We start from the raw sequence: 57,034 nt of genomic DNA, 5'->3' as shown, positions 1-57,034 counted from the left end.
CGGCAGACCCGAGTTCGCAAGGATATCCTTGCCCTGCTGAACGTTGGTGCCTTCGAGGCGGACGACGAGCGGCACCGACAGATTCACCTCCTTCGCCGCTGCAACGATGCCGTCGGCGATGATGTCGCACTTCATGATGCCGCCAAAGATGTTGACGAGGATGCCCTCAACCGCGGGGTCCTTCAGGATGATCTTGAACGCCGCCGTCACCTTTTCCTTCGACGCGCCACCGCCGACGTCGAGGAAGTTGGCCGGGAAGGCGCCATTCAATTTGATAATGTCCATCGTCGCCATCGCAAGACCGGCGCCGTTGACCATGCAGCCGATGTTGCCGTCGAGCTTGATATAGGCGAGGTCATATTCGGACGCCTCGACCTCGGCCGGGTCTTCCTCGGTCAGGTCGCGCAGTTCGGCGATATCCTTGTGGCGGAACATCGCATTGCCATCGAAGCCCAATTTGGCGTCGAGCACGAGCAACTCGTCGCCGTTCGCGCCTTCGCAGACGGCAAGCGGGTTGATCTCGATCTGCTCGGCATCGGTCGCGAGAAAGGCGTTGTAGAGGCCGGCGAGCACCTTCGCCGCCTGCTTGGCAAGATCGCCTTCGAGTTCGAGCGCGGCGGCGACGCTGCGGCCGTGGTGCGGCATCAGCCCGGTCGCGGGATCGATGACGATCGTGTGGATTTTCTCGGGCGTGTTGTGCGCGACGGTTTCGATGTCCATCCCGCCTTCGGTCGAAGCGACCACCGCGATGCGGCTCGACGCGCGGTCGACGAGGAGCGCGAGATAATATTCCTTTTTGATGTCCGCGCCGTCGGTGATGTAGAGACGGTTGACCTGCTTGCCCGCTTCGCCGGTCTGGATCGTCACCAGCGTGTTGCCGAGCATGTCCTTGGCGTGCGCTTCAACTTCCTCAAGGGTCTTGGCTAGGCGGACGCCGCCCTTGGCGTCGGGGCCGAGTTCCTTGAACTTGCCCTTGCCGCGGCCGCCGGCGTGGATCTGGGACTTCACGACATAGAGCGGCCCGGGGAGCTGCTTCGCGGCTGCAACAGCCTCTTCGACGCTCATCGCTGCGATGCCCTTGGGCACGGCGACGCCAAATTTCGCGAGCAGTTCTTTCGCCTGATATTCGTGGATGTTCATGAGGTCTACCGGGCCTTTCGACTCTGTAAGGGAGAGGATCGGGGCCGCCTAAGCACAAGTTCGCCCGCAACGCCACCCCCGGAAACCGCAGATATTCTTGTGTGCGGCTAAGGCTTGCGGCCAGCCGGTCCGTCTTCCGGGTGACGTCCCGCGCCCGGGCTGATAGTCGGGTGGACTCGAGGATCGGAATGAGGGAGCCGAAGATGCGGATAAAGCTTCTTGTTTTTGCATTGTTGACGTTCGCCGGCGCCAGCCCGGCGAAGGCGCAGGTGAACCAGGCGCTCGACATCGCGATTCCCGAAGCCCCGCATATCCTCCGCGTCGGCGCGGCGGATCAGCTCGTTTACGAGCTGCACCTCACCAATTTTTCCAGCTTGCCGCTTCGGCTGGACCGGCTTTCGATCGCCGACGACACGGGCGCCCCACTCAAAAGCTATGCCGACGACGAGCTCGCCAAGGCGACCGGGCTCGTCGGGCCAGCCGAGGCCGATACGCGAATCATTCCGCCGGGCCGCCGCGCGGTGCTTTATATCAACGCGCCGGTCGCGGCCGCCTCCGCGCCCCGGTCGATCTCGCACGGCTTCACGCTCGGCAAGATCGGCGGCGACGGGGCCAGCTTTACGCTTTCAGGCGGCGCGGCGACGCCGGACACGACCGCCCTCTCCCGCCTGTCGCCGCCGCTGCGCGGCGGGCCGTGGGTAGCGGTCTACGACCCCGGCATGGAGCGCGGCCACCGCCGCGTCTTCTATGCCACCGAAGGATCGGCGACCCTGCCCGGCCGCTTTGCGATCGACTGGATGAAGGTCGATGCTAACGGAAAGCTGTCATCGGGCGACGCCGACAATCCGGCGAACCACTATGGCTACGGCGCCGAGGTACTCGCGGTCGCCGATGGAACCGTTGTCGCGCTGCGCGACGATGTGCCGGACCCCGCGACGCGGTCGGGCAGGGCGAATCCATCGATCGCGGACGCCAGCGGAAACTACGTCATGCTCGACATCGGCGGCGGACGCATCGCCACCTACGAACATCTGAAACAGGGCGCGCCGGTCGCCGTCGGGGATCGCGTCAAGGCGGGGGAGGTCGTCGGCTTCCTCGGCTTTACCGGCCAGGCGAGTGCGCCACACCTGCATTTCCACCTCGCCGACCGCGCGGCGATCCTCGGCGCCGAGGGACAGCCTTATGTCCTGTCCTCGCTCGTCAGCCTGGGGCAATATCCCTCGATCGAGGCCTTCGGGCGCGGCGAAAAATGGCCCGCGGCGAACGCGCCCAAAACCGTGCGCGACAGCTTGCCTCCGCCGAACCTCGTCGTCCGCTTCCCCGGCGAATGACTGTCAGCGCAGCGCGCAGACCGCCGCCGAACTCGTCGAGACGGTCAATATTTCGGGGTCCTTGAGCGCGCGCACCTTGCGGAAAAATTGGTCGAGCGTCAGGTCGGCGACATGCTTGTCCTTGAGGCTGCCGAGCGCCGACAGGCGCCTCAGCTGGAGCAGCGAGAGGCGGTCGACCATGCGTTCGGCCATGCACGCCGACATCGCCTTCGACAGGCCGGCATTCTGGAGCCCCGTGCGCAGCCGCGTTTCGGGGGTCGCGCAGCCTGCGAGCGACAGCGCCAGTGCGAGCACCGGCAAAAGAACGCGCTTCATGGCACCCCTACCTTCCGTGATAGTCGGCGACGGCCCCCGACACCGCCTGCATCAGCGCCATGCGCGCGGGCACCGACGCGCTGGTGTCGCCAAGCAGCACGACGATGGCGTAGCGGGTGCCGTCGGGCGCGGTCGCGATACCGATGTCGTTATAACCGGCGGTCGAGCCCTTGTAATCCTGCCCCGTTCCGGTCTTGTGCAGGAATTTCCAGCCCGCGGGCAGACCGGCCTTCAATCGGCGCGGGCCGCTTCGAGTCCGGCTCATCACGCCCAGCAGATATTCGGTCGAATCGGGCGACAGCAACGTCCCGCGCGCCAGCCGGGTCAGCGCGCTCGCGATCGCTTCGGGGCTCGCGCCGTCGGGCGGATTGGCGAGATAGGCGTCGCGCGCCGCGAGGCGCGTCGCGTCGGGAAGCGCGGCGCGCGCCTGATAGAAGGCGCGCCCGACCGAATAGGCCTGCTGCCATTTGAGTCCCGCGGTTCCCGCCTGCAACAGACGTTCGCCGGGGCCGAAGCGGATTGCGCCCAGATCCTTCTTGTCGATGAAGGCGCGCACCGCGTCGGGGCCGCCGACGGTGCGCAGCAGGCTGTCGTTCGCGGTATTGTCGCTGTGGGTGATCGCGGTTTCGATAAGGTCGCGGACGCTCATCGTCACCGAACCTTCGGAGCGCACCCGCGCGGCGAGCGGCTGGTGGAACAGGGTCAGGTCCTCGGGACCGATGCGCACCCGCTGATCAAGCGTCAGGCGCCCCTGATCGACCGCGTCGAGCACCGTCAGCGCAACCCACAGCTTCGACACGCTCTGCTGCGGAAACAGCTCGTCGCCGCGCTGCGAAAGCGACCATTCGCCGTCGATGCGCTGCACCGCGATGCCGGTCTTGCCGGGAAAGGCGCGCCACAACTGGAAAATACGATCGTCGAGCCCGGCGGGCGCGCGGCGGAAACCGGGGTCGATCGGCCCCGCGGGCCGCGGCATCGCCGAGCGAACGGGCTCGCCGATCGGTACCGTGACCGAACCGGCCGGGCCGCGCACCGGCGCCGGTTGCTGTTGTTGCTGCGCGCGTGGCTGCGGCACGATTGCGACGCTGCTAACACAACCTGCCAGAACCGCGGCACCCATCGTCACAGCGAGGAGCGGCCTGCCGGATAATCTAAGCTTCATTCAAACCCCGCACTTGCGACTTTTATATCTTGTCCCGACCCCTCGCGGACATGTCCCCACGTCACGCAGGCGCGCGGGACGGGCCAGCGTTTTGCGGTGAACGATTCTTCTCCCGCGACCAATGGCGGAACCGATGGGGGTTTTTACGCGGTGTCAGGGTGCCGGGGTCGCGCGCACCTTGTCGGGATAGAGGCGCTTCAGCGCCGCGAGCTTGGGCGCGTCCCAGCGCAGGATGTAGCCGTTGCGCGGATTGCGGCGCATGAAATCCTGATGGCTCGCCTCGGCGCGATAGAAGCGCTTATACGCCTCGACGGGCACCACAATCGGCTTTGCGAAATATTTGCCGCGGCCGATCTGCGCCAGATAGGCGCTGGCGACGCGCCGCTGGTTCGCGTCCATTGGCACGATCGCGGCGCGATATTGCGAGCCCACATCGGGGCCCTGGCGGTTTTTCAAGGTCGGGTCGGCGACCACCGAAAAGAGGATGCGGAGCAGCGTGCCATAGCTGACCTGCGAGGGGTCATAGACGATACGCACCGCCTCGGCGTGGCCCGATTTGCCGTCGTGCGTCAGCTCATATTTGGCGGTGGCGGCGCTGCCGCCATGATAGCCCGATTCGACCGAAATCACGCCCTTCACATGCGAAAAGACGCCTTCGACGCCCCAGAAACAGCCGCCCGCGAGCACGGCGGTCGCACGCTTGGCCTTGACGGCGGGATCGATGGTGGCGGCGGGGAGCTTGACGACGCTTTCGGCCTGCGCGGGCGCGCATTGCGCGACGATCGCGCCCGCCGTCAGCACCGCGACGGCGCGAAGCGACAACGCCCGCCGCAGCGGCGTCATGCGGGAATCGGCAACGCCGGCTGATTGAGAACGATGTAAGTCGCGCCAATCGCGAAGCCGGCGAGCATGGTCAAAAACCAGTCGGAGCGGAGCATGGAGAGCATAGGGGCCTCGTGTCATATTATCTTGTTCGCGGCCGAAGCCGCCCTGGTTACACCGGCGATATGACGCGCCCCTGCCATCCGTCAGTGATGGGAGTCACTCTATACGGTATGACTTACCATCCGGTGAACCGGGCGCTTAACCGGCGTTCAGGTTCAAATAGGCCGGTCCGCCGACATTACAAGACCGATCGGTATAAAATTCCTATGCGGCGGTAAATCGACGCTTAGCTCAGCGCCGCACACGCCTGCTGGATTCGCACGCACGCCTCCTTGAGCACCGCTTCGGACGTCGCGTAGGAGACGCGGAACGCCGGCGACAGGCCGAAGGCGCCGCCATGCACCGCCGCGACGCGCGCCGAATCGAGGAAATAGTCGATGAGTGCCTCGTCGCTGTCGATGACATGGCCCGCGGGCGTCTTCTTGCCGATGCAGCCCGACGCGTCGGGATAGACATAGAAGGCGCCGTCGGGGACCGGACAGTTCAGCCCCGGCGCGTCGTTGAGCATCGCGACGACCATGTCGCGGCGCTTCCGGAACGCGGCGTTGCGATCGTCGAGGAACTGCTGCGGCCCGCCGAGTGCGGCGGCGGCGGCGGCCTGCGCGATCGAACAGGGGTTCGACGTCGACTGCGACTGCAGCTTGCCCATCGCCTTGATGATCCACGCGGGCCCGCCCGCATAACCGATACGCCAGCCCGTCATCGCATAGGCCTTCGAACAGCCGTTCACCGTCAGGATGCGGTCGATCAGGTCGGGGCAGCGCTGCGCGAAGGTCGTGAATTCGAAATCGGCGTACCAGACATGCTCGTACATATCGTCGGTCATCACCATGACGTGCGGATGGCGGCGGACAACCTCGCCGAGCGCGTCGAGCTCCTCGCCCGAATAGGCTGCGCCCGACGGGTTCGACGGCGAGTTCAGCATCACCCAGCGCGTCTTGCTGGTGATCGCCGCCTCGAGCTGCGCGGGGGTAATCTTGTAGTTCTGCGCCGCGGTGCCCTCGACGATCACCGGCGTGCCGCCCGCAAAGGCGACGATGTCGGGATAGCTGACCCAATAGGGCGCCGGGATGATCACCTCGTCGCCCGGATCGACCGTCGCGACGAGCGCGTTGAACAAGGTATGCTTGCCGCCGACATTGACCGAAATCTGGTCGAGCCCGAAATCGAGGCCGTTGTCGCGGCGGAATTTGCCGCGGATCGCTTCCTTCAGCGCCACCGTGCCGTCGACCAGCGTATATTTGGTCTGCCCGTTCCGGATCGCCTCGATCGCCGCTTCCTTGACGAAATCGGGGGTGTCGAAATCGGGCTCGCCCGCGCTGAGCCCGATGACATCGACACCCGACGCTTTCAGTGCCGAGACGCGCGCGGTCATCGCGAGCGTCGCCGAGGGCTGGATGCGGTTGAGGGCGGCGGAGACATGGGGCTTCAGCGACATGACGATATCTTCCGTGGCTTGCGCGGTCGGGCTGCAAAGGGACAGGAAATTGCGCGCGGCCGCGCCTAAAGCCTCCGGCCGATCTTCGCAAGCGCGCAGCTTGATAATTTACCTATGCGGCGGGCAGATTCAGCCTATGGCAGATGCCGCAGCGTCCGCGAGCCGCGCCGGCACCAGGCCGCGCAAGCTGTTGCCGATGAAGAAGCCGCTCGCGAGGTCGGCGAGGCGCAGGTGCGATTCGACCGCGCGCCCCTTGTCGATCAGCTCGGCGCGCAACACACCGGGGAGCAGCCCCAGCGCCAGCGGCGGGGTGAGCAACTGCCCCTCGCGCTCGACAAAGATATTGCTCCAGCTGCCTTCGGTGACGAAGCCCGGCTCGTCGACGAACACGACCTCGGCCGCGCCGCTTTCGTGCCGCGCTCTATCATAGACGGCGCGCAGGCTCGTCTTGTGCGCGAGGCGAAAGTCGCCCGCCACCATCGGCGCCGAGCGCACCGCGACCGGCACCGGCAGTTCGGCAAGGCGAGGCAGCGGCGACACCTCGATCGCGAGCGCCCCCGAGGGCGCGAGACGCATCCGCACCCGCGCGGCGCTGCGCAAGCGGAAGGTCGCCGATTGCAGGCTGTTGCGCGCACCGTGCCGGTCGAAGGTAAAGCTCAGGGCTTCGGCGCTCGCCTTCATCCGCGCGAGATGCCCCTCGAGCCGCTGGATGCCCTCGACGGGATCGAAGAGCATCGTTTCGATCAGGTCGAAGCTTTCGCCCGCTGCAACCACAAATTCCCCCTTGGCCAGACATTCGCGCCATTCTTCAGCCGGTTGGCTGTCGGCAACGATTCCAGAACCGAGTCCCAGCGTGGCGCAAGCCGGCCTGTCGTGCAACCCGCCTTGCGGGAAGACGAGCGTGCGGATCGCGACGTTGAACGCAGCATCGCCTTCCGGTTCGATAAAGCCGATCGATCCCGTGTAAAGTCCGCGGGCGTCGGTTTCGAGTTCGTCGATGATTTCCATCGCGCGCACCTTGGGCGCGCCGGTGATCGACCCGCACGGAAAGGCGGCGCGCAGCACATCGACCGCGCCGGCACCCTCGGGCAGCCGCGCACCGACGTCCGAGACGAGCTGGTGGATCGTTGGAAAGCTTTCGACGCGGAACAGATCGGGCACCGCGACCGACCCCGGCACCGCGACGCGCGACAGGTCGTTGCGAATCAGGTCGACGATCATCAGATTTTCGGCGCGCTGCTTGGGGTCTTCGGCAAGCGCGCGGGCGGCCGCCGCGTCGGCTTCGGGATCGGTAAGGCGCGCCGCCGTCCCCTTCATCGGCCGCGCCATCACCTGGCCACCCTTCAGCGCAAAGAAAAGCTCGGGCGAATGCGAAACGATCGCCTGCTCGCCCGTCCAGATCACCCCGCCATAGCCCGCGCGCGCCGTCCGCCGCAGCCGCGCATGGACGGCAAGCGGATTGCCAAACACCGGCACGTCGGCGCGAAAGGTCAAATTTGCCTGATAGATGTCGCCCGCGCGGATCAGCCGCAGCACGGCTTCCACCGCCGCGAGATAGTCGGTGCGTGCCACGCGCGGCCGCGGCCTGCCGACCCATGCCGCATCGGGATCGGGCAGCAGGGCGGGCACCGCGTCGGCGGCGATCCGCCGGGCGTGTTCGAACAGGCCGAACCAGCCGACCGGCGCCGCGCCGGCCGCGGTATCCACCGCGCCCCTCCATGCGGGGCCGAGCCCCTTGCCCGCTTCGTACGACAGATAACCCGCAGCATGGAGCCCGCGCCTCTGCGCGCTTTCCAGCGCCGCAAGCAGGCCCGGTACATCCGCGGCGGAGCAGGCGGTGAGTATCTCGACGGGCTCGACGAACAGCCGCGCCGCCGCCGCGCCCTCGGCGCGTGCATCGTCGAGCAGCACAAAGGGCGGACAGCCCGGCCCCGGAACGGGGATCGCGTCGCCGCCCGCCATGGCTATCTCACGGTCGATCGCGCGCCGGCGGCGATCAGCGGTCGCGCTTCATGCGGATCGTGCGGCCGCCCTCGATCGACGCGAAATAGCTGCCCATCGTCGCGACCTTGATCTTGACCTTCTGCCCCGCCTTGGGCTGGCGCGGCAGCCGCGTCGTGTCGATCTGCGTCCACACCGCGTCATCTTCCATCGCCAGCGTATATTTGCCCGAGCGGTCCATGCTCACCGAGCGGATCGTCGTTTCGATCTCCTTGACCTCATCCTCGTCGCCGCCGAAAATTCCGCCGAGTTTGGGAAAGGAAAAACCGAACAGGCCGCGCCGTGCCTTTTTTGCCGTTTCGCGGTCGGTAAAGGTGATTTCGCGCGCCTGGTCGGCGCTCGACAATTCGCCGACCTCGCGGTCGAAACAGGCGAGCCGCGCCGCCGCATCGGCGATATCGCGGCACGCGTAGAGTTCCTGGATCTGCGCCGGGCGTTCGGAGGGCAGCTTGTCCTTCGCCACGGCCGGAACGGCGAGCGCGCCGGCAAGAAGGACGAGCGGCGCGGCGACGCGCGGTGACAGCTGCAGCATGGCAAAAACCCCTGGCGAGAACAATATGCGCTGCCTAGCCGCAGCGGCGCCGCGCCGCAAGCGAGCCCGGTTGCGGTCGCCGCTTACTGACCCTAGTGTCAGGAAGCCGAACAACATTCGAGAGGATCCCGCCCGCGATGGACAGCCGCTTTTCCTGGTCGACCGATTATCACCATCCGACGGCCTGGGACCAGGAATTTCCGCCGCTCTCGCTCCCCGACATGCTCGCCGCCAGCGTGGCGCGAAAAGGCGACGCGCCGATGCTCGACTTTCTGGGCCGCGAGTTCGGCTATGCCGAGGTCGCGCGCGGCGCGGCGCGCGTCGCGCGCGGGCTCCAGCAGCTGGGGCTCGGCAAGGACAGCCGCGTCGGCCTTTTCCTCCCCAACGTCCCGCATTATGTCGCGGCCTATTATGGCGCGCTTATGGCGGGCGCGACCGTCGTGAACTTCTCGCCGCTCTATACGGTCGCCGAGCTTGAGGCGCAGGTCGAGGATTCGGGCACCGACACGCTCTTCACGCTGAGCGCCACCGCGCTCCTCCCCACCGCCTTGAAAGTGCTTGACGGGTCGAGCCTCAAACGCCTCGTCGTCGGATCGGTCGCGGGCGGTTTGCCGGCGGCGAAATCGGTGCTCTATCGCCTGTTCAAGCGCAGCGAGGTCGCGCCGCTTCCCGCCGATCCGCGCGTCATCCGCTTTTCCGCGCTGACCGACAATGACGGCCGCCCCGACCCCGTCGCGATTGATCCCGAAAAGGACATCGCGCTCATCCAATATACCGGGGGCACGACGGGGACGCCGAAGGGCGCCAAGCTGACGCACCAGAATCTCACCGCCAACGCGCGGCAGGTGAACGCGATCGACCCCGACCATGATGCCGAGGACCGCATCCTCGGCGTCCTCCCCTTCTTCCACGTCTTCGCGAACACCTGCGTGCTCAACCGGACGATACTCAACGGCGGCACGATCACGATGCTGCCGCGCTTCGACGCGAAACAGGCGCTTCAGGCGATCACGCGGACGAAAACCACCGCGCTGCCCGGCGTGCCGACAATGTACCAGGCGCTGCTCGATCACCCGTCGCTCGCCGCCACCGACTTCTCCAGCCTGCGCGTCTGCATCTCGGGCGGCGCGCCGATGCCCGCCGAGCTGCGCGAGAAATTCATCGCCGCGACCGGCGCGTCGCTCGTCGAGGGCTATGGCCTCACCGAAAGCTCGGGCGTCGTCGCGACCAACCCTTATGAAGGCCCGGTGCGCCCGGGCACGATCGGCCAGCCGATCCCGGCGACGCACATCCGGCTGCTCGACAAGGAAGACCCGACCAAGGACGCACCCGACGGCGAGCCCGGCGAACTCGCGGTCAAGGGGCCGCAGATCATGCAGGGCTATTGGAACCGCCCCGACGCCGACAGGGACAGCTTCACCGACGACGGCTGGCTGCGCACCGGCGATGTCGCGGTGGTCGAAGAGGGCGGTTATATCCGCATCGTCGACCGGCTGAAGGACATGATCGCGGTCGGCGGGTTCAAGGTCTATCCGAGCGTGATCGAAGCGCATCTCCATGAACATCCCGCGGTCAAGGAAGCGATCGTGCTCGGCGTTCCCGACGCCTATCGCGGCGAGGCGCCGAAAGCGTTCGTGACACTCGAGGACGGTTTCGACGTCAGCGGCGAAGCGCTCGCCGCCTGGCTCAACCCCCAGCTCGGCAAGCATGAGCGGGTGAAGGAAGTCGAGGTGCGGCTGAACCTGCCCAAGACGATGATCGGCAAACTCGACCGGAAGGCGTTGCGGGCGGATAGCGCCTCTTTCGGCTTCGCCGTGCCTATCGGCGCAACAGGTCGGTCTTGATGCGCGCAAACAGGCGGGCCATCGCATTCTCGGTCTCCAGGTCCGGTGTGCGGTTCATCAGCACGACGATGGCGTCGCCCTTTGCCCTGTCAAAATAGAAGCTGGTGTAAACCCCTTCGTCCGATCCGGCATGACCGGTCATCCCGTCGCGGTCACGCCAGAAGAACCGCTGCCGGCCGTCGATGCTGGGCGGCAGCTGTAGCTTCAGCATCTCGTCGAACGAGGCAGGCGAAAGCAGCCGGCCGCTGCCCGTCTTGCCCCCTGCCAACAGGCTTTGCGCCAGCAGCGTCAGATCGCGCGCCGATGCGTTCACTCCGCCATCGGGATAATTGGGATTGCCGAATTGCGGATAGGGTTCGATGCGGCGATCCGCGCGCGCCGGACGGAATATCTTGCCGATCAGGTAATTGCGCTTGGGCTCCCTGGTGCTCGCGCAAAGGCTGGTGTAAGGAAGGCATTGATACACCTCGTACCGGGTCGCGAGCTTGCCGGCTGGATAGTCCGCGAGCAACCATGAACTGTTCGTCATTCCCAGCGGTTCAAATATATTGTCTCGCGCCAACGCAGCGAGCGGCGCGCCGCCCGCGCGCTCGGCGGCCGCCCCCGCAACGCCCGCGCCGAGGTTGCTATATTCGCGCACCGTCCCGGGCTTCGCATCGAGATAATGGGCGCCTCCGTCGTATTGGGCACCTCCGGGCGACAGGAGGCTTCGCAGATGCATGGTCAGCGGCTTCGGTGAATCCGCGCCGGCCTGATAATCTGCGGTGTCATAATAGTCGGCGATGCTCGACGTGTGCGTCGCCAATTGGCGGATAGTGATCGGGCGCCCCCCAGCGTGGGGATTCTCGACACGAAACGGCAGCAGGCCGTTGATATCGGCATCCAGATCCAGCCGTCCCTTAGCGCGCAATTGCAACAGGACGATGCCCAGGATCGGTTTGCTGATCGAGGCGATGTTCATCGGCGTGTCGGGTGTCATCGGCTTGCGCGAGCGAAGGTCGGCGAAGCCATAACCCCGCATGTGAACGATTTTCCGGTCCTTCACGACGGCGATCGCGAGGCCGGGGATCGCCTGTTCGTCGATCAGCGCTGTTGCAAAGCCTTCGAAGCCTGTTGCCGCGTCCGAAATCACCGGCTGCCGTGGCGCTACAAACCAATAGCCGATGGCGGCGACGACAAGGACAAGAAGGAAGCTGAGCAGTTTTTTCATCATTTCGCAGAACCCAGCTCGAACAAATCCCAAAAGCGGTCGGCCATGGTCTGGCGGCTGAGGGCGGCGATGGCGATGTCGAGCACATCGCCGAGGTCGGTGCCGATATCGCGGTTCAGCCGCTCGAAGACCTCGGCAGCCTCCATGTTGTACGCATCGAGAAGGCCGGCCTGCGCGGTGCCGACATCGGTCAGCACATATTCGATGCGGCGCCGATCGGCTTCGTCGGCGCGTTTGTCGATGATGTGCAGCTTTCGGAGTGTCGCGATATGTTGCGCGACCGTTTGATGCGGATGCCGCAGCGCGCGCGCCACTTCGGTCACCGACGCCGGCCCCCGCTTGCTGAGGAAAAGCAGGGTGGACGAGCAGCTCACCGGAAAGATCATGCCTTTGTGGGCGTAAACCTCGGTCACCTGGCTCTGGATCAGAAATGCCAGATCGAGCAGCTTTTTGGCCGTATAGGCTTTCTGAATGACCGGGTTATCGTAGAAATCGCGCTGGTTCATACTCATCAAATAGATTTATGCAGGTAATTGCGCAATAGACTGCGTAAATTTTTCCGGCGTCGGCCGTGCCTGCCAAAAATGGCGATGTTTCATGCCCAGCAATGAGACATTGTAACCTCTGTCATGTTATGCCATATCAACTCTCGCAATTGCTTCATCGGAGAATCGGGTGACCCATGTCGCCAGCCCTGCCCCTGTCCTGACGCGCCTCGGCGCGCTGGTCCGGGCTGCGCGCGATTCGCGGCCGCTGACGTCGCTGTCGGGTGACCAGCTTGCCATGGGGCTGTCGGGGCTCTGCCTCGTCCACTGTCTCGCGACGACGATTTTCTTCGCCTCGATCGCCTCGGTCGGCGGCGTCTTCCTCGACAATCACCTGTTCCACGAGATCGGCCTCGTCATCGCGATCGGCTTCGCGCTGATCACGCTCGTCTCGGGTGTGCTCAGCCATGGCTATATGATGCCCTTCGCGGTCGGCAGCTTCGGGCTCGGCATGATGGCGGGCGCGCTGTCGCGGCCGCACGACGGCAGCGAAGTCATCGCGACGATGATCGGCGTTGCGGTCGTCGCGCTCGGCCACGATCTCAACCGTCGCGCCCGCCACTGACGCGTCCGCCGAAACGGACCGGTCCGCGGCTTGCGGGGACCCCATAAAGAGCCTACATTGGATGATAGTTAGCGCGGGATTATCCGCGCCCGAGGAATAGCCAATGGGCAAGCATGATCATCCGCACGTCGAGGCCAGCGGCGCCTCGCTCGCCAAGGCAGCGCAGACCGCGCTCGAAGGCGCGGGCGAAGCGTGGACCGACATGCGCGCCGAGATTTTCGACGCGGTCGCCGAAATCGGCAAGCCTGCGAGCGCCTATGAAATCGCCGATATCGTGTCGCAGAAGCGCGGCAAGCGCGTCGCACCGAACAGCGTTTACCGCATCCTTGACCTGTTCGTCGCAAACAACCTCGTCCGCCGGGTCGAGAGCGCAAACGCCTTCGTCGCGAACAGCCATCCCGGCTGCCTCCACGACTGCATCTTCCTGATCTGCGACAGCTGCGGCACCGCGGTGCATGTCGACGACGACAAGCTGTCGACCGGGGTCCGCGCCGCCGCGAACGCCACCGGCTTCGCTGCCGAACGCCCGGTGATCGAGGTGCGCGGCAAATGCGCCGAGTGCCAATAAGGTGAGCCGCCGCGCTCCCACGGACGGTTAGAGCATGTTCGGGGGGCTTCAGCATTGGATCGAGACGCAGCACGCGCGCCCGGCCGCGCCGACGCGCGCGTGGGTCTGGACGCTGGCGTTCGGGATCGCGACCCTGCTCTTCGGCCTCTATCTGACACAGGTCTTCCCGCAGGCCGGCCATGATATCGCCCCCGGCTATGGCCCCCCGGTGCTGGCGTTCGAATTCGCGGGCAGCCAGTCCGACCTCGAAGCGATCTTCGGTTTCTTCACCGACCCGCAGCAGGTGACGCGCCTCGCCGCGATGCGCACCGGCAACGAGCGCGACTATCTCTATATGCTCCTCTACGCGGGCTTTCTCGTCAGCGGCTGCATTGCCTTGTGGCGCGAGCTCCGGCATCGCGCGCTGCTCGCCGCCGCGGTGCTGCCGGTCGCCGCGGCGCTGTGCGACGCGTGGGAGAATTACTTGCTCTTCGACATCCAGGCCGCCTTCACGCTCGGCGACTATTCGCCCGCGATGGCGAGCCTTCCATACCCCGTCGCCGCCAAATTCCTGCTGCTTAGCCTCACCAATGTCGTGATCGGCGCCGCCGCGACGCAACTCGGGCGCTGGTGGGCGCTGTTCGGCACGCTCGCGATCCTCGCCGCCATCCCCACCGCGATGGCGATCGTCACCCCCGCCGCCTTCGCCTGGGCGCTGATCCCGTCGGCTGCGGGCGGCTGGCTCCTCCTCCTCGCGCTGGCGGCGGCCGGCAGCTGGCAAGCCGCGGCGCGCAAACGCCCGCTCGTCGATTTCGGCAATACGGCGCCCGCATCCGCCATCCCTGATGCCGCGCCGCCCGCCCGCCGCGTCTTCGGCCGCCGCCGCACCTGACCCCCTTTCCACTCCGGCAATGCAGGTCTAGGAAGCCCGCGAATCCCGAAAAAGGGCGAAAGGCTGCACATGAACACCGTGATCATCCGCGAAGACGACCTCATAGAAACGATCGCCGACGCGCTCCAGTACATCAGCTATTTCCATCCGATGGACTATATCCGCGCGCTGGGCGCGGCCTATGAACGCGAAGTCTCGCCCGCCGCAAAGGACGCGATGGCGCAGATTTTGTCGAACAGCCGCATGTGCGCCGAGGGGCACCGCCCGATCTGCCAGGATACGGGCATCGTCACGGTCTTCATCAAATGGGGCATGGATTGCCGCCTCGACAGTCCGCGCAGCCTGCAGCAGGTCGTCGACGAGGGGGTGCGCAAGGCCTATCTCCACCCCGAAAACAAGCTTCGCGCCTCGATCCTTGCCGACCCCGCGTTCAGCCGCGTGAACACCAAGGACAACACGCCGTCGGTGCTCAACGTGGAGATGGTGCCGGGGAGCAAGGTCGTGATCGACGTCGCTGCGAAGGGCGGTGGCAGCGAGAACAAGTCAAAGTTCAAGATGATGAACCCGTCGGATTCGATCGTCGACTGGGTGCTCGAAATGGTGCCGCAGATGGGCGCCGGCTGGTGCCCGCCGGGCATGCTCGGCATCGGCATCGGCGGCACCGCCGAAAAGGCGATGCTGCTCGCCAAACAGTCGCTGATGGACCCGATCGACATGACCGAGCTGCTCGCGCGCGGCCCGTCGAACCCGACCGAGGAACTGCGCATCGAACTCTATGAAAAGGTCAACGCGCTCGGCATCGGCGCGCAGGGTCTCGGCGGCCTCGCGACCGTGCTCGACGTCAAGATCGCCGACTGGCCGACGCACGCGGCGTCGAAGCCCGTCGCGATGATCCCGAACTGTGCCGCGACAAGACATGCTCATGTAACGCTCGACGGCAGCGGCCCCGCCTTCCTCGAACCGCCGGTGCTCTCCGATTATCCGCAGATCGACTGGGCGCCCGACAAGGGGGCGATCCGCGTCGATCTCGATAATCTGACCCCTGAAGTAGTGGCCAGCTGGAAACAGGGCGACCGCCTGCTCTTGAGCGGCAAGATGCTCACGGGCCGCGACGCCGCGCACAAGCGGATCGCCGACATGCTCGCGAAGGGCGAGCAGCTGCCGGTCGAGTTCAAGGGCCGCGTGATCTATTATGTCGGCCCGGTCGACCCGGTCGGCGAGGAAATCGTCGGTCCCGCGGGTCCGACGACCGCGACGCGCATGGACAAGTTCATGGAAATGATGCTGGGTCAGGGCCTGCTCGCCTGCGTCGGCAAAGCCGAACGCGGCCCCGCCGCAACGCAATCGATCGCCAAACACAAGAGCGCCTATCTGATGGCCGTCGGCGGCGCGGCCTATCTCGTCGCGCGCGCGATCAAGGGCAGCAAGGTCGTCGGCTTCGCCGACCTTGGCATGGAGGCGATCTACGAGTTCGAGGTAAGCGACTTCCCGGTGACTGTCGCGGTCGACAGCGAAGGCCAGAATGTCCACGTCAACGCGCCACTGGTGTGGAAGAAAAGGATCTCGGACGAGGGACTGCTGGAGAAGGCGTAGCGCTACGCCTCTCCTCCAACGTCACCCCCCTCGACTGCCTTGCAGGCGTTCGGGATAAACTTCGGCCAGAGGCTGAAGGCCGGGGGTCTCGCCGGTGCGTCCTTGCCATCCCCTTCAATTTGAAGAACACTCCTGCACTACATAAACAGCCAGGGGACGCAGCATGGATTTCCGTAACGTCGACAAGCTGAACCGCCGCGACATGATTCGCGGCACCGCGATGCTCGGCGCGGGCGCGGCGTTCATGCAGCCCATTCCGCTCTGGGCGCAGTCGGGCAGCATGGCGGATATCCGCAAGGCCGCCGAGGCCGGCAAGGCCGCCTCGATCAAGCGTATCCGCGACTGGATCGCGCTCCCCTCGATCGCCGCCGAGAACCGCAACATGACCGAGGGCGCGGCCTATATGGCCGAACTCGCGAAAGATGCGGGCTTCACCAATGTCGAGATCGTCCCCACCGACGGCCATCCGGGCGTGTTCGGCACGATCGATGCCGGCGCAGCCCGAACGCTCGGCATCTATTTCATGTACGACGTCAAACAGTTCGACCCGGCCGAATGGTCGTCGCCACCGCTCGAAGGCAAGATGGTCGATCGCCCCGGGTTCGGACAGGCGATCATGGGTCGTGGTGCGGTCAACCAGAAGGGCCCCGAGGCGAGTTTTCTCGCCGCACTCCACGCGATCCGCGCCGCCGGACGCAAGCTGCCGGTGAACATCGTGCTCGTGTGCGAGGGCGAGGAGGAAATCGGCTCGCCGCACTTTCGCCAGATCGCGACCAAGCCCAAAATTCTCGCCGCTTTGAAGAAGTGCGAAGGCATCTTCATCCCCTTCGCCTCGCAGGGCAAGACCGGCAACGTCACCGTCAATCTCGGCTCCAAAGGCATCATCGAACTCGAACTCGTCGCGAGCGGGGAGAAATGGGGCCGCGGGCCGAAGGGCGACGTCCATTCGAGCCTCAAAGCCATGGTCGATTCGCCGGCATGGCGCCTCGTGCAGGCGCTTCAGACGCTCGTCACCCCCGACGGCAACAAGCCCGCGATCGAGGGCTGGTACGAAAATGTCCGCCCGCTGACCGAGCGCGAAAAGACGCTGATCCGCGAAGCCGCGAAGGCGGGCGACGAAGCCGCGCAGAAACAGGCGCTCGGCATCACCCACTGGATCGACAATCTGACCTATGACGACGCGCTGATCCGCCTCGCGCAGGAACCGACGGTCAATATCGAGGGACTCGTCGCGGGCTATACCGGCCCCGGCGGCAAGACGATCCTGCCCGGCCGCGCGGTCGCCAAACTCGACCTCCGCCTCGTCCCCAACCAGACGCGCGCCGAGGCCGAGAAGAAGCTCCGCGCGCATCTCGACAAGCATGGCTTCACCGATGTCGAGATCAATGTCTCGGGCGGTTACGACCCGACCGAGGTCGCCGAGGACAGCCGCCTCGTCCGCTCCGAACTCGCGAGCTATAAAAGGCTCGGCGTCGCGACGAGCGTCAACCCGCGCATGGCGGGCAGCTGGCCGGGCTCGACCTTCACCGCGCCGCCGGTGTCGATCCCCGCCGCGCATTTCGGTATCGGCCACGGATCGGGCGCGCACGCCCCCGACGAATATTATCTGATCGATTCGATCAATCCGAAGGTCGCGGGGCTGGTCGACGCGACGATGGGTTTCGCCGAATTCCTCTATGTCCTCGCGGCGATCAAATGAGCGACCTCAACGGCGTCGCGCACGTCATCCTGACCGCAGGAGACTTCAAACGATCGACCGCCTTCTGGCGCGCAATGATCGCCTATCTCGAATTGAAGCTCGTGCTCGACAGCGAGCATATGCTCTATGGCGTCGGCGGGCGCACCGCGATCGGTATCCGCACCGGCAGCCCCGAAAATGCCGGCAAGCGTTTCGATCAGGGCGCACCGGGGCTGCATCACGCCTGTTTCCGGATGCGCGACCGCGCCGCGATCGACGCGGTGCATGCGTTTCTGGCGGCGCGTGACGATATCCATATCGTCCATGCGCCGCAGGAGGAGCCGTGGGCACCGGGCTATTATTCGGTGCTGTTCGAAGACCCCGACGGCATCCGCATCGAATTCAACCATGTCCCCGGCGTCGGCCTGCTCGCCGAGGGCGAGCGGATCGGCAGCGCGAACGCCTTCGATTAAAAGCCGTAGACCAAAGTGAAGCGCGTCTGCGTGTCGACGCTTTCGATCCCCGGCGGCGGACTGGTGTCGATCTGCGCCGAATAGGCGATGCGCGCCGACAGCGCGCCGGTCAGCTTGGCGTTGAGCGCGGTTTGCGAGTTGGTCGAGCTGTTGGTCGTGCCGATAATCGTCGAGGCGACCTGCGTCAGCCGCAGCGTCGGCGACAATTGCCAACCGAAATCCAGCCCCGCGAGCGCGGTCAATTCGGTATCGTTGCTGCCATCGATGAAGTCGGTCTGGCGAAACGCCGGGCCGCCTTTCAGGCTCAGCGTCATCTTCTTGTTGTCGACCACCTTGTAGCCAAGCCCGCCCGACAGGTTCCAGCGCGTGTCATAGCCGAGGATCCGGTCATGTTCCCAGCGGGTAAGGCCATAAGCAAAAGTACGCTCATCGATCCGGTACTGCGGTTCGAGCTCGGCCAGGTAGCGTTCGACCGACGTCTTGCCGTTCGTGCGCTGGTAATCGGCCTGCGCGCGCAGCTTGTGCGTCCAGTCGATCCCCTTGCGCGCGAGCGAAAGGCCCGCGCTGAGGCCGGCGGAGCTGGTGTTGCCGCTACTGTGCGACGCGCCGATCTGCCCCTCGCCTTTCCAATTCTCCCAGAATTTTGCCGCCGCCAGTTTTGCGCGCGCGGCCGCCGCCGCCTCGTCCTTCTGCCGCTGCCGTTCGGCGCGATAGGCGACGACCTGCTCCTCGATTTCGGCGGCGTCCTCCGGAATAGTGGCCTTGGCAAGCTTTGCCACCGCCTCGACGTCGGCGTCCCTGCCGCTCGCCATCGCGGCAGCGAGCATGTTGCGCACCGGGTTGAACGGAACATCGGGCGGGTGCCCGCTGCGGTAATAAGCGAGCAGCGCGTCGATTTCGCCGATGTTTGCCGGATGCGTCTGCCGGGCGAACTTTGCTACCGCTTCGACATCGTCATTGTCGCCGCTCGCGAAGGCGGCGTCGATCATTGCGCGCAGCGCATCGGGCAGCGGCGGATCGGGCGGCACGAGCACGACCGGGAGCGGGGCCGCCACCACCGGGTCGACGAGCAGGGGATTAATCTCCAGCGGCTCGGGCTGCGCCGGATCGGCAGGTTCCTGCGCGGCATGCGAGGGAACCACGGCGAACACGAGGGGCAGACAAAGCGCGGCCAAGCGGGGGAGAGCGGTCAACGAAGACGTCCTTCTTGCGGGGGCGGAAGCCGGGTTCGTTCGATCGTTCGCGCGGGGCCGGCGCGCGGACGACGCGCTCCTATAACCCGAAAGTTTCTGGCATTTCCACCCCGGCTGCCCCATCTGCAAACCTATGCTGATAGCCATCATCGCCATTTTCTGCGCCGGTATCGGCAATTTCGCGATGCACCGCGCCTTCATGGAAAGCGACGATCCGCTGATCCAGCAGATGGTGAAGCCGCTTGCGGACAAGGTCGGACCGAACATCACCTACGTCTTCGAATTCCTGCTGCTCGTCGGCGCGATGGCGATCGCGACGCGGAACTGGTTCGCCGCGCTGATGCTCTATGGCCTCTATACGATCTTCAACGCGATGGCGTTCAGCTGGATCATGCAAAGGCCGCGATAAACGGAGCGGACGGGTTCGGCCGGGGAGTTGCCGTCCTTATATCGTCATCCCGGGCTTGATCCGGGATCCATTCTCGCAGCGTTGAAGCCATGGATCCCGGATCAAGTCCGGGATGACCAATATTGGAAAAGCGTCCGCTCATCACCGCAAAGCCGACGCCCGGTCCGTGGGCCTCACGCCGCCCCGTGGTACCACCATACGCCGTCGCGCTCCTCGCGCTTCACGCGCCCTTCGACCTCGAGCCGCTTGAGGTGCGCGAGCGCCTCGCCGGTTGCCAGCCCCTGATTATGCTCGCCGATCGGGCGGTTGAAGAGCAACGGAAAGCTGTCGACCGCGCGCATCGGCGCCTTCGCCGCGGCTTCGGCCAGATTGTAGAGCCGCATGCGATGTTCGTCGCGCAGCGCCATCAGGCGGACGTGCAGCCCCCTGAACGGCTCGCCATGCGCGGGGCAAACGGTGACGTCAGCAGGCACCGTGGCAAGCAATTTGTCGATCGATGCGAGCCATTCGCCGAGCGGGTCGGCGTCGGGCTCGGTAATGTTGACCGACACGTTCGAGCTGATCCGCGGCAATACCTGATCGCCCGACACCAGCACGCCCTCACGCTCGTTCCACAGGCATGCGTGCTCGGGACTGTGCCCCGATCCGGTGACGACGCGCCACCGGTGTGCGCCCATGTCGAGCGTCTGTCCGTCGGCGATCCGTACGTAGGAACGCGGCAGCGCAAAGATCATGCGCTGGAACATGTTCCAGCCGCGCTCGCGCTGCGCCTCGATCGCCGCCGCGTCCCAGCCCGCGGCGCGCGACTGCGCGAGCACTTCGTCGGGCGCGGAGTCGGACGAATCGGCAACGATCGCACGCGCGGTCAGCATCTCGCCGCGCGTCATCCATAGCTTCACACCCTGTTTCTTCGCGATCCAGCCTGCGAGACCGATGTGATCGGGGTGAAGATGCGTACCGATGACGCGCGTGATCCGCCGGTCCTTGAGCGCGCCTGCATAGAGCGCCTTCCACGCGTCGGAACACATGGTGAGGCAGATGCCCGTGTCGACCACCGCCATGCCGTCGCCGCGCTCATCGGCGTCGTCGAGCAACCAGCTGTTGATATGGCCGAGCGAGCCCGGCATCGGGATGCGCGCCCAGCTGATGCCATCGGCGATGCGGATCGTCTCGCCCGCCCCCGGCGCCGCCTCGCCCCACGGATAGGTGAGGCCGGCATGGCTCGTCGCGGTGAAGCTGTCGTCCTGGGTGAGCGAGGCGTCCGGCGAGCCGCTGGCCGCCGGGATATTGTCCTCGTCCGTCCCCGCCATGCCTCAGTCTTCGCCGTCGGTTTCGGTTTCCTCGGCGGCGCGCGCTTCCGCGGCCGCTGTGCGTTCGGCGCGCAACTCTTCGAGCAGCGCTTCACGGTCGCCCTCGAAGCGGCTGTCTTCGGGCGCCTTGATGCCGGCCTTCTTCGCCGCCTTGGCGACGAGCGCGTCGAGTTCGCGCTGCGAGCAGAGGCCGAGCGTCACCGGATCCTTGGGCACGATATTCGCGCTGTTCCAGTGGCTGCGATCGCGGATCGCGCCGATCGTGTTGCGGGTGGTGCCGATCAGCTTGCCGATCGCGCCGTCCGAAACCTCGGGATGGTTCTTCAGGATCCAGGCGATGCCGTCGGGCTTGTCCTGACGCTTGCTGACCGGCGTGTAGCGCGGGCCGCGGGTGCGGCGAATCGTGTCCTGCGCCTGCACGCTCATCTTGAGCTTGTAATTGGGATCCTTCTGGCCCTTTTCGATCTCTTCCATCGACAGTTCGTGCGCGCGAACGGGGTCGCGGCCGGTATATTTGGTCGCGGCGGTCTCATCCGCGATCGCCTGCACTTCGAGGATATGAATCCCGCAATATTCGGCGATCTGGCCGAAGGTGAGCCCGGTATTATCGACCAGCCAGGCGGCGGTCGCATGCGGCATCAGCGGGGTCGGATTGGCATTGGCCATGACGATAAAGTCTCCAAGCGGAAATAATAAGGGCCGCCCCTCGCGGGGCGGCCGTTCGGCGGTCGATGTAGACCTGTTTTAGGCTGCGGGCAAGGGGTGGGCGGCAGGGGGGAGCCCTGCGACCGATTCGGCGAGCCAGGCACAGACCGCGAGCACATCGGCACAGCCCATATTCGCCGGCGTCGCGAGCATCTGATAGCTGTCGCCCTCGATGACGGGGCCAAAGGGGTGCACCAGCAACCCCGCGTCGATTTCGGGCCGGGCAAGGATCAGGCTGCCGATCGCGACGCCATGCCCCGCGACCGCGGCCTGCAGCGCATGATCGTCCGAATTGAAACGCGGCCCTTGGTCGACCGCCAGCCCGTCCACCCCGGCGAGCCGCGCCCATCGCCGCCAATCGGGTGCGTTCGCGGGCCGACGCCACTCGACATGCAGCAAGGTGGCGCGCAGAAGGTCTTGCGGCCCGGACAGGCTCAGCTTCGGGCTGCAAAGCAATCCGAACCGTTCCGAAAAAAGCGGTTGGCCGACCAGCCCGTCGAAAGGACCCCGGCCATATCGAACCGCCACATCGGCTTGCCCCGCGATCAGATCGACAGGCTCATCGGAGGAATACAGCCGCAGATCGAATTCGGGAAAGCGTTCGCGAAACGAACCGAGCGCGGGCAGAAGCCTGCGCGCGGTAAATTGTATCGTCGCGGTCAATGTGACTGCCGCGCGACGCGGAACCGGCGCAAGATCGGCAAGCGCCCGTTCGAACATATCGAAGCCGTCGCGCAATGTCGGATAAAGCCGTTCGCCCGCTTCGGTCAGCGCGACCTGCCGCACCTGACGAATGAACAGTACGAAGCCCAATATATCCTCCAGCAACCGGATCTGGTGGCTGATCGCGGTCGGCGTCACCCCAAGCTCGTCCGCGGCCTTTCGAAAACTGAGATGGCGCGCAGCAGCCTCGAATGCGCGCAAGGCACCCAGCGGCGGAAGTTTCCGGTTTCGCATCATGGATGAGATAATTTGATCCATTGGCTGAGATATTCGCGTTCGACCGGATGGTTTATAAAGAGATAGGTTCATCCAGTCATCAAAACAAATGAACTGGATTATCTCATGACTCTTCCTGAACCGCCAGCATTCCGCATACTCCACATCGATTCCAGCGCCCGGCCGGGCCTGTCGGGTCGGGACCGGCACGGCTCGCACAGCCGGCGTTTGAGCGAGCGGTTCGTGCGCCGATGGTCGGACGCGCGGCCGCAAGACCGCGTCGCCTACCGCGATGTCGGCGCGGTCCCGCCATCGCATGTCGACGCCGAATGGATCGCCGCCGCCTTCTCGCCGCCCGAAAAGCGCAGCGACGACCAGCGCGCCCGGCTGGCCGAAAGCGACACGCTGATCGCCGAGCTCGTGGCGGCCGATCTCCTCGTCGTCGGGGCACCGATGTATAATTTCGGCATGCCGGCGCCGTTGAAGGCCTGGGTAGACAATATCGTGCGCGTCGGCGTCACTTTCGGTTTCGACCGGAAACGCGACGGCGAGCCCTATTGGCCGATGCTGCCTTCGGGAAAACGGCTGGTCGTCCTCGGCGCGCGCGGCGATTACGGCTATGATGCCGGCGGGCGCCAGGCAGATGTCAATTTCGTCGAAGCCGGCCTGAAAGCACCCCTCGCCTATATCGGCCTTCGCGACACCACCTCGATCGCGATTGAATATGACGAGTTCGCCGATGCCCGCCTTGCACAATCGATCGCCGCCGCCGAAGTCGCCGTCGACGCGCTGGTGGATCGGATGATCGCGGGAATGGACGAAAGCGTGGCCGCCTGACCGCTATCGCGTCGGCGCCCCGGGCCGCGGCGCGCCTACGGACCGCACTGCCAGAGCCCGGCGAAGACGCGCCGCGCGCCGTCGGCACGATCGGCGGTCAGCGTCGCGGGGCGCGGCGGCGATTCACCCTCGCCCTGCGCCGGGCCCGTCAGCGCGACGCGAAGCTCCAGCCCCTTCGCGTAGAATTTCGTTCCCTTCGCCATCGCATCGAAACCGCCATTGGCGGAGACCGTCTCAATCGACTCGCCAACCTTGACGATGCCGCGCGACGGCTCCTCCGACGCGACGTCACCCTGTGCGAGCAGGATCGGCTGCGCGCCTTCGTCATCGGCGAAGCTGCACGCGAGTTCGCCCTTCAGCTTGGCGCCGCTGACGTCGGCCTCGGTCAGCGTGGTCAGCTCGATCGGCGAGCCGTCGCCCCCGCGTGTCGGAACGTCGGTCGGTTTGATCGGAGGCGGCGGCGCCTCGGCCGCCTTGGGGTCGTCGGCGGATCCGGTCGGCGACGTTTCGGTCTGGGATGGCTGCGAACAAGCAGCGAGAGCAAGAGCAAGGCTTGTAACGGGAAACAAAAGATTACGCATGTTCATTCGGAAAGATCATCCTCTTGATTGCCCCCCGTTTCCCAACCGCCGAAAAGTGCGGGTCGTTCCCTCGGCTCATCCCACGAGGAGCACGATCTTCCCCACATGCGCGCCCGCCTGCATCCGCTCATGCGCCGCGGCGGCCTCGGTCAGCGCGAAGCTCTGATCCATCGCGGGCTTCCACGCGCCCTCGGCGAGCCGCGGCCAGAGCGTGCCGTGAATCTCGTCGGCAAGCGCCGCCTTGAACTCGGCGCTCCGCGCACGCAGCGTTGACCCGGTCAGCGTCAGCCGGCGGCGCATGACCTGCGATATGTCGATCTCGACCTTCGCGCCGCGCTGGAAGGCGATCGTCACATGACGGCCGTCGTCGGCCAGGCACTCGAGGTTGCGCGGCACATAGTCGCCGCCGACCATGTCGAGCACGACATGGGCGCCGCGGCCGCCGGTGAAGGCCTTGACCGCCTCGACATAATCCTCGCTCGAATAGTCGACGGCCAGGTCGGCGCCAAGGGCGGTCGCGGCGGCACATTTGTCGGCGCTGCCGCAGGTCACAATCACCTTGATGTCGAACAATTTGCACAGCCCGATCGCGGTCGTCCCGATGCCGCTGGTACCGCCATGGACCAGCACCGTTTCGCCTTCGCGCACATAAGCGCGCTCGAAGAGATTATGCCACACGGTGAAGATGGTCTCGGGCAGCGCCGCCGCCTCCGCCATCGAAAAACCCTTTGGAACTGGCAGGCAGCTGCCGACCGGCGCGGTGCAATATTCGGCGTAGCCGCCGCCCGCGACGAGCGCGCACACCGCCTGCCCCAGCAGTTCGGGATCGCCCGCCGGACCGACCGCCGCGATTACCCCTGCGATCTCGAGCCCCGGCAGGTCCGACGCACCCGGCGGCGGCGGGTAGAAACCCATACGCTGCAGCACATCGGGGCGGTTCACCCCCGCCGCGGCGACGCGGATCAGCACCTCACCCGGCCCCGGCTGCGGCACCGGCCGCGTTTCGGGCCGCAACATTTCGGGCCCGCCCGGCGCACTGATGGCGATGGCGGTCATTTCTGCTGGCACGCTGGTCACTTCATTCCCCCACTGGTCCCGGTTCCATCACCCCTGCGCCGCCTTATTGACAGTGCGGCGACACGGGTCAACAGTCGCGCGCCTTATTAGCCCCTTAGGGCTTGAACCCAGGGACCAGGAGGATGCGCCATGGACGATGACGACCTTCCCCGCCGCCGCGACGATGTGTTGACGGCGCTGACCAGACAGCCGCTCGATCCGCTGTCGGTCGACGAACTCGACGACCGCATCGCCGCTCTGGAAGGCGAGATCGCGCGGATCAAGGCGCACCGCGCCGCGGCGACGAGCCAGAAGGCGGCGGCCGAGGCGCTGTTCCGGAAGACTTAGCTATTCGGCTTCGGTGCTGAGCCCGAGTTCGGGAATACCGATCGAGCGTCGCCCGCCGAAATCGGCGCGCACGACAATCACCCCCTGCTTTTCCATATATTCGACGAGGCGGCGGATGCGTCCGGGCGAGCGGCTGCCATAGGCGCGGCCGAGGATCTCGTCGTCGGGACAGGGCTCGCCTTCCATCGCGGCGCGCGCAATCTGCAGGAAGGGCGCGAACATGTCGTGCGGCAGCCGGTCGGCGACGGCCAGCATCTCGCGCCAGCGCGGCTCGGCGGGGTCGAACACCCCGCCCTTGGCCAAAGCGAAGCGGCGGCGGAAAGCGGCGAGATCGAGCGGCACCTTCTTCAGCTTCTGCATCCGGCAGCGCACCGAAAAATCCTGATAGAGGAAGGATTCGGGCTGGAAGGCGCAGTCGGGATCCGAAAGCATGTCCTGCAATGTCGCGATCACCACCGCGTCGCCCTGCTCGGCTTCCTCGACCGCTTCGAGGATATCGAGCACCGGCGGCGCATCGACATCCTCGTGCAGCCCCTCGCTCGCGGCGATCCGCTCCAGCACTTCGCTGGCCGCGACCGGTTCGGGTTCGGGCGGAAAGAAGCGGGGCTGCGCCGGCGCTTCCAATTCGGTGAAGAGCATCGAGCGCATATCCTCGCCGCCCGCTTGCGGAAGCGGCATCAGCCCGTGCGTCCCCATGCGCGTCGAGGTCTGCGTCGACCCGATCCGCACCGCGATCGGCCGCCGCGAGATTGCGGGGCCGAGCCCGAGGAAATGCCCGCGTTCGAGGTCGCGGATCGTCTCGGCCTGTCGTCGCTCCATGCCGAGCAGGTCGGCGGCACGCGCCATGTCGATGTCGAGGAAGGTGCGCCCCATCAGGAAATTGCTCGCCTCGGCGGCGACATTCTTCGCGAGCTTGGCAAGCCGCTGCGTCGCGATCGCGCCCGCGAGCCCGCGCTTGCGCCCGCGGCACATCAGGTTCGTCATCGCGCCCAGGCTCGCGCGGCGAACATTGTCGGCGACGTCGCCCGCGACGCTCGGCGCGAACATCTGCGCCTCGTCGACCACCACGAGCACGGGAAACCAATGCTCACGCGGCGCGTCGAACAGCGCGTTGAGGAACGCCGCGGCGCACGTCATCTGCGCCTCGATATCGAGCGATTCGAGGCTGAGGATGATCGACGCGCGATGTTCGCGGATGCGCGCGCCCATCGCCGCGATCTCACGCTCGTTGTAATCGCCGCCGTTGATCACGACATGGCTGTACGCGTCGGCGAGCGTCACGAAATCGCCCTCGGGATCGATCACGATCTGCTGCACCAGCTCGGCGCTTTCCTCGAGGATGCGGCGCAAAAGGTGCGACTTGCCCGACCCCGAATTGCCCTGCACGAGCAGCCGCGTCGCGAGCAGTTCCTGCACGTCGATGCGCACGCCCTGCCCCGCGGTGTCGGTCCCGATGTCGATGCTGGTCTTCACGCTGGCCGCCCTATCGGGGCGCTTGGGCAAAGACAACCGGGCGGGTCTTCGGATCGCCCGATTTTGCCGCGTAACCTTGCCAAGCGGGACTAAGGCGCCAAAAAGGGCGGCATGGATTTCGACGACCAGCTCCGCCGCTATTTCGGTACCGCCGACATCGCAGCGATCCACCCCGAAGCGCACGCCGCGGGCACCGAACGCATGCGCGTCGACTTCGGCCTCGAAACCAACCCCGGCCGCCGCTTCGCGCTGTGGGCATTGATGTACATGCTCGGCGTCGCGCCCGACCTCGATGTCGCGTTCAAGGACGAAGACGAGCGCAATATGGCGCGCGACTTTATGGATATGGTCGACCGGGCGGGTGAGCGAGGATGACCCGTGAGCGAGATGCTTGAATATTGGCCGGGTACGCTGATTTTGCTCGGCTTCATGCTCGGGCCTCTGATTCTGATAAAAAAGGCTCGCGACAGCTGGAAAACTTCTCTGCTCGTCCATGCGGCCACCTGCCTCGTGTTCCTTGGGCTGTTTGCTTTGGGAGCCGGCTTACAATCACCTCCCGGCTATTGGCCTGGCGGGCTTCTCATCGATGCTGCGCAGATCGTCGGGATATTTGCCGCCACTCTCATTCTTTGGCTGGTATTTGTGGTTCGGCGTCGCGCTTCAAGCGGCTGAAGCTTTGTCCGATCCCGATACACCCCCTCCACGATGCCAAAATCGCAACGCCCCGTTAACCATAAGACAACCCCGTCATCGTAATTTCACAAAGCCGACCGCTTTTCCCTTGCGGTGGGGCGGCGGCATCGCCACGTTGCATTTCTAAGGGGGCCGCCATCTCCCCGGCCTGGTCCCCGCAAGGAGATGAATGACCATGCCGTCCTTTTCGGAAAGCCTCGAAAAGACCCTCCATAACGCGCTGAAGGCTGCTTCGGAGCGCCATCACGAATATGCGACGCTCGAGCATCTGCTCTTCGCGCTGATCGACGACGATCATGCCGCCGAAGTGATGCGCGCGTGCGGCGTCGCACTCGACGACCTCCAGTCGGCGGTGGTCCATTATCTCGACACCGAACTCGACAGCCTGAAGGTCGAGGGGCACAGCGACCCCTCCCCCACCAGCGGCTTTCAGCGCGTCGTCCAGCGCGCGATCCTGCACGTCCAGTCGTCGGGCAAGGATGAGGTGACTGGCGCCAACGTCCTCGTCGCGCTCTTCTCCGAACGCGAGAGCTATGCCGTCTATTTCCTCCAGCAGCAGGATCTGACGCGCCTCGATGCGGTCTCCTACCTCAGCCACGGCGTCGGCAAGGGCGGCAAGCCTTCGCCGCAGGCCGAGCCCGAGGAAAAGGAAGAGACGAAGGACAAGAGCGAAGGCAAGTCGAAGAAGGAAACCGCGCTCGACCAGTTCACCGTCAACCTCAATGAGAAAGCCAAGGGCGGCAAGGTCGACCCGCTGATCGGCCGCAGCGCCGAGGTCGACCGCACGATCCAGATCCTCTGCCGCCGCAGCAAGAACAACCCGCTCTATGTCGGCGATCCCGGCGTCGGCAAGACCGCGATCGCCGAAGGCCTCGCGCGCAAGATCATCGAAGGCGACGTGCCCGAGGTTCTGCTGCCCGCGGTCATCTATTCGCTCGACATGGGCGCGCTGCTCGCGGGCACGCGCTATCGCGGCGATTTCGAGGAGCGGCTGAAGCAGGTGGTCACCGAACTCGAAGGCCTGCCGCACGCGATCCTGTTCATCGACGAAATCCACACCGTCATCGGCGCGGGCGCGACGTCGGGCGGCGCGATGGACGCTTCGAACCTCTTGAAACCCGCGCTGTCGGGCGGCGTGATCCGCTGTATCGGCTCGACGACCTACAAGGAGTTCCGCAACCATTTCGAAAAGGATCGCGCGCTGCTCCGCCGCTTCCAGAAGATCGACGTGATCGAGCCGAGCCTCGAGGATACCAAGAAAATCCTCGCGGGTCTGCGCAGCGCGTTCGAGGCGCATCATCAGGTGCGCTATACACCCGACGCGATCAACGCCGCGGTCGACCTGTCGGCGCGCTATATCAACGACCGCAAGCTGCCCGACAAGGCGATCGACGTGATCGACGAGGTCGGCGCGATGCAGATGCTCGTCGCCCCGTCGAAGCGCAAAAAGACGATCACCGCGAAGGAGATCGAGGCGGTTATCGCAACAATGGCGCGCATTCCGCCCAAGTCGGTGTCGACCGATGACAAGGCGACGCTCGCCAGCCTCGAGACCGATTTGAAGCGCGTCGTGTTCGGCCAGAACACCGCGATCGAGGTGCTGTCGTCGGCGATCAAGCTGTCGCGCGCGGGCCTCCGCGACCCCGAGAAGCCGATCGGCAACTATCTCTTCTCGGGCCCGACCGGCGTCGGCAAGACCGAGGTCGCGAAGCAGCTCGCGTCGATCATGGGCATCCCGCTCCAGCGTTTCGACATGTCCGAATATATGGAGCGCCATTCGGTCAGCCGCCTGATCGGCGCGCCTCCAGGCTATGTCGGTTACGATCAGGGCGGTCTGCTCACCGATGCGATCGACCAGAACCCGCATTGCGTGCTGCTGCTCGACGAGATCGAAAAGGCGCATCCCGACCTTTTCAACATTCTGTTGCAGGTGATGGATAACGGCCGCCTGACCGACCACCACGGCAAGACGGTCGATTTCCGCAACGTCATCCTGATCATGACGACCAACGCGGGCGCGAGCGACATGGCGCGCGAGTCGATCGGTTTCGGCCAGTCGACGCGCGAGGATGTGCAGGAAGAGGCGGTGAAGCGCATGTTCACCCCCGAATTCCGCAACCGCCTCGATGCGATCGTGCCTTTCGGCTACCTGCCGCCCGAAGTGGTCGCGCGCGTCGTCGACAAGTTCATCCTCGAACTCGAGCTGCAGCTTGCCGACCGCAACGTCCACATCCAGCTCGACGAGGCGGCGCGCGAATGGCTGACCGGCAAGGGCTATGACAAGCTCTATGGCGCGCGTCCGATGGGCCGCCTGATCCAGGAGAAGATCAAGCAGCCGCTTGCCGAGGAACTGCTCTTCGGCAAGCTCGTCCATGGCGGCGAGGTCAAGGTGAAGATGAAGACCGGCGAGGACGCCCATGTCGGCAATCCGCTCGCCTTTGAAATCACCCCCGCCGCGCCCAAGGCCGGCAAGGGCAAACCGAAAGCCGACAAGGCCAAGAAGGCGGCGGAGTAACTAGCTCCCCTCCCGCTTGCGGGAGGGGTAGCGAGACTTGCGGGCTTGCCCGCCAGTCGCAGCGGGGTGGGTCCTGCAACGGTGCTTGCCCACCCCAAACCCCGCCCGCAGGCGGGAGGGGCTTACTGCCCTCGCAATTCGGCGCCACATCGCCTATATCCCCTTTTATGTACGACTATGTCACCGTAACCGCCGACGAAGCATCGGCGCCCGCCCGCGTTCGCGATGGCACGATCAAGCTCCACGACGAGGCGGGCTTTGCCGGGATGCGCAAGGCGGGCCGCCTTTCGGCCGAAATCCTCGACGCGCTCGTTCCCTTCGTTCAGCCCGGCGTGACCACGGCCGAAATCGACGACCTCGTCCGCACGATGATGCTCGATGGCGGCGGCATTCCCGCGACATTGGGCTACCGCGGTTTCACACATAGCTGCTGCACCAGCATCAACCATGTCGTCTGCCACGGCATTCCCGACGACAAGCCGGTGCGCGAGGGCGATATCGTCAACATCGACGTCACGAGCATCGTCGACGGCTGGCACGGCGATACCAGTCGCATGTATCTGGTCGGCGACGTGGGCGTAAAGGCGAAGCGCCTCGTCGAAGTCACTTACGAATGCCTGATGCTCGGCATCGAGCAGGCGAAGCCCGGCAACCGCATGGGCGACGTCGCGCACGCGATCCAGACCCACGCCGAAAAGCATCGCTATTCGGTCGTCCGCGATTTCTGCGGCCACGGCCTCGGCCAGATGTTCCACGACGCGCCCGAAGTGGTCCACGCCGGCCGCCCCGGCACGGGCCCCGAACTCCGCCCCGGCATGTTCTTCACGATCGAGCCGATGATCAACACCGGCAAATATGCGGTGAAGATGCTGAGTGACGGCTGGACCGCGGTCACCCGCGACCGTTCGCTCTCGGCACAGTTCGAACACAGCATCGGCATCACCGAAACCGGCTGCGAAATCTTCACCGCCAGCCCCAAGGGCCTGAACGCGCCGCCCTGGCAGTAACGCCAGCCCGCGACTTTCCCGCTTGCCATTCCGTCATCGCAGGCGCAGTCTTGACGTTAACGTCAACGATAGGCGTACAGGGAGAGCGAGATGGCGAAACGGGTCTGGACGGCCGCGCTGCTGGGCTGCGCGGCACTGGCATTGGCTTCATGCAACGCATCGAAGAATGAGAGCCTGTCGGGCGGATCGCTCGACGCGGCCGAAAAAGCCAGCGAGACCCTGCTCAAGACCGGCGGCAGCGGCGATGACTGGGGCGCCATCGGCTATAGCTATGACGAGCAACGCTTCAGCCCGCTGACCGACATCAACGACAAGAATGTGGGCGAGCTCGGCATCGCCTGGTTCGCCGACCTCGACGATGCGCGCGGGCAGGAAGCGACGCCCGTCGTCGTCGACGGCGTCATGTACGTCACCCACGCATGGTCGAAAGTCAGCGCGTGGGACGCCGCGACCGGCAAATCGCTGTGGAAATTCGACCCCGAGGTGCCCGGTGAGCGCGCGGTTTCGGCTTGCTGCGACGTCGTCAATCGCGGCGTTGCCGTCTGGGGCGACAAGGTCATCTTTGCGACGCTCGACGGCCGGCTGATCGCGCTCGACCGCAAGACCGGCACGCAAATCTGGTCGACGCAGACCTTCGACAAGCGCAAGCCCTATACGATCACCGGCGCGCCACGCGTCGTGAAGGACATGGTTCTGATCGGCAACGGCGGCGCCGAATTCGGCGTGCGCGGCTATGTCACCGCCTACGACGCCGACACCGGCAAGGAGCGCTGGCGCTTCTACACCGCGCCGAACCCGACCAAGGCGAAGGACGGCGCTGCCTCCGACGACATCTTCGCGAGCAAGGGCAATGCGACCTGGTCCGACGAGGGCGAGTGGCAGACCTCGGGCGGCGGCGGCACCGTGTGGGACGCGATCGTCTATGACAAGGATCTCGACCAGGTCTATTTGGGCGTCGGCAATGGCAATCCCTGGAACCATGGCACGCGCTCGAACGGCGAGGGCGACAACTGGTTCCTCTCCTCGATCGTCGCGCTCGACGCATCGACCGGTGCCTACAAATGGCATTATCAAGAGACCCCGGCAGAGACGTGGGACTATACCGCAACCCAGCCGATCATCCTCGCCGAGCAGGCGGTGGACGGCAAGCCGACCAAGGTGCTGTACCATGCGCCCAAGAACGGCTTCTTCTTCACGATCGACCGTACGAACGGCAAGCTGATCGATGCCAAACCCTTCGTCGACGGGATCAACTGGGCCACCGGCTACGACATGGCGACCGGTCGCCCGGTCGAGAATCCCGAGGCGCGCTTCTACAAGACCGGCAAGCCTTTCATCGCGATCCCCGGCGCACTCGGTGCGCACAACTGGCATCCGATGAGCTACAACCCCGCGACGGGGCTCGTCTATATCCCGGCACAACAGATCCCGCAGGGCTATCTCGCCGACATGAACGAACTCGATCGCCGCAAGGTGCTCGGCTTCAACGTCGGCACCTCGCTCACCGGGACGCTGCTGCCCGATGACAAGGCGGCGTTCCGCGCCGCGGTCGCGGCCACGACCGGCCGCCTCGTCGCCTTCGACCCGCGCACGGGCAAGGTCGCGTGGGGCGTCGACTATCCCGCGGCGTGGAACGGCGGCACGATGACGACCGCGGGCAATCTCGTTTTCCAGGGGACGAGCACCGGTCGCTTCCGTGCCTATGCCGCCGACACCGGCAAGCAATTGCTCGACCTCGACATGCAGTCGGGGATCGTCAGCGCGCCCTCGACCTTCCGCGTCGGCGGCGTCCAATATGTCGCCTTCCAGACGAGCAAGGGCGGCGCCTTTCCGCTCGTCGCCGGGGTTGCGGGCGGTGTGACGCGCAAGGTGCCCAATATCCCCCGCCTCGTCGTAATGAAGATCGACGGGACGGTAAAACTCCCCGCCGCGCCCGCCTCGGCGGCGCTCGCCTGGAACCCGCCGCCGCAGTTCGGCACGCCCGCTCAAGTCGCGGTGGGCAAGGCGCATTTCGGGCGCTATTGTATCGTCTGTCACGGCGACAGCGCGATCGGCAACGGCTTCACCCCCGACCTGCGCGTCTCGGGCACGCTGGCCAGCGCCGATGCGTGGAAATCGGTCATCATCGGCGGGGCACTCAAGGACCGCGGCATGGTGAGCTTCGCCAACGTGCTGAGCCCCACCGATGCGGAAGCGTTGCGCGCCTATGTCATCGACCGGTCGAACTGGACCAAGGCCAATCTGCCCGACGCGTCGGCGCCCATGGGACGCTGATTGCCCAAATTTTAGGCACCCGGATAAAGCTGTTGCTCACGCCTTGGGCAGCGGCCTCATTTCCTTTCAAAATTCTTACCAAATCCCCGCGATTCGCCAATTGGCACGGCTTTTGATTGGTGCAAGATGGCGGGACACCGCACCGACTCGACGGCAGACCGGACAGGCAGGCCTGATCCGGCTTGACGCGCGAAAGCGGCGACCAGCCCAAAGGGGGACGAGAAGCGTGAAGAAGATTGAGGCGATCATCAAGCCGTTCAAGCTCGACGAAGTGAAGGAAGCGCTGCACGAAGTGGGTGTCAGCGGTATCACCGTAACCGAAGCCAAGGGCTTCGGCCGGCAAAAAGGTCACACCGAACTTTATCGCGGCGCCGAATATGTCGTCGACTTTCTGCCCAAGGTGAAGCTCGAGGTCATCGTCGAGGACTCGATGGCGGAGCGCGTCGTGGAAGCAATCGCCGCGGCCGCGCAGACCGGCCGGATCGGCGATGGCAAGATCTTCGTCATCCCGGTCGAGACCGCGCTCCGCATTCGCACCGGCGAACGCAACGAGGATGCGCTTTAGCCCCTCATATTTTCAGAAACCCGATAATTCCCGGCACGCCGGATCATTTCGCAAGAAGGAAGCATAGACCATGGCTACGAAGCCCAAGGACATCATCGCGCGGATCAAGGAAAACGACATCGAGTGGGTCGATCTGCGTTTCACCGACCCCAAGGGCAAATGGCAGCACCTGACCATGGTCGCCTCGGTCCTCGGAGAGGACGAACTCGAAGACGGGCTGATGTTCGACGGTTCGTCGATCGAAGGCTGGAAAGCGATCAACGAGTCGGACATGATCCTGAAGCCCGACCTCGACGCGGTCTATGACGATCCCTTCTCGGCCACTCCGATGCTCGTGATGTTCTGCGACATCGTCGAGCCGTCGACCGGCGAAGGCTATGCCCGCGACCCGCGCACCACGGCGAAGCGCGCCGAGGCTTATGTCGCCTCGACCGGCATCGGCGACACCGTCTATGTCGGCCCCGAAGCCGAATTCTTCATGTTCGACGACGTGCGTTTCGAAACCAGCTACAACAAGTCGGGCTTCGAGATCGACGACATCGAACTGCCGACCAACACCGGCCGCAGCTATGAAGGCGGCAACCTCGCGCACCGTCCGCGCGCCAAGGGGGGTTACTTCCCGGTCGCGCCGGTCGACAGCGCAGTCGATATCCGCGCCGAAATGGTCTCCACGATGCTCGAAATGGGCCTGCCCTGCGACAAGCATCACCATGAAGTCGCTGCGGCGCAGCACGAACTCGGCCTGACCTTCGGCACCCTCACCGAAACCGCCGACCGCATGCAGATCTACAAGTACGTGGTTCATCAGGTCGCGCATGCCTATGGCAAGACCGCGACCTTCATGCCGAAGCCGATCAAGGACGATAACGGCAGCGGCATGCACACGCACATCTCGATCTGGGAAAAGGGCAAGCCGCTCTTCGCCGGCAACGGCTATGCCGGCCTTTCGGACATGTGCCTCTATTTCATCGGCGGCGTGATCAAGCACGCCAAGGCCTTGAACGCCTTCACCAACCCGACTACGAATAGCTATAAGCGCCTCGTCCCGGGCTTCGAAGCGCCGGTGCTGCTCGCTTATTCGTCGCGCAACCGCTCTGCCTCGTGCCGCATCCCTTACGGTGCGGGGGCCAAGGCGAAGCGCGTCGAGTTCCGCTTCCCCGACGCAATGGCAAACCCCTATCTCTGCTATTCGGCGCTGCTGATGGCGGGGCTCGATGGAATCCAGAACAAGATCCACCCCGGCGATGCGATGGACAAGAACCTCTACGACCTGCCGCCCGAGGAACTCTCGGAAGTCCCGACCGTGTGCGGCTCGCTTCGCGAGGCGCTCGACAGCCTGATGGCCGACCACGACTTCCTCCTGAAGGGCGACGTGTTCAGCAAGGACCAGATCGAGGCCTATGTCGAGCTGAAGTGGGACGAGGTTTACCGCTTCGAGCAGACGCCGAGCCCGGTCGAGTTCGACATGTACTACAGCGCCTGACCAACAGGGGGCTTTGTAGCGGGGCGTCCGGTTCGGGGGAACCGGGCGCCCCTTTTTGCTTATGCGCTTGCCCGCCGAGCCCTGCCCGCTTACCCCCGACGTAGTTGCGCGCGGTGGCAAGCCCGGGCAAGCCTTTGCAGACGCGCGAGGAGGAGAGACAGTTGGTGAAGCGGCTCCATATGGCGGCGACGACGTTTCTTCTGGCGGCCGCGTGCGCCCCCGCGAACGATCGGGCGGAACCTGCGACCACTCCAGCGGGCTATCGCGAGGCAGCTTCGGCGCTCGACGCGGCGATTGCGGCAAAGGATGAAGCAGCGCTTGAACGGCTGATCGCGGAGGATTTTCTCTGGGTTCGCGGTAGCGGCGCAAAGGGCGACAAAGCGGCTTTCATCGGCGCGCTGACGGCACCCGCAATTCGCATCGAACCCTTCCGTGCGAGCGAAGCGCGCTGGATTATCTCAGGCAATAGCGCGCTGCTGGCCGCGACCAACGAATTGCGCGGCACGGCCGATGGCGCCCCCTTCGTCGATCGCCATCGCTTTGCCGATCACTGGCTGTGGCGCGACGGCGGCTGGCGGCTGGTCTATGCTCAGGTGACGCCGCTGCCCGAAACCCCCGATCCGGATGGCGGTTAGCGCACCATCATGCCGCGCTTGCCGACCGCTACGAAGCTGCCGCCGATCAGCGAAGCCGCAAGCACCGCGATGACGTCGATCGGCGAAAGCGACGCGTTCCAGCCGAGCGCGTCGAGCGCCCCCCAGGGCAGGAGGATCGCGCGGGCGATCAAAAAGGCCCATGAACCGCCCTCCAGCCCGAGCTGCCGGTCGAACTCGTCATAGACGCGGAGCCAGCGGAACGACGCGAGGCTTACCACGAGCAGGACCGCCAGTGCCGCGAGCGCGACGGCGGGTGCCACCGGGCCGGCCGCGAAACCGGGCGACCGCGCGAGCGAGACCAGCATGAGCGTGACGCCCGCCCATCCCATATAGAGCGCCGAGCGCAGCAGCTTGGGCCGGTCGTCGACCATTTCCTCGGCATCGCCGACATTGAGCAGTCGCGCCCCGGCACGCGGCACGGCGAGGCCGAAGCCGATCATCACGGTGGCCAGGAGATAGACCAGCCCCACACCCGCCAACGCCACGCGCGAAGGCTGCATGGCGACGAGCAGCCCCTCGCCCGCGAGCCACATCAGCAGCGAAAAGCTGCCCCCGCCGAACGCCATGCCGACAAGCGCGCTGAATGCCGTCTTTTTCCACCGCGGTGTCCGGTCGTCGATCGTCGAATGGCTCATTCTTCATTCTCCGGAATCCAGTGATCGATAAACAGCTCGCGCACTTCGAGCCCGAACAGGCGGGCCATGCGCAGGGCGAGAGGCAGGCTGGGGTCGTATTTGTCGGTTTCGACCGCGTTGATCGTCTGGCGCGACACACCGAGCCGGCGGGCCAGTTCGCCCTGGCTCCATCCCGCTCCTTCGCGATATTCGCGCACCCGATTTTCCAACGCGCATTCCTTCGCCTGTCAAGATCTCTTTACAGACGCAGTGCCGAACTGTCAAACACTCTTTACATTTATCCTTCGCCGCGCCGCGATTACGCTTTGGTAAGCCGGCACGGCTAAAGGGCGGACGAGAGCGAGGAGGGTGTTCGATGGTGCGTATCCTGATTCTGGCGGCCGCGACCCTGCTCGCCGCCGGCTGCGGCAAGATGATCGAACTGGTGAACCAGACACGCACCGTCGCCGCACCACGCGAGGAAGTGTTCGCGAAGATGTTCGGCGATGATGGCGCTTTCGCCGGCCTGCCGCTCGTCACCAACGGCGGATCAACGCGGCTCTACGAACTCGTCGCCGAAAAGGGCGAGCCCGGGTTCGAAAAGCTGGTACCCGACGAACGGCCCGAAGCATACAAGGTCAAGGTCGCGGTCGCGATGGAGATCCCGCGTGAGGCACATCTGATCTACAGCGTCGATGACGGCGCACTTACGACAGGGCTGAAGTTCACTTTCGAGGAACTGGCGCCGGATCGCACGCGGGTCGCATTCACCATCGACGAATTGACGGGCGGCGGCGCGAAAGGTCTTCAGGTCAACCGGTCCGCGCTGAAGCGGATCGCTCGCGACGCGCTCGGCAAGCTCGACGATTTCGAGGAAATCGACGCGGCCGCCTGACGCACTTTTTCCGATCCTTCGGCCAAGACCCGAGCTTGCGCGCTGCGCCGGCAAGTGTCACCCTGCTCTGACGTAGATCGCGAAAAGGTGTTCTGGATCATGCGGATGCACGTCTATTTACTCTCCTCGCTGGTTCTGACCGGTTGCGGCGGAGGTGGAAGCGATGGCGGAACGCCCCCCGCCGCAAACAGGTCTCCAGCATTCACCTCGCTCCAGACCGCCAGCGTCGCCGAAAACAGCACGGCCGCCTATCAGGCAACGGCGACCGATCCAGACGGCGATGCGTTAACCTTCACCATCGACGGCGGCGCCGACGCGGCGCGCTTTTCGATCACCGCCGCCGGCGCGCTGCGCTTCAACGCAGCTCCCGATTATGATCTTCCGGGGGATGCCGACGGCGACAATGTCTATTCGGTCCGGCTCAGCGTCAGCGACGGCAGAGCGGACGTCAGCCAGACGATCAATGTCACGGTGAGCAATTCGAAGGAAGGCATATCCGTCCAGCGCGTCGGCACCGGCTTTAATCAGCCGACCTTCCTTCTCGGCATTCCGGGCAGCGGCGACGTCTATGTGCTGGAAAAGGCCGGGGGCGTTTATCGCCTGACCCCTTCGACCGGTGCGAAGTCGCTGCTCTTCACGATCGGCGATCTGTCGACCGACGGCGAGCGCGGGCTGCTCGGCATGGCGCTGCTGCCCAACCCGGCGAATTCGGATCGCTTCGTGATCTATTGCACCAATGCCTCCGGTGACATCGAGATTCGCGAATATGGAAGCCTCTCTGGATCGCCCCGTGTGTTGGCGAGGCTTACGATACCGCATCCCGGGGCGAACAACCACAATGGCGGCGCGATGGCCTTTGGTCCCGACGGCTTGCTCTATGTCGGGGTGGGCGATGGCGGTGGCGTTGGCGACCCCGGCAACAATGCCCAGAATCCCGATTCGCGGCTCGGCAAGATATTGCGGATCCGGGTGGTCGAAGACCCCTATGCGGGTGCATCGGTTCCCAGCGATGAGGGTTTCCTGGCGCCCGCCCCGGGCAATCCCTATCTGGCTGGCGGCGGCGACCGCTATGTCTACGCGACCGGCTTGCGCAATCCGTTCCGTTTTTCCTTCTCGGGATCGACCCTGATCATAGGTGACGTCGGCCAGGGTGCGGTCGAAGAAATCGATATGGTGACGACCACCCAGCCGGGCCTCAATTTCGGCTGGCGGTTCAGGGAAGGCACCCGGTCCTATACCGGCGCGCCGCCCGGCGGCCTGATCGATCCGGTCGCCGAATATGGTCACGGCGACGGTCCGCGGCAGGGCAATTCGATCACCGGCGGCTATGTCTATCGCGGCCCGGTGACCTCGCTTCAGGGTCAATATGTCTTCGCCGACTTCGTCTCGGACAATATCTGGACAGTCCCATTTTCCAGCCTTGTCCCCGGCCAGACGCTCGCCTCATCGCGTTTCGCGCGGCGGAACGAGGATTTCGTGCCCGACGCGGGGACGCTGAACTCGATCGCCTCCTTCGGCGAGGACAGCGCGGGCAATCTGTTTCTCGTCAGCCTCGGCGGCGACATTTTCATGGTGCGCCAAGGAACCTGAGCGCGGCGGCGCGGCTTTTTCAAGCGGGGGACTAACCCGCAAAGGAGGCATCATGGCCGCCCCCCTCACCGCCACCGCCATCAACTGCTCTCTCTCAAGCCGCGGACGGAAAAGCTCGACCGACGCGATGCTCGCGGTGCTCGCCGAACATTTCGCCGCGCACGACGTGTCGGTCGCGGACCCGATCCGCATCGCCGCGCACAGCATCAAATGGGGCGTCAAATCGGACGAAGGCGAAGGCGACGACTGGCCGCGAATCCGCGAACAGATACTCGCCGCCGATATATTGATCTTCGGCACGCCGATCTGGATGGGACAGGCATCAAGCGTCGCCAAGCTCGTGATGGAGCGGATGGACGCCTTCCTCTCCGAGACCGACGACAAGGGCCGGATGCCGAGCTATTCGAAGGTCGCGGTCGCCGCGATCGTCGGCAACGAGGATGGCGCGCACAATGTCGCGTCGCAGATCTTCCAGGCGCTAAACGACGTCGGCTGGACGATCCCCGCGGTCGCGGCCTGCTATTGGGTCGGCGAGGCGATGGGGTCGGTCGATTTCAAGGACCTCGACCACCGCCCGCGCAAGGTCAACGAAACCGCGAAGATGGTCGCCGCCAACGCCGCGCATCTCGCGCGGCTGCTGAAGGAGGCGCCCTATCCGGGCTGACGAGGTTGCGCGAAGGCCTCAAGCGAGGCACAAACTGACCGTCGCCCCGCGAAGGCGGGGCCGCTAGAGAGGTAGCGCAGGGTTGCCGGCGGCCCCCGCCTTCGGGGGCGACGTTTGGATCGTTCGGAGCCCCCATGAAATCATTGCCCTTTGCCGCGCTCATCGCCCTCCAGCTTGCCCTCGCGCCCGCCGCCGCGGCGAAGCTCAGCAAAGCCGAGAGCGGCATGGCCCAGACGATCGAGGCCGAACAGACACGCAGCCTCGCGCTGCTCGAAAAACTCGTCAACCAGAACAGCGGTTCGCTCAATCTCGAAGGGGTCGAAAAGGTCGGTGCGATGATGCGCACCGAACTCGAGCCCCTCGGCTTCAAGGTAGAATGGAAGCCGATGCGCGAGACCGGTCGCGCCGGCCATCTGATCGCGACGCACGCCGGCAAGCCCGATACCAAGCGCCTGCTCCTCATCGCGCATCTCGACACGGTGTTCGAACCAGACTCGCCCTTTCAGAAATTCGAACGCATGGGCGACAAGGCGAAGGGTCCGGGGGTCGGCGACGACAAGGGCGGAATGGTCGTCGTCGTCGCGGCGCTGCGCGCGATGCACAAGGCAGGGACGCTCAAGGGCGCGAACATCGAATTTCACATGACCGGCGACGAGGAAGACACCGGCGATCCGCTCGCCAAGGCCCGGGCCGACCTGATCGCCGCGGGCAAGCGCGTCGACGTCGCGCTGGGGTTCGAGGGGCTGGTCCGCGATAGCGGCGCCGACATGAGCTCGATCGCGCGGCGCTCGTCGGAAAGCTGGCAGGTCACCGCGACCGGCAAGACGGGGCACAGCTCGGGCGTTTTCAGCGCCGATGCCGGCGATGGCGCGATCTATGAGCTCGCGCGGATCATCCACCGCTTTCGCACCGAGCTGCCCGAACCGAATCTGACCTTCAACGTCGGGCTGGTCGCGGGCGGCGAGCAGGTGTCGCTCGACGAGGGCAAGATTCGCGCGAGCGCGAACGGAAAGACCAATATCATTGCCGCAACAGCGATCGCGCGCGGCGACCTGCGCACGCTTTCGGCCGAGCAGGCCGCGCGCGTGAAGGACAAGATGGCAGCGATCGTCGCCGATCATGCCCCCGGCACCGGCGCGACGCTCGCCTTCGACCCCGGCGGCTATCCGGCAATGGCGCCGACCGACGGCAACCGCGCGCTGCTGACCCGGCTCAACGCAATCAACCGCGACCTCGGCCTCGCCGAAATGGCGGCGCTCGATCCCTTGAAGCGCGGCGCCGCCGACATCAGCTTCGTCGCGCCGCACGTCGACAGCCTCGCGGGACTCGGCGCCTATTCGACGGGCGATCACGGCCCCGAGGAAACGGTCGACATCCCCAGCATCGCGCGTCAGGCGACGCGCGCCGCCATATTGATGTCGCGGCTCGCGGCCGAAAAACGCTGACCCGCCAGATTTGGCAGTTGGCCGTGCTTGATTCATCGGGCACAGTGATTAGGTAGCAATCCGAGACGGAATAGACCGCCGATGGGAGACAGGACATGAGCACCGAAACGCACCTCAAACAACATTATATCGGCGGCCGCTGGGTCGACTCGAAGGGCGGCAAGCTCCACGACGTCATCAACCCGGCGACGGAGGAAGCGGCCTCGACCGTCGTGCTCGGTACCGCCGCCGACGTCGATGATGCGGTCGCCGCAGCGAAGGAAGCGTTCAAGAGCTTCTCGCAGACCACCCGCGAGGAACGCCTCGAGCTGCTGGGTCGCATCGTCGAGGAGTATAAGAAGCGCGCGCCCGACCTCGCCAAGTCGATGGCTGCGGAAATGGGCGCGCCGGTCAGCTTCGCGGGCACCGCGCAGGTCGGCGCCGGCATCGGCGGTTTCCTCGGCACGATCGCCGCGCTCAAGGATTTCAGCTTCACCGAAAAATATGCCGCGGGCATGATCGCCTATGAACCGATCGGCGTCGTCGGCATGATCACGCCGTGGAACTGGCCGCTCAACCAGATCGCGCTGAAAGTCGCCCCGGCGCTCGCCGCGGGCAACACGATGGTGCTCAAGCCGTCCGAAGAATGCCCTGGCAATGCCGTGATCTTCACCGAAATTCTCGAGGCCGCGGGCGTTCCCGCCGGCGTCTTCAACCTCGTGCAGGGTGACGGCCCGACCGTCGGCAACGCGATCAGCGCGCACCCGGGCATCGAAATGGTGAGCTTCACCGGCTCGACCCGTGCGGGCATCCTTGTCGCCAAGGCTGCCGCCGATACGGTCAAGCGCGTCCATCAGGAACTCGGCGGCAAGTCGCCGAACATCGTCCTGCCCGACGCCGACTTCGCCGCCGTGCTGCCCCCGACGGTGCAGGGCGTGCTCGTCAACACCGGGCAGAGCTGCATCGCGCCGACGCGCATCCTCGTCCAGAAGGAGCGCGAGGCCGAAGCCGTCGGCGTGATCAAGGCGATGTTCGACGGCACGCAGGTTGGCGACCCTCAGGCCGAGGGCGGCCACATCGGCCCCGTCGTCAACAAGGCGCAGTTCGACAAGATTCAGGGCCTGATCCAGTCGGCGATCGACGAAGGCGCGACGCTCGAGACCGGCGGTACCGGCCTGCCCTCGAACGTCAACCGCGGCTATTATATCAAACCGACCGTCTTCTCTGGCGTCACTCCCGACATGCGCATCGCGAAGGAAGAGGTGTTCGGCCCCGTCGCGACGATCATGGCCTATGACACGCTCGAACAGGCGGTCGATATCGCCAACGACACCGAATATGGCCTGTCGGCCGTCGTCTCCGGCGACCCCGCCAAGGCCGCCGAAGTCGCACCGAAGCTGCGCGCCGGCATGGTCGCGGTCAATGCCTGGGGTCCCGGACCGGGCGCGGCGTTCGGCGGCTACAAGGCGTCGGGCAACGGCCGCGAAGGCGGAGTGTTCGGCCTCAAGGATTTCATGGAAGTGAAGTCGATCAGCGGCATTCCCGCCTGAGCGCATCCAAAGCCTGATTGACGTAGGGGGCGTAGCGGTTAAGCGGGCGGCATGACCACCCGCTCGCCGCTCGCCCCCGACTCTTTTCCGGCCCTCCCCGACATCGCCGGGGTCACGCGCCGCGTCGCGCGCGCGCACTATAAGAATTGGGACCGCTGCGACCTCACTTTTGTCGAGCTCGCGCCGGGCACCACGGTCGCGGGCGTCTTCACGCGCAATGTCTGCTGCTCGTCCGAGGTCGAGCTCGGCCGCGAACAAGTGAAGGGCGGCACCGGCCGCGCGCTGATCGTCAACGCGGGCAACAGTAACGCCTTCACCGGCTATCGCGGGCGCGAGGCGGTCGAACAGATCATGGCGCAAGTCGCGGACCATCTCGGCTGCGATGCGAAGGAAGTGTTCGTCAGCTCGACCGGCGTCATCGGCGTTCCGCTGCCGAAGGACAAGGCGCGCGCGGGCGTCGACGCCGCGCTCACCGCCGAGCCCTGCTCGTGGGAAGCCGCCGCCGAAACGATCGGCACCACCGACACCTTCGCCAAGGGCGCAGCTTCCAGTGCGGTCGTCGGCGGCACGACCGTCCACATCACGGGGATCGTCAAGGGATCGGGCATGATCGCGCCCGACATGGCGACGATGCTTGGCTATATCTTCACCGACGCCGCCGTCGTGCCCGCGCTGTTGCAGGCGATGCTGAGCGAGGCGACCGGCGGGACATTCAATTCCATCACCGTCGACAGCGACACCTCGACCAGCGACACGGTGTTGCTCTTCGCAACTGGGCAGGCTGGCAATACGCCGCTCACGACCCGCGACGATCCGGGCGCCGACGCGCTTTACGCCGCGATCCGCGCCGTCGCGCTCGACCTCGCGCATCAGGTGGTGCGCGATGGCGAGGGCGCGTCTAAATTCATCGAAATCCAGGTCACCGGCGCTACCAGCGACGACAGCGCGAAGCGCGTCGCGCTCGCCATCGCCAATTCGCCGCTGGTGAAGACCGCGATCGCGGGCGAGGATGCGAACTGGGGCCGCGTCGTGATGGCGGTCGGCAAGGCCGGCGAACCCGCCGACCGCGACAAGCTCGCGATCCGCTTCGGCGATCACTGGGTCGCGAAGGACGGCCTTCCCGTCGACGGCTATGACGAAGTGCCCGTCGCCGCGCATCTCAAGGGTCAGGACATCCGCGTCGGCGCCGACCTGGGCCTCGGCGAAGGTCGCGCTACCGTCTGGACCTGCGACCTCACCCACGGCTACATCAGCATCAACGCCGATTACCGGAGCTGAACCCGCGCGATCGTCAGTCCGTGAGCGCGGTCCATTTCGCGTCGCCGGATGCATTTTTGACCACCGCTTCGACGAAGGTCATCGTCCGCAAACCGTCGGCGATTCCGGGGAACCAGTCGGCCGCGCCGCGCGGCGGCGGGCTCGCGGCTCCGGCGCGCAGGGCCCGGGCAAAACTGCGATAGAGGTTCGCGAACGCCTCGATATAGCCCTCGGGATGCCCCGCCGGGGTGCGCAGCCGCGCCATCGCCAAGGGGTCGAGCCCCGGCCCGCCGGCGCGGATCACCTCGGTTGGGCGGTCGAGCCAGCGGAGCGTCAGGCTGTTCGGTTCCATCTGCGACCATTCGAGACCGCCTTCCTCGCCATGGATGCGCAGCCGCAGGCCATTCTCGTCGCCCGCCGCGACCTGACTGGCTTTCAGCATCCCGCGCGCACCGCCCGCAAAGCGCAGCAGCGCCGCCACATCGTCGTCGAGGCGGCGACCCGCAACATGCGTGGTCAGTTCGGCGCTCAGCGATTCGACCGCCAGCCCCGAGACATGCTCGGCAAGCTGGAAAGCGTGCGTCCCGATGTCGCCGAGGCAGCCGCCGAGTCCGGCCCGCGCGGGATCGGTGCGCCATTCGGCCTGCTTGTTACCGTCCGCGTCGATCGGCCGGCTCAGCCAGCCTTGCGAATATTCGGCCTGCACCAGCCGGATCTTGCCGAAATCGCCGCGCGCGACGCGCACGCGCGCCTCTTCGATCAGCGGATAGCTGCTGTAGGTGAAGGCAAGGCCATAAAGCTTGCCGCTACGCTCTGCCGCCGCGGCGATCGCCTGCGCCTCGGCCAAATTCAGCGCCATCGGCTTTTCGGACAGGATGTGAAAGCCGGCGTCGAGCGCTGCGATCGCCATCGGGGCGTGGAGGTGGTTCGGGGTGACGATCGCCAGCACTTCCATCCGCTCGTCCGCGGGCAGCGCGGCTTCCGCGACAAGCAAGGCGTCGAAGGTCGGGTAGCCGCGGCCCGGCTCGATTCTCAGCGCTTTGGCGCTCCGCCGGTTGCGGTCGGCATCGGTGCTGAACGCACCGCATACCAATTCATATTCGCTATCGAGCGCGGCGGCCATACGGTGCACCGCACCGATGAAAGCGCCCTCGCCGCCACCCACCATACCATAGCGAATTTTCGACCGACCGTTCATCGCATTCCCTCTGCCAGAATTCATAAAATTGTTTGCATTATTCGCTTTTAAACGGTTACATCATCGCACCGGCTGTTGCCAGACGGGAGAGGATAATGAAATTTCTGTTCGCCCTGCCATTGGCGGGTGCAATATTAACCGCCGCGATGATGATGCCGTCGCCCACGGCCCATGCCGGACCGACAGGCGCCGGTGCGCAGGCGTTCGCCGCGTGCAAGGCCTGCCATACGCTCGAAGCGGGCGGCAAAAGCGTGATGGGCCCCAATCTGCACGGCCTGATCGGCCGGACGGCGGGCTCGGTCGCCGGGTTCAACTACAGCCCGGCGCTCAAGGCCTCGAAAATTCGCTGGGATGAAAAATCGCTCGACGAATATCTCGCCGCGCCGACCAAGAAGGTGCCGGGCACCCGCATGGTCGTCAAAGTGGCCGATTCCGCGCGCCGCGCGGCGCTGATCGCCTATCTCAAGGCCGAAACCAAGTGACCGGAAGGGCTGTCGCATGAAGGGCCCGGCTGTCTTCCTTGCGCAGTTCATGGGCGACGCGGCGCCCTTCGACACCCTGCCCTCGGCGGCGCGCTGGATGGCGGAGGCGGGCTATGTCGGCATCCAGATTCCGACTTGGGACAGCCGCTGCATCGATCTCGCGCGGGCGGCCGAGAGTCAGGATTATTGCGACGAGTTCGCCGGCACCTGCCGCGAAGCGGGGGTCGAGATCACCGAGCTGTCGACGCATCTGCAGGGCCAGCTGGTCGCGGTGCATCCTGCCTACGACGCCCAGTTCGATGCGTTCGCGCCCGACGCGCTGAAGGGCAAGCCGGCCGAACGGCAGAAATGGGCGGTCGAGCAACTCGGCCTTGCGGCGAAAGCAAGCCGGCGGCTCGGCCTGAATGCCCATGCGACTTTTTCGGGGGCGCTCGCCTGGCCCTATCTCTACCCTTGGCCGCAGCGCCCCGCAGGACTGGTCGAGGAAGCCTTCGCCGAACTCGCGAAGCGCTGGCGGCCGATCCTCGACGCTTTCGACGAACAGGGCGTCGATCTCGCTTACGAGATACATCCGGGCGAGGACCTCCACGACGGCGTGACCTTCGAACGCTTCCTCGCGGGCGTCGACAATCATCCGCGCGCCAACATCCTCTATGACCCCAGCCATTATGTGCTGCAGGCGCTCGACTATCTTCAGTTCATCGACATTTATCACGAGCGCATCCGCATGTTTCACGTCAAGGATGCGGAGCTCAATCCGACCGGGCGCTCGGGTGTTTACGGCGGCTTTCAGGACTGGGTCGACCGTCCTGGCCGCTTCCGCTCGCTGGGCGACGGCCAAGTCGATTTCGGCGGGATTTTCTCCAAGCTCACGCAATATGGCTATGCCGGCTGGGCCGTGCTCGAATGGGAATGCTGCCTGAAGCATCCCGAGGACGGCGCGCGCGAAGGCGCGCCCTTCATCGCCGCGCACATGATCCGCAAGGCCGACAAGGCGTTCGACGATTTCGCGGGCGGCAGCGATCCGGCGCTCAATCGCGCGATGCTGGGGCTCGACTGAAAAGATAATCTAAAAAAATAACCGACAAGCGGGGAGAGGGACGCATGACCACGACATTGCACAAGGGCCGATTATTCTGGCTGGGCGTGCTCGCGCTGTTTACCGCCGCGGCGAGCCTCGCGATCCGCGGCGCGATCGCCAGCGGGCTCAAGGCCGAATGGATCGACCCGATCGCGCCGCTGCAGGCGGGCGAGTTGATCGCCGCCGCGCTCGGCGCCGCGTTCCTCAGCTTCGCAATCACGTTGTTCGTCGCGAGCGCGCTGCTCGACCAGATCGGGATGAAGCGGTGTCTGGCGGGAGCCGGGCTATGCTTCATCCTTGGCCCGTTGATGATCGTCACCGCGGGTCATGTCGCGACGGGCATGACCGTCTATTGGCTCGTATGGGCGGGCATGCTGCTCAGCGGCATCGGCTGGGGGCTGACCGAGGCGGCGATCAATCCGCTGACCGCGCAGCTTTACCCCGAAGACACGACGCACCGGCTCAACGTGCTGCATGCGTGGTTCCCCGGCGGCATCATCGTCGGCGGGCTCGCTGGCTTCTTCCTCTCGGTCGCGCTGCCCTGGCAAGGCATCATGGCGCTGGTGATGATCCCTGCCGTCGCGACCGTTATCATCGCCGCGACGACGACGTTCCCGCCGCCGCTGCGCGAGCAAAGCGGCGTCAGCTTCGGCGAGATGATGAGCGAGGTGTTCCGCCGCCCGAGCTTCTTCATCTGGTTCGGCGCGATGTTCCTGACCGCGGCGTCGGAGCTGGCTCCCGGTCAGTGGATCGACGTTGCGCTGTCGAACCGCGTCGGCATGCGCGGCATATTGCTGCTCGTCTATGTCAACGCGTTGATGTTCGTCTTCCGTCATTTCGCGGGGCGGCTCGCCAACAAAATCTCGAACCCCGGGCTGCTCTGGGTATCGAGCCTGCTCGCGGCGATCGGCCTCTTCATGCTGAGCCAGGCGCAGTCGCCGGCGGCGGCGATCCTCGCCTCGACCGTCTGGGGTCTCGGCGTCTGCGTGATGTGGCCGACGATGCTCGCCTCGGTCGCCGAACGCTATCCGCGCGGCGGATCGTGGGCGATGGGCCTCGTCGGATCGGCGGGTGCGCTCGCCAGCTTCTTCGTTCTGCCCCAGCTCGGCGCGATGTTCGACCGCGCCAAGATCGAGTTCGCCGGCGGCCCTGAAGCCTTTGCGCGGCTGACTGGCGCCGCGAAGCTCGCGGTCGAGGATGCCGCCGCGTCGCTGTCGTTCCAGCGGCTGGCGATCCTGCCCGTCGTGCTGCTCGCGGTGTTCGGCTTCATCTGGCTGCGCGAGCGCGGCAAGTCGCGCGCGGCGCTCGCGGGCGAGGCTGCGTGACGCTTTCACGGCGAACCCTGTTGGCGAGCGGCGTCGCGGCCGCCGCCACGACTGCGGCGAGCGGTGCGGCGCCATCGAACGCCGCGCGCTTTTCGCTGAAATATGCACCGCACGAAGGCAGCTTCAACAGTCGCGGCGGGCGGCTCGAACAAATCGCGTTCGCCGCCGATCAGGGCTTTACCGCGTGGGAGGATAATGAGGCGGCCGGTCGTTCGGTCGCCGACCAGAGCGCGATGGCGCGCGCGCTGCAGCAGCGCGGCATGACGATGGGCGTGTTCGTCGCCAGCATGCCGCGCTGGGGCGATTTCCGGCCGCAGCTCGGCGGCAACGACGATGGCGATCGCGAGCGCTTCCTTGCCGATATTCGAAGCTCGGTCGACGTCGCCAAGCGGCTGAATTCCAAACATATGACGATCGTCCCCGGCTTCATGGACCGCAAGCTGCCGGTCGAGATCCAGACCGCGCGCGTGATCGACGTGCTGCGCCGCGCCGCCGAAATCTACGAACCGCACGGACTCGTCATGGTTATGGAGCCGCTCAATACGCTGGTGAACCATCCCGGCGTCTTCATGTCGACCGTGCCGCAGGGCTTTGCGGTCGCGCGCGCGGTGAACAGCTCCGCGATCAAGATATTGGCGGATCTCTATCACGAGCAGATTCAGGCCGGAAATCTCATCAACACGCTCGAAAACTGCTGGGACGAGATCGGCTATATCCAGTTCGGCGACAACCCCGGCCGCAACGAGCCTGGAAGCGGCGAGATCAACTATCGCAATATCGTCCGCTGGCTGCGCGCGAGGAAATTCGGCGGCGTGATCGGCATGGAGCACAGTAATTCGGTCGACGGGCGCGCGGGTGAAGAGCGGCTCGTCGCCGCCTATCGCGCGATCGACGCGGCATGAGGGAGAGACAAGTGAAGCGTTTCGCAGGGGCCGCGGTCATCGCAGCCGCGGTGGCGGCGGTCAGCCCCGCCGCCGCAGAGGAAAAGCCCGGATTCAAGGACACGCCGATGCTGCCCGGCGGCAAGTGGCATGTGCACGATTCGGACCGTCCCCACCCGACCGTCGTGACCCCGGGCACCGTCCCGGGCGCTCCGCCCTCCGACGCGACCGTCCTGTTCGACGGCACGTCGCTTGACGCGTGGCAGCCGCAGGCGACGCCGTGGATCGTCAAGGACGGTGCGGCAACCTCGGTCCCCCGCGCCGACGGCAAGGGTGAAAATGCACTGGTCAGCAAACAAAGCTTCGGCGACGTCCAGCTTCACCTCGAATTCGCCTCGCCCAATCCGCCGAGCAAGACCTCGCAGGATCGCGGCAACAGCGGCATCTGGTTCATGCAGCGTTACGAGATCCAGATTCTCGACGGCTACCGGAACCCCACCTACGCCGACGGCACCGTTGGATCGATCTATGCCTGGAAGCCGCCGCTCGTGAATCCGTCGCGGGCGCCCGGCGAGTGGCAGAGCTACGACATTATTTTCGAGCGGCCGCACTTCGCATCCAACGGCAAACTCGTTCGTCCTGCCTATATCACCGCCTTCCTCAACGGCGTGCTCGTGCAGAACCGCCAGCCGTGGCTCGGCAGCACGGTCTGGCGCAAGGTCGCTACGTATGAAGCGCATGGCGATGCGGCGCCGATCCAGCTTCAGGATCATCATTCCCCGGTTTCGTTCCGCAACATCTGGGTGCGCCCGCTGCCCGCAGCGGCGGCGAGCCATGATTTCGAAGGCGAAGTGAAATGATCATCGACCGCAGAGACGCCCTGGCCGGGATGGCCGCGATGTTCGGCGCCAGCCTGTTTGCGCCGATCGCGCGCGCGGCGGCGATGCAGATGACGCCGATCAGCGACGGCCCGCCCTCCTCGCCGGTTTTCAGCGCACAGCAGCGCGCGCTGATGACCGCACTCAGCGAGCGCGTGATGCCGACGACCGACACCCCGGGCGCAATCGCCGCCGGCGTCCCCGAGTTTATCGAGAAGCTGCTCGCCGACTGGGCCAGCCCCGACGACCGCAAGCCGATCCTCGCCGGGCTCGACGCGATCGAGACGCGCAGCCGGGCGGATTACAAGGTCGCCGCCGCCAAGGCGACGCCGGCGCAGCAGGACGCGCTGCTGACGCTCGCGATGGAAGACAAGCTCCCCGGCGGCGCCGACTTTTTCGACAAGTTCCGCCAGCTCGTGCTCACCGGCTATTTCACGTCGGAGGTCGGCATCATGCAGGAGCGCGAATATCTGCCCGTCCCCGGGCGCTACGACGGCGCCTATCCCTATTCCGAGATCAAGAAGGTGTTTTCGTCATGATGATCGGCAGGCGGCAATGGATGGCGGGCGGCGCCGCGCTTGGAGCGACACTCGCAGCGGGGCCACTCATGGCAAAGAGCCTCAAATCAAAGCCGGTCGGCATCCAGCTCTACACGGTGCGCGAGCTCTTCGCGAAGGACCCGATGGGGACGCTCGAGCAGGTCGCCGCGATCGGCTATCGCGAAGTCGAATATGGCGGCGGCGGTTACGACCAGATGGACCACGCCGCGCTCCGCAAGACAATGGACCGGCTGGGGCTGAAGTCGCCTTCGATCCATGTCGGCTATGAAGCGCTCGCGAGCGATTTCGACGGCGCGGTTGCGATGACCAAGGCGCTCGGCGCTGATACGCTGATCGTCCCCTATATGGGCGAGGCGCATCGCAGCGCCGAAGGCTGGAAGGCCGCGGTCGCCGATTTCAACCGCTACGCCGAGCGGCTCAAAAAGGCCGGGCTGGGCTTCGCCTATCACAATCATGATTTCGAATTCACGCTGAGGCCGGGCGGCACCAGCCTGTTCGACACGCTGATCGCCGACGCCGACCCGGCGCTCGTCGGACTCGAACTCGACCTGTTCTGGGCGGTCGCCGCGGGCGAGGACCCCAAGGCGATCATCAAGCGCCTTGCGGGACGGATCTACGCCTATCATGTCAAGGACCGCACCGCCGAGGGCAGGATGACCAGCGTCGGCAAGGGCGTCATCGATTTCGCCGACATCTTCACGCTCAACCAGACCGCCGGCGTGAAGCATTTCTATGTCGAGAACGACCAGTCGCCCGCGCCTTACCTGCCCGACATCGCCGCCAGCTTCAGCGCGCTGCGCCGGCTTCGCGCCTAATATTCGAGGACAAGACATGACAGACCAGTTCGATGCGATCGTCATCGGTTCCGGAGTCAGCGGCGGATGGGCCGCAAAGGAATTGACCGAAAAGGGCCTCAAGGTGCTGATGCTCGACCGCGGGGTGATGGTCGAGCATGGCGATTACGACTATGACGGCAAACCGGCCTATGAGGTCCCGGCGCGCGACATGATGCCCAAGGCGCTGATGGAAAGCGATTATTTCATCGCCAAGCATGGCTATGTCTCGCCGTCGAACCGGAAATTCTACAATAACGACCGGCTCAACCCCTATGCCTATGGCGAGGGCGAAAAATTCTACTGGATCCGGCCCGCCGCGGTCGGCGGCAAGTCGCTGATCTGGGGGCGCTGGAGTTTCCGCTGGTCGCCCGAGGACTTCGAGGCGAACAAGCGCGAGAATGTCGGGATCGACTGGCCGATCCGCTACGAGGACATCGCGCCCTGGTACGACTATGTCGAAAATTATATCGGCGTGTCGGGATCGCGCGAAAATCTGCCGCAACTCCCCGACAGCGCGTTCCAGCCGCCGATCCAGATGAACGTCGCGGAAAAATGGGTGAAGGAGCGGCTCGAGGCGACCTCACCGGGGCGCAAGCTGATCAACACGCGCCTGTCGAACATGACCGAGGACAAGGAGGATCAGGGCCGCAGCAAATGCCAGTTCCGCAATCAGTGCGGGCGCGGCTGCTCGTTCGGTGCCTATTTCTCGACCCAGGCGGTCACCCTGCCCGCGGCGCGCGCCACCGGGCGGCTGACGCTGCGTTCGGACGCGGTCGTCTCCAACCTCGAATATGACCCGAAGACGAAGCGGGTCACGGGCGTTCGCGTCGTCGACACCAAGACGAAGCAGGCCGAAGTGATCCCTGCTCGCCTCGTCTTCCTCTGCGCCTCTGCGATGGCCTCGACCCAGATCCTGATGAACTCGCGCATAGCGGGAACGGCCAAGAGCCATTTCGACGCCAGCGGCACCCTTGGCCGCTACGTCATGGACCATATCTTCCGCGTCGGTATCTCGGGCGATATTCCGGGGATGACCGATTTTATCGAATATGGCCGCCGTCCCGGCGGCGTCTATGTCCCGCGCTTCCGCAATGTCGGGGGCGAGGAAGGCGTGGGGTTCCGGCGTGGCTATGGCTATCAGGGCAGCGCGCGGCGCGATCCGCTACCGCCCGAGGGCTTCGGCGCGTCGATGAAGCACGGCATGCGCGGCTATGGGCCGTGGAAATTCGGGATGGGCGCGTTCGGTGAATGCCTGCCCTATGAAGACAACCGCGTCAGCCTGCATGCGGGCAAGGTCGACCGCTTCGGCATCCCGCTGATGCGTTTCGACGTCACCTTCCGCGACAACGAGATCCGCATGATGGACGATGCCCGCAGCGAAGGCGAAGCGATGCTGCGCCGAGCGGGCCTGACCAACGTCACCAGCGGACGCAGCGAACATGTGCCCGGCGACGCGATCCACGAAATGGGCGGCGCGCGCATGGGCGCCGATCCGCGCCAGTCGGTGCTCAACAAATGGAGCCAGGCGCACGACGCGGCCAATCTGTTCGTCACCGACGGCGCCCAGATGGCGTCGATCTCGTGCGTCAACCCGTCGCTCACCTTCATGGCGCTGACGGCGCGCGCAGCCGATTATGCGGTCAAGCAGCTGAAGGCGGGGGCGATCTAGAAATCTTCCCCGCCCCGATCGTCATCCCGGGTTTCGCCCGGATGATGATCGGGGAGAGAAGGCTCGGCCCCTAAAGCGCGCCTTCGAGCCAGCCTTTGAGTGCGCTTTTCGGCGCCGCGCCGACTTTGGTGTCGGCGATCTCGCCATTTTTGAACAGGATCATCGTCGGGATGCCACGCACGCCATATTTGCTCGGCGCGTCGGGATGATCGTCGATGTTGAGCTTGGCGATTACGACCTTGCCCGCGAGTTCGTCCGAAATTTCCTCGAGCGCCGGGCCGATCATCTTGCACGGACCGCACCATTCGGCCCAGAAATCGACGAGCACCGGAGTGTCGCTGTCGAGCACGTCGGACTGAAAGCTCGCGTCGGTGATGGCCTTGGTACCCATAGTCTGAACTCCTGAAATTCTGTTGGTTCCAAGCTAGGGCGTCGGCGCGCCGGGCTCAAGGGTAGAACCCGGCAAATTCGCCTTGGTTGCCGCCAAGCCCGGCTTGTGCGCGTCGAGCAGCGCATCGCCGAGGCGGAGCAGCCGCGGCGCCGCAGTATAGAGCAAGGCCGCCTCAACCCGCCGCCTGGGAAAGATCGCCGCAAGCGCATCGCGATAGGCCGCCATCTGGCGCAGATAGGCGGGCGCAACCTCGGCGCCGCTCGCCGGCACATGCCGCCCGGTCTTGTAATCGATCACCGCCACCGTATCGCCCGCCACCAGTAGCCGGTCGACGATCCCCGCGACGACGACGCCGTCGACCACCGCCGACAGCGGAACTTCGGCGAGGCTGCCGGGTCCGAACAGCGCCGCGTGCGCCGGATCGTCCAGCACCGCCAGCACCTCGTCCACCATCGCCGCGCGTTCGGCATCGCCCAGCGCCGCCGCCTGCATCGACAGCCAGTGCAGCGCGGCGGCGCGGCGACGCCCGGGCCGCACCGGCGGCAACCGCTCGAACAGCGCATGAAGCAGAAGTCCGCGCTCAACAGCCGCCCCGCGCTCGCCCCCCTGCGGCGGCGACGCGACATCATCCTCGCCCAATGCCGACGGCGCGAGCGGCCGCGGCGGGCGCGCTTCCTCGGGGGCGGGCTTGGTCGCCCAGTCTGGAATCGTGGTCACCGGCGCGGCGCGGACCGGCTTTTCGCGTTGCCGCGCCCACGCCTTCGCATTGACCGCATGAACGCGCTTCTGCCCCCAGCGCGGCCCGGCATCCTGCCAGCCGAGCCCCATATTCTCCATCACCCCGTCGACCGCCGCGTACCAGCAGAGTTCGGGCAGCGAGCGATCCTCCTTCTTGGTGACCCCGGCGACCACCAGCAACTCCTCGGCGCGCGTCATCGCAACGTAGAGCAGCCGCCAATGCTCCTCGATCTCGGCCGCGGCCTTCGCGTCGTGCGCGGCGGCGACCGGCCCGTGCCGCTCTTCCTTCGGCAGGCCGAAGACGGGCAGCCGGTCCCAGCCCTCCAGCGACAGGTCGAAGCCGCGCTGGCGCTGCATCGGATCGTCGGTCGCGTCGGCGAGGATGACGATCGGCGCTTGCAAGCCCTTCGACCCATGCACCGTCATCACGCGCACGACATCGCTCCGCGCCTCGGTCTGGCGCTTGATGTCGGCGCGGCTCGCCTCGACCTCGCTCAGAAAGGCGAGCAGCGAGGGGGTGTGCTGGCGCTCGAAATTCAGCGCCTGGTTGAGCAGTTCGTCGATCGGATCCCGCGCCTCGCGCCCGAGCCGCGCATAAAGCCGCCGTCGCCCCTGCATCGGCCCCGACAGCACGCGGTCGAGGAAACGATAGGGCGTGGTGAAATCGGCCATGCCGAGCAGGTGGCGCAACGCGGCCATCGTTCTCGCCGGCACCTCGGCCTCGCGATCGCGGAGCCGCTCCCACAGCGCGCGCCTGCCGCGCCCGTGCGCGAAGGCGAAGAGATCGTCCTGCGACCAGCCGATCAGCGGCGACACGAGCAGCGAAGCGAGATTGAGGTCGTCGAGCGGCTGCACCGCGAAGCGCATCGCCGACAGCAGATCCTGCACCCCGAGCGGCTGGGTCAGCGCGAAGCGGTCGACCCCCGCCACCGGCACGCCCAATGACTGCAACCGCGCGACGATCCGCGCCGCCAGATCGCGGCGGCGGCGGACGAGGATCAATATGTCGCCCGGCGCGACGCTGCGCCCGTCCTTGCCGTGGAGGATCCACTCCTGCACCTCGTCGGCGATCGCGCGCGACAGCCGCAGGCTGGCGGGGTCGTTCGCTGGGGCGAGCGGATCGCCGCCTTCGGCGACACCCTCTTCGCCCGCTTCCTCGCTCTCGCCTTCGGCCGCGAGCGCCTTGCCGACCGGCAGCGGCTGCCACAGCTCGACCCGCCCCGGATGCGCGCTGCGGAACGGCAAATGCGGCGGCTCGTCGCTCGCCAGCCCCATCGCTTCGGTGCCGCCGCCCGCCACCCACGCGTCGACGACGTCGAGCACCGCGGGGCTCGACCGGTAGTTGGTGATCAGGTCGACCTCGGCAAAGGGCTGGCCGCCTTCTGCCGCCCATTCGCCGAAACGGATGCGCGCCGCCTCGAACGCCGCGGGCTCGGTGCCCTGAAAACCGAAGATCGCCTGCTTGCGGTCGCCGACGGTGAACATCGTGCGCACACGCTCGTCCTTCGCGCCCACCCCGGCGAAAAATTCCTCGGCGAGCGCAGCGACGATCGCCCATTGCCGCGTGTTGGTATCCTGCGCCTCGTCGACGAGGATATGGTCGGTGCGCTGGTCGAGCTTGAAGCGCACCCATTCGCCGAACTGCCCGAGCCGCAGCAGCGACCCTGCGATCGCGATAAGATCGTCGAAATCGGCGAGCCCGCCTTCGCGCTTGGCGAGTGCATAGGCTTCGGCAAAGCGCGAGCCTAGATTCCACGCCGCCGCCAGTTCGTCGGCGACGCGCATGCCGGCGACGGCGGCGAGCAACTCATCAATATTGGCCAGCAGACGCGTCGCGTGATCGCCTACCGAGCCGAGCTCCTTGTCGTTCGAAAAGCAGGCCCGCAGAAGCCATTCGGATTTGACTTTGGTCACCAGCGCGCCACGAAGGTCGCCCAGCATACTCGTCCGCGCCGTATCGTCGGCAGCCAGCCAACCAGCCATCATCTTGTTGATCGGCACGGCGCGACTATGGGGCTCTCCCTTCTTGGTCACCCAATCTGCCGCGCCAGCTTGGATAGCTACGATGCTCGCATCAGATACCCCCCCATCGGCAATCTGCGCCGCCAACCACGCCTCGGGATCGCCGTCCGGCAGCCCCAGCGCCGCGCGCAGATCCTGCGCGCGCGGCGGCAGGATGCGCTCGCGGAACGGCGCGGCAAAGGCATGGGCGCAGCGGACGAGAAACGCGATTGCCGCATCCTGCCCCATCCGCCGCGACAGCATCGCCGCCTGTCCGCGCATCGTGTCGCCTTCCGCGCCCGGCTGCGCGAGCAATTCGCTCAGCACCCGCCGCTGCAGATCGGCCGCCTCGCCCTCCTCGAGCGCGCGAAAGCCCGGCATGATCTTCGCCTCGAGCGGGAAGCTCGCGAGCAGGGTCTGGCAAAAGCTGTGGATCGTCTGGACGCGGATCGCGCCCGCCGCGCTGTCGATCACCGTCGCGAACAGCGACCGCGCCCGATCGAGAATGGCGGGCTGGTCCCAATCGGCGCCGAGCGCGCGAAGGTCGAGCCGCAAATCGCCGTCGTCCATCCGCACCCAGAGCGCGAGCCGCTCGTGGATGCGGTGCGCCATTTCGGCGGCGCCCGCCTTGGTGAAGGTAATGCACAGGATCGCCTCGGGCGCCACGCCCGCGAGCATCAGCCGCAGCACGCGCGCCGAGAGCACCTGCGTCTTGCCCGTCCCTGCCGATGCGCCGAGCCAGACA

Annotated in this window: 54 protein-coding genes (2 of these 54 only partly in view); 33 read left to right on the top strand and 21 right to left on the bottom strand. The window is 65.7% G+C overall.

Going from position 1 to position 57,034, the window contains the following annotated elements; translation table 11 throughout:
* Positions 1-1,140, bottom strand: partial view of an ADP-forming succinate--CoA ligase subunit beta gene (sucC, locus tag E5675_RS03145; protein WP_136173301.1) — the 5' portion only. Its footprint begins 69 nt before the window's first position; 1,140 of the gene's 1,209 nt are visible here — the first part of the coding sequence; the start codon lies at positions 1,138-1,140; its stop codon lies beyond the left edge, outside the window.
* Positions 1,141-1,343: 203 nt separating this feature from the next.
* On the opposite strand from sucC, the gene E5675_RS03140 reads away from it, so the two are divergent.
* A complete protein-coding gene (locus E5675_RS03140) occupies positions 1,344-2,471 on the top strand; it encodes a M23 family metallopeptidase (RefSeq protein WP_168707781.1) in 1,128 nt (375 codons plus the stop codon).
* A gap of 3 nt (positions 2,472-2,474) precedes the next feature.
* Here E5675_RS03140 and E5675_RS03135 read toward each other — a convergent pair whose 3' ends face one another.
* From E5675_RS03135 to E5675_RS03110, 6 genes are all read right to left on the bottom strand, one after another.
* Positions 2,475-2,786: a hypothetical protein gene (locus E5675_RS03135; RefSeq protein ID WP_136173299.1), complete on the bottom strand. Its 312-nt coding sequence runs from the start codon at positions 2,784-2,786 to the stop codon at positions 2,475-2,477.
* Positions 2,787-2,793: 7 nt separating this feature from the next.
* Positions 2,794-3,861: a class A beta-lactamase gene (gene bla / locus E5675_RS03130; protein WP_348769819.1), complete on the bottom strand. Its 1,068-nt coding sequence runs from the start codon at positions 3,859-3,861 to the stop codon at positions 2,794-2,796.
* A 240-nt stretch (positions 3,862-4,101) separates the two neighbouring features.
* Positions 4,102-4,791, bottom strand: coding sequence for a peptide-methionine (S)-S-oxide reductase MsrA (gene msrA / locus E5675_RS03125; protein WP_136173297.1), 690 nt, complete (start codon positions 4,789-4,791; stop codon positions 4,102-4,104).
* Positions 4,792-5,119: 328 nt separating this feature from the next.
* Entirely contained in the window at positions 5,120-6,331 is a 1,212-nt protein-coding gene (locus tag E5675_RS03120) for a pyridoxal phosphate-dependent aminotransferase (protein ID WP_136173296.1), read from the bottom strand.
* 129 nt (positions 6,332-6,460) lie between these two features.
* Positions 6,461-8,293 (bottom strand): aminodeoxychorismate synthase component I, encoded by a 1,833-nt coding sequence (gene pabB, locus E5675_RS03115; protein ID WP_210727601.1) that lies wholly within the window; start codon positions 8,291-8,293, stop codon positions 6,461-6,463.
* A 34-nt stretch (positions 8,294-8,327) separates the two neighbouring features.
* The gene (locus E5675_RS03110; protein WP_168707780.1) at positions 8,328-8,864 is read right to left on the bottom strand and encodes a hypothetical protein; all 537 of its coding nucleotides are present in this window, start codon (positions 8,862-8,864) and stop codon (positions 8,328-8,330) included.
* Positions 8,865-9,001: 137 nt separating this feature from the next.
* Between E5675_RS03110 and E5675_RS03105 the strand changes: the two genes are divergently transcribed.
* Positions 9,002-10,708, top strand: a complete 1,707-nt coding sequence (locus E5675_RS03105) for a long-chain fatty acid--CoA ligase (RefSeq protein ID WP_136173295.1) — start codon at positions 9,002-9,004, stop codon at positions 10,706-10,708.
* Here E5675_RS03105 and E5675_RS03100 read toward each other — a convergent pair.
* Both E5675_RS03100 and E5675_RS03095 read right to left on the bottom strand, forming a co-directional pair.
* A complete protein-coding gene (locus E5675_RS03100) occupies positions 10,683-11,921 on the bottom strand; it encodes a serine hydrolase domain-containing protein (protein ID WP_136173294.1) in 1,239 nt (412 codons plus the stop codon). The genes E5675_RS03105 and E5675_RS03100 overlap by 26 nt on opposite strands.
* Positions 11,918-12,430: a helix-turn-helix domain-containing protein gene (locus E5675_RS03095; protein ID WP_136173293.1), complete on the bottom strand. Its 513-nt coding sequence runs from the start codon at positions 12,428-12,430 to the stop codon at positions 11,918-11,920. The genes E5675_RS03100 and E5675_RS03095 overlap by 4 nt, the downstream gene beginning before the upstream one ends.
* 163 nt (positions 12,431-12,593) lie before the next feature.
* Between E5675_RS03095 and E5675_RS03090 the strand changes: the two genes are divergently transcribed.
* The 6 genes from E5675_RS03090 (at position 12,594) to E5675_RS03065 (ending at position 18,211) form a co-directional block, all read left to right on the top strand.
* Positions 12,594-13,028: a MerC domain-containing protein gene (locus E5675_RS03090; RefSeq protein WP_136173292.1), complete on the top strand. Its 435-nt coding sequence runs from the start codon at positions 12,594-12,596 to the stop codon at positions 13,026-13,028.
* Positions 13,029-13,131: 103 nt separating this feature from the next.
* Positions 13,132-13,596, top strand: coding sequence for a transcriptional repressor (locus tag E5675_RS03085; protein WP_037557254.1), 465 nt, complete (start codon positions 13,132-13,134; stop codon positions 13,594-13,596).
* Positions 13,597-13,630: 34 nt separating this feature from the next.
* Positions 13,631-14,467, top strand: coding sequence for a hypothetical protein (locus tag E5675_RS03080; RefSeq protein WP_210727600.1), 837 nt, complete (start codon positions 13,631-13,633; stop codon positions 14,465-14,467).
* A 69-nt stretch (positions 14,468-14,536) separates the two neighbouring features.
* On the top strand, positions 14,537-16,060 hold the full coding sequence (locus E5675_RS03075) for a fumarate hydratase (RefSeq protein WP_136173291.1): 1,524 nt from the start codon (positions 14,537-14,539) through the stop codon (positions 16,058-16,060).
* A 163-nt stretch (positions 16,061-16,223) separates the two neighbouring features.
* Positions 16,224-17,759 carry a M20/M25/M40 family metallo-hydrolase gene (locus tag E5675_RS03070; RefSeq protein ID WP_136173290.1) on the top strand — a complete coding sequence of 512 codons (1,536 nt, stop codon included), beginning with the start codon at positions 16,224-16,226 and terminating at the stop codon, positions 17,757-17,759.
* Positions 17,756-18,211 (top strand): VOC family protein, encoded by a 456-nt coding sequence (locus E5675_RS03065; protein WP_136173289.1) that lies wholly within the window; start codon positions 17,756-17,758, stop codon positions 18,209-18,211. Before E5675_RS03070 ends, E5675_RS03065 begins: the two co-directional genes overlap by 4 nt.
* Here E5675_RS03065 and E5675_RS03060 read toward each other — a convergent pair.
* On the bottom strand, positions 18,208-19,404 hold the full coding sequence (locus tag E5675_RS03060) for a DUF481 domain-containing protein (RefSeq protein WP_247594761.1): 1,197 nt from the start codon (positions 19,402-19,404) through the stop codon (positions 18,208-18,210). The two genes, E5675_RS03065 and E5675_RS03060, sit on opposite strands and share 4 nt — an antisense overlap.
* 133 nt (positions 19,405-19,537) lie before the next feature.
* Between E5675_RS03060 and E5675_RS03055 the strand changes: the two genes are divergently transcribed.
* The gene (locus E5675_RS03055; RefSeq protein WP_136173288.1) at positions 19,538-19,813 is read left to right on the top strand and encodes a hypothetical protein; all 276 of its coding nucleotides are present in this window, start codon (positions 19,538-19,540) and stop codon (positions 19,811-19,813) included.
* A gap of 173 nt (positions 19,814-19,986) precedes the next feature.
* Here the strand turns inward: E5675_RS03055 and E5675_RS03050 are convergent, their stop codons facing one another.
* The 3 genes from E5675_RS03050 to E5675_RS03040 form a co-directional block, all read right to left on the bottom strand.
* Positions 19,987-21,123 (bottom strand): MBL fold metallo-hydrolase, encoded by a 1,137-nt coding sequence (locus E5675_RS03050; RefSeq protein WP_136173287.1) that lies wholly within the window; start codon positions 21,121-21,123, stop codon positions 19,987-19,989.
* Between the two features lie 3 nt (positions 21,124-21,126).
* The gene (locus E5675_RS03045) at positions 21,127-21,789 is read right to left on the bottom strand and encodes a DUF1013 domain-containing protein (protein ID WP_247594759.1); all 663 of its coding nucleotides are present in this window, start codon (positions 21,787-21,789) and stop codon (positions 21,127-21,129) included.
* Between the two features lie 78 nt (positions 21,790-21,867).
* Complete coding sequence (locus E5675_RS03040) at positions 21,868-22,788, bottom strand: LysR substrate-binding domain-containing protein (protein WP_247594758.1); 921 nt, start codon at positions 22,786-22,788, stop codon at positions 21,868-21,870.
* A gap of 105 nt (positions 22,789-22,893) precedes the next feature.
* Between E5675_RS03040 and E5675_RS03035 the strand changes: the two genes are divergently transcribed.
* Positions 22,894-23,604, top strand: a complete 711-nt coding sequence (locus tag E5675_RS03035; RefSeq protein WP_136173285.1) for an NAD(P)H-dependent oxidoreductase — start codon at positions 22,894-22,896, stop codon at positions 23,602-23,604.
* Between the two features lie 35 nt (positions 23,605-23,639).
* On the opposite strand, the gene E5675_RS03030 is transcribed toward E5675_RS03035, so the two are convergent.
* Together E5675_RS03030 and E5675_RS03025 are read right to left on the bottom strand one after the other, a co-directional pair.
* Entirely contained in the window at positions 23,640-24,191 is a 552-nt protein-coding gene (locus E5675_RS03030) for a hypothetical protein (RefSeq protein WP_136173284.1), read from the bottom strand.
* A 69-nt stretch (positions 24,192-24,260) separates the two neighbouring features.
* A complete protein-coding gene (locus tag E5675_RS03025) occupies positions 24,261-25,241 on the bottom strand; it encodes an NAD(P)H-quinone oxidoreductase (RefSeq protein ID WP_247594757.1) in 981 nt (326 codons plus the stop codon).
* Between the two features lie 150 nt (positions 25,242-25,391).
* Between E5675_RS03025 and E5675_RS03020 the strand changes: the two genes are divergently transcribed.
* On the top strand, positions 25,392-25,589 hold the full coding sequence (locus E5675_RS03020) for a DUF1192 domain-containing protein (RefSeq protein ID WP_136173282.1): 198 nt from the start codon (positions 25,392-25,394) through the stop codon (positions 25,587-25,589).
* On the opposite strand, the gene E5675_RS03015 is transcribed toward E5675_RS03020, so the two are convergent.
* A complete protein-coding gene (locus E5675_RS03015) occupies positions 25,590-27,062 on the bottom strand; it encodes an ATP-binding protein (RefSeq protein ID WP_136173281.1) in 1,473 nt (490 codons plus the stop codon).
* Positions 27,063-27,173: 111 nt separating this feature from the next.
* Here E5675_RS03015 and E5675_RS03010 point away from each other — a divergent pair, with 111 nt between their 5' ends.
* From E5675_RS03010 to E5675_RS02975, 8 genes are all read left to right on the top strand, one after another.
* Positions 27,174-27,437, top strand: coding sequence for a hypothetical protein (locus tag E5675_RS03010; protein WP_136173280.1), 264 nt, complete (start codon positions 27,174-27,176; stop codon positions 27,435-27,437).
* Positions 27,438-27,440: 3 nt separating this feature from the next.
* Positions 27,441-27,734 carry a hypothetical protein gene (locus tag E5675_RS03005; protein WP_136173279.1) on the top strand — a complete coding sequence of 98 codons (294 nt, stop codon included), beginning with the start codon at positions 27,441-27,443 and terminating at the stop codon, positions 27,732-27,734.
* Between the two features lie 196 nt (positions 27,735-27,930).
* On the top strand, positions 27,931-30,270 hold the full coding sequence (clpA, locus tag E5675_RS03000; protein WP_136176306.1) for an ATP-dependent Clp protease ATP-binding subunit ClpA: 2,340 nt from the start codon (positions 27,931-27,933) through the stop codon (positions 30,268-30,270).
* Positions 30,271-30,437: 167 nt separating this feature from the next.
* Positions 30,438-31,277 (top strand): type I methionyl aminopeptidase, encoded by an 840-nt coding sequence (map, locus tag E5675_RS02995; protein ID WP_136173278.1) that lies wholly within the window; start codon positions 30,438-30,440, stop codon positions 31,275-31,277.
* A gap of 90 nt (positions 31,278-31,367) precedes the next feature.
* On the top strand, positions 31,368-33,551 hold the full coding sequence (locus E5675_RS02990; RefSeq protein ID WP_136173277.1) for a PQQ-dependent dehydrogenase, methanol/ethanol family: 2,184 nt from the start codon (positions 31,368-31,370) through the stop codon (positions 33,549-33,551).
* Between the two features lie 226 nt (positions 33,552-33,777).
* Positions 33,778-34,116, top strand: coding sequence for a P-II family nitrogen regulator (locus tag E5675_RS02985; protein WP_037518110.1), 339 nt, complete (start codon positions 33,778-33,780; stop codon positions 34,114-34,116).
* A 70-nt stretch (positions 34,117-34,186) separates the two neighbouring features.
* Positions 34,187-35,599, top strand: coding sequence for a type I glutamate--ammonia ligase (gene glnA, locus E5675_RS02980; RefSeq protein WP_136173276.1), 1,413 nt, complete (start codon positions 34,187-34,189; stop codon positions 35,597-35,599).
* Between the two features lie 164 nt (positions 35,600-35,763).
* Positions 35,764-36,234 carry a nuclear transport factor 2 family protein gene (locus E5675_RS02975; protein WP_136173275.1) on the top strand — a complete coding sequence of 157 codons (471 nt, stop codon included), beginning with the start codon at positions 35,764-35,766 and terminating at the stop codon, positions 36,232-36,234.
* Here E5675_RS02975 and E5675_RS02970 read toward each other — a convergent pair.
* A complete protein-coding gene (locus tag E5675_RS02970; protein WP_136173274.1) occupies positions 36,231-36,890 on the bottom strand; it encodes a hypothetical protein in 660 nt (219 codons plus the stop codon). The two genes, E5675_RS02975 and E5675_RS02970, sit on opposite strands and share 4 nt — an antisense overlap.
* A complete protein-coding gene (locus E5675_RS02965; RefSeq protein ID WP_136173273.1) occupies positions 36,887-37,099 on the bottom strand; it encodes a helix-turn-helix transcriptional regulator in 213 nt (70 codons plus the stop codon). Before E5675_RS02965 ends, E5675_RS02970 begins: the two co-directional genes overlap by 4 nt.
* A 146-nt stretch (positions 37,100-37,245) precedes the next feature.
* On the opposite strand from E5675_RS02965, the gene E5675_RS02960 reads away from it, so the two are divergent.
* The 6 genes from E5675_RS02960 (at position 37,246) to argJ (ending at position 44,270) form a co-directional block, all read left to right on the top strand.
* A complete protein-coding gene (locus E5675_RS02960) occupies positions 37,246-37,764 on the top strand; it encodes an SRPBCC family protein (RefSeq protein ID WP_136173272.1) in 519 nt (172 codons plus the stop codon).
* A gap of 105 nt (positions 37,765-37,869) precedes the next feature.
* A complete protein-coding gene (locus tag E5675_RS02955; protein ID WP_168707779.1) occupies positions 37,870-39,354 on the top strand; it encodes a PQQ-dependent sugar dehydrogenase in 1,485 nt (494 codons plus the stop codon).
* A 52-nt stretch (positions 39,355-39,406) separates the two neighbouring features.
* A complete protein-coding gene (locus E5675_RS02950; protein ID WP_136173270.1) occupies positions 39,407-40,018 on the top strand; it encodes an NAD(P)H-dependent oxidoreductase in 612 nt (203 codons plus the stop codon).
* Between the two features lie 134 nt (positions 40,019-40,152).
* Entirely contained in the window at positions 40,153-41,463 is a 1,311-nt protein-coding gene (locus tag E5675_RS02945; RefSeq protein WP_136173269.1) for a M20/M25/M40 family metallo-hydrolase, read from the top strand.
* Positions 41,464-41,558: 95 nt separating this feature from the next.
* The gene (locus E5675_RS02940) at positions 41,559-42,992 is read left to right on the top strand and encodes an aldehyde dehydrogenase family protein (RefSeq protein ID WP_136173268.1); all 1,434 of its coding nucleotides are present in this window, start codon (positions 41,559-41,561) and stop codon (positions 42,990-42,992) included.
* A gap of 51 nt (positions 42,993-43,043) precedes the next feature.
* A complete protein-coding gene (gene argJ / locus E5675_RS02935) occupies positions 43,044-44,270 on the top strand; it encodes a bifunctional glutamate N-acetyltransferase/amino-acid acetyltransferase ArgJ (protein WP_136173267.1) in 1,227 nt (408 codons plus the stop codon).
* A gap of 13 nt (positions 44,271-44,283) precedes the next feature.
* Here the strand turns inward: argJ and E5675_RS02930 are convergent, their stop codons facing one another.
* Positions 44,284-45,447, bottom strand: a complete 1,164-nt coding sequence (locus E5675_RS02930) for a Gfo/Idh/MocA family oxidoreductase (protein WP_136173266.1) — start codon at positions 45,445-45,447, stop codon at positions 44,284-44,286.
* Between the two features lie 95 nt (positions 45,448-45,542).
* On the opposite strand from E5675_RS02930, the gene E5675_RS02925 reads away from it, so the two are divergent.
* The 8 genes from E5675_RS02925 to E5675_RS02890 are packed head-to-tail and all read left to right on the top strand — an operon-like array spanning position 45,543 to position 53,159.
* Positions 45,543-45,929, top strand: coding sequence for a c-type cytochrome (locus tag E5675_RS02925; RefSeq protein WP_136173265.1), 387 nt, complete (start codon positions 45,543-45,545; stop codon positions 45,927-45,929).
* Between the two features lie 16 nt (positions 45,930-45,945).
* Positions 45,946-46,989, top strand: a complete 1,044-nt coding sequence (locus E5675_RS02920) for a sugar phosphate isomerase/epimerase (RefSeq protein WP_136173264.1) — start codon at positions 45,946-45,948, stop codon at positions 46,987-46,989.
* 44 nt (positions 46,990-47,033) lie between these two features.
* A complete protein-coding gene (locus E5675_RS02915; protein WP_136173263.1) occupies positions 47,034-48,335 on the top strand; it encodes an MFS transporter in 1,302 nt (433 codons plus the stop codon).
* Entirely contained in the window at positions 48,332-49,237 is a 906-nt protein-coding gene (locus E5675_RS02910) for a TIM barrel protein (RefSeq protein ID WP_136173262.1), read from the top strand. The genes E5675_RS02915 and E5675_RS02910 overlap by 4 nt, the downstream gene beginning before the upstream one ends.
* A gap of 11 nt (positions 49,238-49,248) precedes the next feature.
* Entirely contained in the window at positions 49,249-50,076 is an 828-nt protein-coding gene (locus E5675_RS02905) for a DUF1080 domain-containing protein (protein ID WP_247594756.1), read from the top strand.
* Positions 50,073-50,633 (top strand): gluconate 2-dehydrogenase subunit 3 family protein, encoded by a 561-nt coding sequence (locus E5675_RS02900; protein ID WP_210727599.1) that lies wholly within the window; start codon positions 50,073-50,075, stop codon positions 50,631-50,633. The genes E5675_RS02905 and E5675_RS02900 overlap by 4 nt, the downstream gene beginning before the upstream one ends.
* Positions 50,630-51,469, top strand: a complete 840-nt coding sequence (locus E5675_RS02895) for a sugar phosphate isomerase/epimerase (RefSeq protein WP_136173260.1) — start codon at positions 50,630-50,632, stop codon at positions 51,467-51,469. The genes E5675_RS02900 and E5675_RS02895 overlap by 4 nt, the downstream gene beginning before the upstream one ends.
* Before the next feature lie 16 nt (positions 51,470-51,485).
* The gene (locus E5675_RS02890) at positions 51,486-53,159 is read left to right on the top strand and encodes a GMC family oxidoreductase (RefSeq protein ID WP_136173259.1); all 1,674 of its coding nucleotides are present in this window, start codon (positions 51,486-51,488) and stop codon (positions 53,157-53,159) included.
* Positions 53,160-53,229: 70 nt separating this feature from the next.
* Here the strand turns inward: E5675_RS02890 and trxA are convergent, their stop codons facing one another.
* Both trxA and addA read right to left on the bottom strand, forming a co-directional pair.
* Entirely contained in the window at positions 53,230-53,550 is a 321-nt protein-coding gene (gene trxA / locus E5675_RS02885; RefSeq protein WP_037555014.1) for a thioredoxin TrxA, read from the bottom strand.
* 33 nt (positions 53,551-53,583) lie between these two features.
* Positions 53,584-57,034, bottom strand: the 3' portion of a protein-coding gene (gene addA / locus E5675_RS02880) for a double-strand break repair helicase AddA (protein WP_136173258.1). 59 nt of this gene lie beyond the right edge of the window; the window shows 3,451 of its 3,510 coding nt (coding positions 60-3,510); the start codon falls outside the window, past its right edge — the gene reads right to left on this strand; its stop codon occupies positions 53,584-53,586.

Origin of the sequence: Sphingopyxis sp. PAMC25046, from assembly GCF_004795895.1 — a bacterium.
Taxonomy (GTDB): domain Bacteria; phylum Pseudomonadota; class Alphaproteobacteria; order Sphingomonadales; family Sphingomonadaceae; genus Sphingopyxis.
This window is presented reverse-complemented; position numbering and strand designations above follow the sequence as displayed.

Coding starts and splice junctions, on each gene's coding strand:
- E5675_RS03140 (WP_168707781.1), top strand. CDS start 1,344: ATGCGGATAAAGCTTCTTGTTTTTGCATTGTTGACGTTCGCCGGCGCC.
- E5675_RS03135 (WP_136173299.1), bottom strand. CDS start 2,786: ATGAAGCGCGTTCTTTTGCCGGTGCTCGCACTGGCGCTGTCGCTCGCA.
- msrA (WP_136173297.1), bottom strand. CDS start 4,791: ATGACGCCGCTGCGGCGGGCGTTGTCGCTTCGCGCCGTCGCGGTGCTG.
- E5675_RS03120 (WP_136173296.1), bottom strand. CDS start 6,331: ATGTCGCTGAAGCCCCATGTCTCCGCCGCCCTCAACCGCATCCAGCCC.
- pabB (WP_210727601.1), bottom strand. CDS start 8,293: ATGGCGGGCGGCGACGCGATCCCCGTTCCGGGGCCGGGCTGTCCGCCC.
- E5675_RS03110 (WP_168707780.1), bottom strand. CDS start 8,864: ATGCTGCAGCTGTCACCGCGCGTCGCCGCGCCGCTCGTCCTTCTTGCC.
- E5675_RS03105 (WP_136173295.1), top strand. CDS start 9,002: ATGGACAGCCGCTTTTCCTGGTCGACCGATTATCACCATCCGACGGCC.
- E5675_RS03100 (WP_136173294.1), bottom strand. CDS start 11,921: ATGATGAAAAAACTGCTCAGCTTCCTTCTTGTCCTTGTCGTCGCCGCC.
- E5675_RS03095 (WP_136173293.1), bottom strand. CDS start 12,430: ATGAGTATGAACCAGCGCGATTTCTACGATAACCCGGTCATTCAGAAA.
- E5675_RS03085 (WP_037557254.1), top strand. CDS start 13,132: ATGGGCAAGCATGATCATCCGCACGTCGAGGCCAGCGGCGCCTCGCTC.
- E5675_RS03080 (WP_210727600.1), top strand. CDS start 13,631: ATGTTCGGGGGGCTTCAGCATTGGATCGAGACGCAGCACGCGCGCCCG.
- E5675_RS03075 (WP_136173291.1), top strand. CDS start 14,537: ATGAACACCGTGATCATCCGCGAAGACGACCTCATAGAAACGATCGCC.
- E5675_RS03070 (WP_136173290.1), top strand. CDS start 16,224: ATGGATTTCCGTAACGTCGACAAGCTGAACCGCCGCGACATGATTCGC.
- E5675_RS03065 (WP_136173289.1), top strand. CDS start 17,756: ATGAGCGACCTCAACGGCGTCGCGCACGTCATCCTGACCGCAGGAGAC.
- E5675_RS03055 (WP_136173288.1), top strand. CDS start 19,538: ATGCTGATAGCCATCATCGCCATTTTCTGCGCCGGTATCGGCAATTTC.
- E5675_RS03050 (WP_136173287.1), bottom strand. CDS start 21,123: ATGGCGGGGACGGACGAGGACAATATCCCGGCGGCCAGCGGCTCGCCG.
- E5675_RS03045 (WP_247594759.1), bottom strand. CDS start 21,789: ATGGCCAATGCCAATCCGACCCCGCTGATGCCGCATGCGACCGCCGCC.
- E5675_RS03040 (WP_247594758.1), bottom strand. CDS start 22,788: ATGATGCGAAACCGGAAACTTCCGCCGCTGGGTGCCTTGCGCGCATTC.
- E5675_RS03035 (WP_136173285.1), top strand. CDS start 22,894: ATGACTCTTCCTGAACCGCCAGCATTCCGCATACTCCACATCGATTCC.
- E5675_RS03030 (WP_136173284.1), bottom strand. CDS start 24,191: ATGAACATGCGTAATCTTTTGTTTCCCGTTACAAGCCTTGCTCTTGCT.
- E5675_RS03025 (WP_247594757.1), bottom strand. CDS start 25,241: ATGACCGCCATCGCCATCAGTGCGCCGGGCGGGCCCGAAATGTTGCGG.
- E5675_RS03020 (WP_136173282.1), top strand. CDS start 25,392: ATGGACGATGACGACCTTCCCCGCCGCCGCGACGATGTGTTGACGGCG.
- E5675_RS03010 (WP_136173280.1), top strand. CDS start 27,174: ATGGATTTCGACGACCAGCTCCGCCGCTATTTCGGTACCGCCGACATC.
- clpA (WP_136176306.1), top strand. CDS start 27,931: ATGCCGTCCTTTTCGGAAAGCCTCGAAAAGACCCTCCATAACGCGCTG.
- map (WP_136173278.1), top strand. CDS start 30,438: ATGTACGACTATGTCACCGTAACCGCCGACGAAGCATCGGCGCCCGCC.
- E5675_RS02990 (WP_136173277.1), top strand. CDS start 31,368: ATGGCGAAACGGGTCTGGACGGCCGCGCTGCTGGGCTGCGCGGCACTG.
- glnA (WP_136173276.1), top strand. CDS start 34,187: ATGGCTACGAAGCCCAAGGACATCATCGCGCGGATCAAGGAAAACGAC.
- E5675_RS02970 (WP_136173274.1), bottom strand. CDS start 36,890: ATGAGCCATTCGACGATCGACGACCGGACACCGCGGTGGAAAAAGACG.
- E5675_RS02960 (WP_136173272.1), top strand. CDS start 37,246: ATGGTGCGTATCCTGATTCTGGCGGCCGCGACCCTGCTCGCCGCCGGC.
- E5675_RS02955 (WP_168707779.1), top strand. CDS start 37,870: ATGCACGTCTATTTACTCTCCTCGCTGGTTCTGACCGGTTGCGGCGGA.
- E5675_RS02950 (WP_136173270.1), top strand. CDS start 39,407: ATGGCCGCCCCCCTCACCGCCACCGCCATCAACTGCTCTCTCTCAAGC.
- E5675_RS02945 (WP_136173269.1), top strand. CDS start 40,153: ATGAAATCATTGCCCTTTGCCGCGCTCATCGCCCTCCAGCTTGCCCTC.
- E5675_RS02940 (WP_136173268.1), top strand. CDS start 41,559: ATGAGCACCGAAACGCACCTCAAACAACATTATATCGGCGGCCGCTGG.
- argJ (WP_136173267.1), top strand. CDS start 43,044: ATGACCACCCGCTCGCCGCTCGCCCCCGACTCTTTTCCGGCCCTCCCC.
- E5675_RS02930 (WP_136173266.1), bottom strand. CDS start 45,447: ATGAACGGTCGGTCGAAAATTCGCTATGGTATGGTGGGTGGCGGCGAG.
- E5675_RS02925 (WP_136173265.1), top strand. CDS start 45,543: ATGAAATTTCTGTTCGCCCTGCCATTGGCGGGTGCAATATTAACCGCC.
- E5675_RS02920 (WP_136173264.1), top strand. CDS start 45,946: ATGAAGGGCCCGGCTGTCTTCCTTGCGCAGTTCATGGGCGACGCGGCG.
- E5675_RS02915 (WP_136173263.1), top strand. CDS start 47,034: ATGACCACGACATTGCACAAGGGCCGATTATTCTGGCTGGGCGTGCTC.
- E5675_RS02900 (WP_210727599.1), top strand. CDS start 50,073: ATGATCATCGACCGCAGAGACGCCCTGGCCGGGATGGCCGCGATGTTC.
- E5675_RS02895 (WP_136173260.1), top strand. CDS start 50,630: ATGATGATCGGCAGGCGGCAATGGATGGCGGGCGGCGCCGCGCTTGGA.
- E5675_RS02890 (WP_136173259.1), top strand. CDS start 51,486: ATGACAGACCAGTTCGATGCGATCGTCATCGGTTCCGGAGTCAGCGGC.
- trxA (WP_037555014.1), bottom strand. CDS start 53,550: ATGGGTACCAAGGCCATCACCGACGCGAGCTTTCAGTCCGACGTGCTC.